Origin of the sequence: Streptomyces sp. TN58 (assembly GCF_001941845.1) — a bacterium.
Classification (GTDB): Bacteria; Actinomycetota; Actinomycetes; order Streptomycetales; family Streptomycetaceae; genus Streptomyces.
Map to the genome: position 1 here is coordinate 7,481,050 of NZ_CP018870.1, position 56,094 is coordinate 7,537,143.

Genomic DNA, 56,094 nt, shown 5'->3' on the forward strand with positions numbered 1-56,094 from the left:
CGCACACGGGGCGCTGACCGTTCAGCCACCGAGCCGGACAGCTGAGCAGGCGATGACTGTCGGCTGTCGGCTGTCGGCGCGGAGGAGGCCGATGACATGGGGGAGTGGGTCAGCTCTGCTGAGCGGGCTACTGAGCAATCGGGCGACGCCGTGTGGTCAGTGGACCATGAGACCGGTGGTGGTGATGTGAACGGTCTGGTTGTAGCCGACCGGTTCCTTGCCCTGCGAGACCTTCTCGCACTTGTACTCGGTCTTGCCGAAGGGAACGAGTACGGCCTTGGGGATGTCGTTGCACAAGGCGTAGTCGAGGGTGGAGTCGTTGCCGAACATGAGGCGTGCGACGCCGTCGCGGGTCACCAGGCCCTGGGCGGGGAAGGCCGTGTACTCCACGACGTTCTGGGACCAGCCCTTCTCGCCGATGGTCACGTTCCAGGCGACTTGCACGCCTTCATAGGTGACGGTGCACGTGACCGTCGTACCCGGCTTGGACTCCATGTCCTTCGGGCACTCGCCGGTGAGCGCACCGGTGGCGTTGGCCATCGTGAGGGTCTTGCGCTGCAATTCGTAGATCACGTTCTCGGCGAAGGCGGCGTCGGCGGCCGGCGAGGCCGTCGGTTCGAGGCTTCCCATCTCCGGCTTCGTCAGCTTCTGCGGCAGCAGCGGACCTATCGGTTCCTGCTTCGCGCCGGTGCCGGTACCGCCGCCGCATCCGGTGGCCAGCAGGCACACGGCACCGAGCGCCGTGATGATCTTCATTCGCATTGCCGCCACCCTACCGGCGGCAGCACCCGCAGTTTTTGCTCATCGAGCAGCGCGTACCGCCGGCCGGCACGGCCACAGCGGCACCCGAGTGCCGGCGGCTTCACCGATCGCACCGAACGCCATGGGCGTGCCGATGCTGGGACGGACGGGCATGACCCTGGCGTTCGGGATGAGCCAGGCCCTGCGGGCCCCGCAGCCGTCACCGACGATCGCTGCGGTCATGGTGGTCCCGTGCCCATGGAAAACGTGCGGCGGACACTTCTCATCCGGGCGGCTGACCGGCGGCGGCTCCATGACCGAGACGCCCGGAGGGACCCTTCCCTCCAGCTCCGGAAGATCTTTGACGCCGCTGTCGATGGCGGCCCCCGTGATGCCGGCGCCGTCCGCCACCTTCCACATCTCCCAGGCTCGTGTCTTCGCGACTACTCCGGCAGGTCGCTGTCGGCGGCGGCCGCCGGCACTGCCATGCCCGCCCAGACCCCGGCCGCGACGACCATGGCCCCGCCGTACGCCACGACCCGCGTCGACGTACTTGCCGCAAGGTGCTGGTACGCCATGCGGTGGCGCATCCCGTTGCACGCCGAACCGCCGACGAAACGGCGAGGATTTGCCCGTACCGCCTCAGGCGAGGGCGTAGACCACGATCATGAAGGTGAAGGTGATCGCACCCGCAGCGAGCAACACGGCAGCCACCGCCAAGACAGCCATGGCCACACGCTCCACACCGCGACGGTGGCCGGCAGGTTTCCACTGGCGCTGGTTCATGATCACAGCCTGCGGCAAGCGGCCCCCGACCGCATGAGTACGTGTACTCAAGTTCCCGAGGACCAGCCGGCCCGTCGAGTACCCGGCCGGTGGCCCCCGGGGCCGACCGCGTCAGGCCAGACCTCACGGGGCGGCCTCATTCCGGTCAGGAGACGGCCCGGGGGCTTGCGCACGCGTCAGGATGGAACGGCAGGTGCGCTGGATCTCCAGGTCGACGGCGATGCTCCATCCCCAGGGGCTTCCCCCACGGCGGGGCTGTACGAGCGCGGAGCGGACCTGGGGGAGGGCGGGGTGCGCTGCCCGGCCCATGCGGTTGAGGCAGGCGACGGCATGGCGTGCGGTGGAGTCGTTGTCCTTCCAGGCGGCCAGCAGCGCCGGGACGACGGCGGGGGCTTCGTCCTCCCCGCCGATGTCCCAGAGCGCTGACGCCACATGGACCAGGGTCCAGGAGTCGTTCAGCACGGCGGAACCGTCCTGCTCGTTTCGCGCGTTCTGTTCGAGTTGGTCGTTCAGCATCTGGCGCAGGCGCGGCAGCACGGCCGCGGCGGGAGGCCCGATCCGGCCGGCAAGGTTGACCGCGTCGGAGTTCCGCTTGTCGTCGAGGAGGCGTTGCAGCAGCGGAACGACCTGCTCGGGACGGCGCTCAAGTTCCCAGACGGCACTGGTCGCGGCCGTACGAGTTCCCTGATCCTCCACCTCGGCGAGGGGGCGGACGGTCTCCAGGGCGGTGACGGCGCGGGGGCCGAACGATGCGAGCGCCTTCACGACGGGTGCGGCCGTGTGCCACTGCCCCCGCTGGACGGCGGCATTGACGGCGCCGATGAGCGCGGGCACGGCGGCCGGGTCGCCGAGTGCGGCGAGCGCAGAAGCGAGAGAGGTGGGACTGACGTCGGGCCATTCGCGGGAGGGGTCGATTCCGGCGAGGAGGCGGATGAGCCGGGGCGTGAGTTCCGCGGCGGCCTGGGGCATCAGGCGGGCCGCGTTCACGGCGCGCCAGGCGTCGATGCCGGTGTCCAGTGCGGTCAGCAGCCCGGGCAGGGCTCGCTCGTCGCCGAGTTCGGCGAGTGCCAGGACCGCCTGCTGGTGGGCGCGGCGCAGTTCGGCGTGGGGGCTGGCCCAGGCATCCGGTCGTTGTGTGATGCGGTGGGTGGTGACGTAGTCGGCGAGGGCTTCCCGGGCCGGTTCGGCAAGCCGGCCCAAGGCCCCGAGCGCCTCGGCCGCAGCCGCCGACGTGTAGGAGTCGCGCGGCAGCAGGCACTCGGCGAGGAGCCGCACCAGAGGAGTGTGGTCTCCCCGCCAGGAGGTGATCAGCTTGCGTGCCATGTCGATCGCGTCGTACCGGGTGGCCGCATCCGGGCTGCGCAGCTGCTCGCAGAGCAGAGCGGCCCGGTCCTCGACACGCGCGTCGAGGACCTCGTGGAAGGTCACCAGCAGGGACGTGGTCGACGCGTGGACCCGGCCGCGGCGTTCGAGGTCGGCGAAGGCTGCCGCAACGTGCCCGGGAACACCAGGGCCCGGCCCGGCCTCGGGAGCACACGTGCACGGCCCCGTCGTCGACCCCGGGCTCACGTCTGCTTCCCCGCTCTCCTCGGGCAGGGACCTCGGCGTGATCCGTCGGAGGAGCCCGATCGCGGTGGGCACCGTGGTGGCGTCGATGGACTCGGGGACGCAGCGTGCCCGCTGCACGAGCGCCGCAAGACGGACATCGGCATCCACCGCCAAGCCGTCGGCGAGGAGATCGAACCATGCCCGCGCTGGTTCCCGAGCCGCCGGGAGCCGCAGCGCCAGATCGCCCATCGTCCTGATCACCAGCAGCCGCTCCATGACACCGCCCCCGGCGTCGAGCCGGTCCCGAAGGACCCCTACCGCCCGCTCGGCGTCGTCCAGGAACAACCCCAGTCCCGCGATCGCGGCCGAACGCACTCGCGCGTCCGCATCACAGGCGTAGCCGACGAACACCTCGCCACGCCCGCGCACCAGCGCCGCGGCGTCCTGGTAGGCAGTGGTCTCCTCACCGTCGATGCCGATCCATACACCGCCCACCTCGTCCCGATCGACGGCTTCCCGGCCGATGCTCACGATCAGCGCGACCACCGACGCCCGATCAGGTGTGGAAGGGCTGTCGGCCATGTCGAACAGAAACGGCAGACTGGCCACCGTGCACGGATACACGTCCCCCTGATGATGGGCCGCGCCGTAGAAGCTGCCGAACGCCTTCTCCCGGACCTCTTCATCGGGCGAAGCCATGCCGCGCAGCCATTGCGGAACATCACCGGCCGGCCCGTAGGCGTGGCCGAGGGACGCCCAGTCGATGCTTCCCAAGTCGTTGATCATGCCCGGCACTATGCCGGGCAGCACTGACACCTCGAAGCAATCGCTGGCCCCCCGATCTCGCCCGCCGCAGCTGTTGCCGCCGAGGCATCTGCAGTACCGCTCACCTGGAAGCCGTGGCGGAGGCGTTCGCGAACGACTAAGGCCAGGCAGCTTCCTTGGCCGCAGGGGATGGCCGCTTGAACCGGAGCACTCCGCATGACCGATACCCAGCTGAAACGCAACTGCGGGCCCCGCGAAGGGGCCTCCTGACGCCCTGGAAGCCCGCCTCGCCGACGCTGTGCCGGTACCGGATCACCGGCTTACGAGACACCGGAAGGCAGATGCCGTGCTGAGCACTCCGTACCGTTCCAAGGCCTCCAGGAAAGCGGAGCCGCCTGCCCCGCCTCCGCCTCCGTCCGCCATCCGCTGCCGCGTACGCGTGCCCACCGGCCGCGGCCTGCTGATCGCCGCCGGCGCGGTGTGCGCGGCCCTGACCATGGCCCTGCACACCTGGATCCCGAACGCGGCCGTCAACCTCGGCAGCCTGGTCCAGACCTTCCTGCCCTGGGCCGGCCTGAGCGTCCCCGTCCTCCTCGTGGCGGCGGCGGTACGCCGCTCCCGGCTCGCCGCCGTCGCCGTCCTGGCCCCCGCGACCGTCTGGGCCTGCCTTTTCGGCGGGACCCTCGCCGACAAGCGAACCGAGCGAACCGAGCGAACCGAGCGAACCGAGCGGTCGGAGCGGTCCGGCGGCGGCCACTTCACCGTGGTAAGCCACAACGTGGACGAGGACAACCCCGATCCGGCGCGGACCGCGCGAGCCCTCGCCGCATCGGGCGCGGACGTGCTGGCCCTGCAGGAGATGTCCTCGAAAGCCACGCCCGCCTACGAGCGCGAGCTCGCCGCCGGCTATCCGTACAGCTCCGACACCCTCGGCGTCAGACTGTGGAGCAAGCACCCGCTGAACGGCGTGGAAGCGGTGCCGATCATGCCGTGGACGCGAGCCGTACGAGCCACCGTCGAGACCCCCCACGGCCCCGTCGCGGTCTTCGCCGCCCACCTCGCTTCGGTACGCCTGACCCCCGACGCCGGATTCACCACCGACCGCCGCAACGATGCCGCCCGGAAGCTGGCCGCGGCCGTACGGGCGGAGCCGCTGGCCCGGGTCGTCGTGATGGGTGACTTCAACGGGACGGCGGACGACACGGCTTTGCGACCGGTGACCTCCCAGCTGACCTCCGCACAGCGCGAGGCGGGCGCCGGCTTCGGCTTCACCTGGCCCGCTCCGTTCCCCCTGGTCCGCATCGACCAGATCCTGGTGAAGGGGATGAGCACGACCTCCTCGTGGACCCTCCCCGCTACCGGCAGCGACCACCTCCCCGTCGCGGCCTCCCTCCGGCTGTGACCGCACCACAGACCCCACTGACTAGGATGGACCACACAAATGTCCGTTTCTGAGCAGGTAGGTGGCGTGCCGGCACCCCGGGTCCCAGACCCCGTCAGCGTCCTCGTCGTCGAGGACGACGCCACCATCCGCCGCGCCGTGCAGCTGTCCCTGGAAAGGTACGGCTATCAGGTCGCGGTGGCCGCGAACGGACTCGACGGCCTGGAGGCGTTCCGGGCCGGCAGCCACGACCTGCTGATCCTGGACGTGATGCTGCCCGAACTCGACGGCATCGGCCTGTGCCGCCGCATCCGCGAGCAGAGCCTGGTCCCGGTCCTGATGATGTCCGCGCGCGGAGACGCCCTCGACGTGGTCTCCGGACTGGAGGCGGGCGCCGACGACTACGTCGTCAAACCCGTCGACACCCCCGTCCTCGTCGCCCGCATCCGGACGCTGCTGCGCCGCGCCACCTTCCGCCCCGCCCAACCGCAGACGACTCCGGCGCGCGGGACCGGACCGACGAACCCCGCCCCCGCCTCCGCGCACACCGGGACGACCCGTGCCGAGCTGGTCTTCGGGGACCTGTCCGTGAACACCCTCGGCCTGGAGGTACACCGGGGCGGACAGCCCGTACCGCTGACCCCAACCGAGCTGCGGCTGCTGCTGGAGTTCGCGGCAGCCCCCGGCACCGTACTCGACCGCCGCCGCCTCCTGCGGGACGTGTGGGACTACGGCTGGGAGGGCGACACCCGCGTCGTGGACCTGTGCGTGCTGCGGCTGCGCAAGAAGATCGGAGCCGAGCGGATCGAGACCGTCCGCGGCTTCGGCTACAAACTCGTCCGCGACTGAGGGGCCGTCCCCACCCATGACACTCCTCAACCCGCGCGCCCTGCGCTGGAAGATAGCCGCCCTGACCGCGGCCGCCTGCTGCGCCGTGGCCGCCGTGATCGGCGTCCTCGTCCACCAGGCGATGGCCGACCGAGGTGAACACACCGGGAACGAACGCCTCTCCGCGCGCCTGGCGGCCGCGGAGCGCGAGTACACCCGCACGGGCAGCGCGCCGCTCGAAGTCGAAGTCCTCACCCCGGAGCGGCTCGACGCACCGCTCGCCCGGGCGCTGGCCGCCAAGGACCCGGCCGCTCTGTACGCGACCTGGAACGACCGCAAACCCCCCAACTGGTACTGGATGTGGGCGGCCATGCCCGTCGACGACGGCCGGGTACTCGTCGCCCGGACCGACATGAGCTCCGAGGTACGCGGCCTCCAGCTCCTGGACCGCAGCATCGTCAAAGCCGTGCTCGCCGCCCTCCTGGTCGTCGTACCGCTCGCCGCCCTCGCCACCGAACCGATGAACCGCAGGCTGCGCCGGGGATCCCGCACGGCCCGGGCCATCGCCGACGGCGACCTCGACGCCCGGATCGGACCGGGCGGCCGGGCCCGAGACGAGATCACCGAGATGTCGGCGGCCGTGGACGAGATGGCTGCGGCCCTGCAGCACAAGCTGGAGGGCGAGCGCCGCTTCACCGCCGACGTCGCGCACGAACTGCGCACCCCGCTGATGGGGCTGTCCACCGCAGCCGGTCTCCTCCCCGACGGCGACGAGGCGGCCGAACTCGTCCGGGACCGGGCCCGGGCCCTGAACGGGCTGGTCGAGGACCTCCTGGAAATCTCCCGGCTCGACGCCGGAGCCGAACAGGCCCGGACCGACGCGGTGCCGCTGGATGAACTGGTCACCGACATCGTCCGCCGCACGGGCACACCGACCGCCGTGGCGATCCGTGCCACCCCGATCCTGGAGACCGACCCGCGCCGGGTGGAACGCATCGTGGTCAACCTCGTCACCAACGCACACCGGCACGGAGCCGACCCCGTCCACGTCACCGTGGAGGCCACCGACACCGGCGCGCGCATCCTCGTACGGGACCAGGGCCCCGGCTACCCCACCGCGCTGCTCACCCAAGGCCCACAGCGCTTCCGTACCGGAAGCCCCGAACGGGGGCGCGGACACGGACTCGGCCTGACCATCGCCCTCGGGCAGGCGAAGGTCCTCGGCGCCAGGCTGTCCTTCGCGAACGCTCCGGAGGGGGGCGCGGTCGCCACCCTCGACCTGGACGGCGGACGCGGTTCGTCCGGTGGCTGAAACGGTGTGATGGCCCGTCCCCGGAGCGCGGGCGGAGGCGACCCATGCGCTGTACTCGGCCGGCTGGACGCCGCCCCCAGCGGCGGTCTGCCAGAGGGGTACCGCGATGCGGCATGCGCGCCTGCCCCGCCGGAGTCTCCGGTGGGGCAGGCGGTCGACGGTCACGCCCGCGCGGGCGTGGGCTATGCCTGCCGGCTGGTGTCGATCTCGGAGATCAGGCCCTCGACGAGGGTCCTGATCTCGTCGCGGATGGGGCGGACGGCTTCGACACCCTGGCCGGCGGGGTCTTCGAGCTGCCAGTCGAGGTAGGTCTTGCCGGGGAAGTACGGGCAGGCGTCGCCGCAGCCCATGGTGATGATGTAGTCGGAGGCCTGGGCGGCCTCAGGGGTGAGGACCTTGGGGGTCTGGCCGGAGATGTCGATGCCCAGCTCGGCCATCGCGGCGACCGCGGAGGGGTTGATCCGGTCGCCGGGCATCGATCCGGCAGAGCGGACCTCGACGCGGTCGCCGGCGAGGTGGCGCAGGAACCCGGCCGCCATCTGGGAGCGGCCGGCGTTGTGGATGCAGACGAACAGCACGGACGCGAGCGGGGTGGCGGACATCGGCTCTTCCTTCGGGAGCGGGCGACCGTCGGCACGCCGGGAGGGACGAAAGCCGCGCATCGGCCAGACAGTTCAGCCCAGGCTGATATCAGCCTGGGCTGATATGACAGTATCAGCGCATGCTGACGTCAGTCGACACCGAACTGATCCGGGTGCTGGCCGACCCGCTCCGGCTCAAGATCGTGACTCTCCTCGCGCAGGAGACGCTGTGCACCACCCACCTCGTGGAGGAAACGGGCGCGAAGCAGACGAACCTGTCCAACCACATGAAGGTGCTGCGCGAGGCCGGGGTCGTGGACACGGAGCCGTGCGGGAGGCTCGTCTACTACCGCCTGCGCCCGGACGTACTGGAGGCACTCGCCGGCCAGTTCGCCGGCCTCGCCCGGACCGCACGCGCCACCGCCGAGGCGAACCTCAAGCGGTCCTGCCCCTGACCTCCCGCGTCCTGCCGGCCCTGCCCGAGGAGAACTCCGCCGTGACCGCCACCGAACCCGCCACGAGCGGCGCCATGGCCGCCGCTCCGGCGCCGCAGCCCGCACCGGGCGCGACCCCGCCGCACAAGCCGCTCCGCGCCCGCGCGGCCGCCGAGCTGGTCGGGACCGCCGCTCTGGTCGCGATCGTGGTCGGCTCCGGCATCCAGGCCACCGAGCTGACCGACGACGTCGCGCTGCAGCTGCTGGCCAACTCCACCGCCACCGTCTTCGGCCTCGGCGTCCTGATCGTTCTCCTCGGCCCGGTCTCCGGCGCCCACTTCAACCCCGCGGTCAGCCTCGCCGAGTGGTGGACCGCCCGCCGCGGCGGTCCGGGCGTCACCGGCCGCGACCTCGCCGCCTACATCCCCGCCCAGATCACCGGCGCGATCACGGGCGCCATCGCGGCAGACGCGATGTTCGGGCAGCCGCTGGTGAAGTGGTCCACGCACGAGAGGTCGGCGGGCAACCTCCTGCTGGGCGAAGTAGTGGCCACCGCCGGCCTGGTCCTGCTGATCTTCGGCCTCGCCCACACCGACCGGCTGCGGTTCGCCCCCGCCGCGGTCGCCTCCTACATCGGCGCCGCGTACTGGTTCACCTCCTCCACCTCCTTCGCCAACCCCGCCGTCACCATCGGCCGCGCGTTCACCGACACCTTCGCCGGAATCGCCCCGTCCTCGGTCGCGGGGTTCATCGCCATGCAGCTGCTCGGCGCCGTCGCCGGCCTGGGTCTGGTCGCCCTGATCTTCACCAACACCCAGCAGGACCAGATCGCCGGGGAGCCCTCGCCCCGATGACGCCGCGCACGGACGTGGTGGTGATCGGCGGCGGCAGGCCGGGCTCGCCGCCGGCTACCACCTGCGCCGCCTGGGCATCGAGTACGTCGTCCTGGACGCCCAGCCGACGCCCGGCGGGGCCTGGCAGCACAGTGATCCGCCGAGGATGTCGCCGCCGCGGCACGCGAGCTGGTTCCGGACGGCTTCGACGGGATCGTCGACCTGGCCGGAGGCTCCTCGCTGCGGACGGTCGCTCCGCTGGCCCAGGAGCCCCGCAACGTCATCGCCGTGGGTGATGTGTCTGTCTCCGAGCTCGGTGGGCGTTTCGTCGAGCGCCGCGTCGACCGCGAGAGCCTGGAGCGGTCGGCCCGGCTGGCCCTCGGCGGACTCCTCGCACCCGTCATTACCGCGGTCCATCCGCTCTCCGACGCCCCGACCGCCCTCGCCACCGTCGAGAACGGTCACACCTCGGGGAAGGTTGTCATCAAGGTGGCATGAGAAGTGCCCGGCCGTCTGACGTTGTCGACGGAAGAAGGGCGCGATAAGGGCGGCAACCCGAGGTCACGCGCCGCCTCGGTCAGGGAGCCGGCCGACACTCTGCCGCTGTCCTCGGCGGTCTGAAGCACCAGACCAGCCGCCGACGGCTTCTTGGCCGCACCAATCAAGTCGTACACGTACTGCCGCGTAGGCCGCCGTCATGCCGGTGATGCCCGGGAAATCGGAGGCGCCACTACCCGCGCGTCTCATACCCTCGGCCCGCACCGACCCGTCGAATGTCATCAAGGACTCTGTGAAGCACTCCGATCTCCTCGCCAAGGCCCCTTCGCTCGCGGCCGGCATGGCCGCCGCCGATCACAGCCCGGACGCCCAGCTGTCCCAGACTCGCCACCGCGCCGCGCTCGTGGCGGGCTGGCACATCGCACCCGGCTCAACCGTCCTCGAACTGGGCTGCGGCCAAGGGGACATGACCGCCGTCCTCGCCGAGGCGGTGGGGCCCGAAGGGCGCGTGGTGGCCGTTGACGTGGCCGCCCCCTCCTATGGGGAGCCGGTCACGCTCGGAGAGTCAGCTGCCCGGCTCGCGGCGGGCCCACTGGGGCCACGCATCGACTTCCGCTTCGGCACCGACGTCCTCGACCCGGCAGTCGACTTCCCCGACAGCGCCTTCGACCATGTGGTGCTCGCGCATTGCGCCTGGTACTTCACCTCGCTCGGACAACTGCGCGACACGCTGGCCCGCGTACGGCCGTGGGCACGGCGGCTGTGGTTCACCGAGTGGGACCTGACGCCTGCCTCCGACGACCAGGTGGCGCACCTCCTCGCCGTGCTGATCCAGGGACAGGCCGAAGCCGCGGGATCGCAGGGCCAGGGCAACGTCCGCACCCCCTTCTCCCGCGAGAGCCTGCTGCGGCTCCTGCCTGAGGCCGGCTGGACCGCCGACGGCAGCGAGCCGGTCGATACCCGTGAGCTACAGGACGGCGACTGGGAAATCGCAGCCTGCCTCGACCTGGTGGGAAGCGGCGAGCGCCTGGCCGCGCTGCCCGAGCCGGTGCGACAGCTCGTCCTGAGCCAGGCCGACATCCTCCGGGCCATCGCCGAGCCGCGCGGCAACCGCGCGCTCGCCGCGTATTCGGTCACGGCGCACTGACAGCGCTGCCGGCCGTCGAGTCACATGACCGTGAGTTCTTCGAGGGGCATTGCGTTGAGGTCGTCGTTTGCGGCCTGGGGCCAGAGCGGCGCGAAATTCTGCCCGACCTGCGGGGTCGGGGGGCAGTCGAGGATGCCGCAGAGAGTGGCCTCGGGACGGTAGGTTCATGCCGGAGGTGGCACCGTGATCGCCAGTACGCCAGTCGCCCGATGGACGTGGGGCGACTTCATCGAGGACGTGGACCCGCTGGTTCGGTGCCTCGGAGACCTGATGGCGGCTCGGTCAGTGCTGGCCTCGCATCGGCTCGCGCTCGGCGAATCGACTTCCCGTCTCGCCATCTCCGAGGCCGGCACACAGGCCGGCATGCTGTTCCAAAGCGAACTTTCCGCTGCCGGATCCGTTGAGGAGATGGCCGGCGCGATCAGGGCTGCCATGCGCCCCGGCCGCATCGGATCGGTGGATGCCCGGTGCACCGTGGCCAGCTCTCTGTCTACCGGTCTGGAGGAGGTCCGCACGGAAGACGTGTTCGACCTGACCGCCTTCGTGGACCCCGGCTTCGCCACAGTGGATTTGATCACGTACTCAGATGCCTGGATGCGGTACGACCTCCGAGGACGGGCGCAGTCCGCCGTCTACGAGGCGAACGCGCCTCGTCTGGAGTCCGTGCTCGCGGAACTCACCCATGTGTTGGGCTCAGAGGTGGACCCCGAGGACCCCACCTACTTCGGCACGCCGACGGCGACGGGCGTCGTTGCCCATGTCGACCAGGACGGAACTCCGTCCGATTCCTGGTCTCGGTACGAAGTCGCCCGGCGATACGAGGAATTCACCCACACCCCCGGTTTCGGGCACATCGGATACCGACGCTCGGTGTCGGGCGCGGTCCGGTACGTGCCGGTGACCGACGACCGCGGTGTGCTCGGCTACCTCTGGGCCTCCGAGTCCGAGCCCGCGGCGAGCTTCGAGTCCCTTGACCTCGACGATGACGAGAGGTACAGGACCGCGCTCATGTGGCTGAATCGCCTTCGCTCCGCATCCGATCGGGAGCTGTCGCCCTGCCAAGCCCTGACGGAGCTTACGGGACGATCACTGAGCGACACCGAGGGGCCCGTAAGCCTGGCGGAGCTGCGTGCGCGGGCGGAACACACATGACCGTTTCCGTCCCCCCGAAACACAACTGGGCGGCATGAACATTTAACAGAGAGACAAACCACTCAAGAACCAGAACACGCCCTGAACCTGACTGCAGGCTTGGGTCATCGCTGACCCGTACCGGGAATCGGCCGCGACGGCGGCGTTGCCTGTTACCACGGAGCGATCTTCGGTCTGCGGTGCCACCACCAGTGTGCGGGATCTGCATCTCTGCGCCTGCGCCGCAGCCAGGCGTCCAGTTCCCCGGTGACGTCCTGGGTGGTATACGCCTGGAAACGAGCGTCCAGTGAATTGAGCAGGAACGACAGTTCCTGCCGTGGCCCCTCGGGCATGTCGGCGAGCGCGAGTTGCAGGACATCGCGGTGGTCGAGATCGTTCTCATATTCGCTGAAGAGGTACTGGTCGTCCGGGAGGCGCAGTCCCTCTAGGAACCCGATGAGACGTTCCCAGGCTTGGAATTGATTCTTTAGAGAGTTTGCCGGGGTGATGATAAGGTTTCGGACTTCTGCCCCCAGGTGCATCCATTCGCTTTCGAGCTGCGCTTGATCAAATCGCGAAACTTCCGTAAGGGCCTCTTGGGACAGGTGGTCCCAGTAGTTCTCTGATTCCATGGTTGCCTTACTCGCCATTGATTTGCTCCAGGAAGTGGTCGTAAACTCACCCCGGCCGGAAGGAAGTTCCTGTGCCTCCTTCGCGAATGATCATGGCTTGGGTCTGGTCGTCCCACGACCCCCACGTCCAGCGGGGCGTGCCCGAAGGTGTGTCGCGCATCTTTGTTCCAGGAGTCGCCCCCATGACGTCTTCGCTGTATTCGGCCACATCGTCCGGGTGCACGCCGGGAATAGAGCGTCCAGTTGCGATCATGTCAGCTACCAGCGAGATGTTCCCCTGCTGGTGCTACCGCAACACCGGACGAAACCGCGTCTGGCGGGCCAAGCGCCACCTGCCCGCCGCCCTCGTCCTGGTCTACCTCGCAACCTGGGCCGCGTACACGATCGCGCAACGGCCCCCACTATCCGGACTGGCCGCTTACTGGGCCGGCTTCTTCGAAGGCGTACGCGAGCCGTGCCCACCCAGGCGGCCCATGCAATGGCGCACCGTATAGCGGAGGACCAGGCTCGGCTGCCCCCAGACATCTGACACCCTGAATGCCCGCGGCCCATCTGCACCAGGCCCCGCAGGCCTCCCCAAGGCCCGTGAGTTCACGAATTCTGATACGCCGGCCGCGGACCTGGCTGCGGCTGACCGAGGACGGAGCGGCGGCCTACCTGCGCACCTCGCCGCCCCTACGGCAATCGCGGGCCCACTGCAGTGATGGGCAGGGTGAATGGATGGTCGCGGGCGCGACCAGCCATTCACTTGTGCTCTGGCGTGGGCGGTATTGCGGTCGGACCGCCTCACGACGTGCCCCGCCCGGTGCGTACCTCGTCTCCCCCCGGAATGGTCCGCCGCCGGCGCATCCAAGACCTACACCGCCGACCACAGGCGGCGATCGCGGACACCATCTGACCTAGATGCCACCTACTGTCGTCCACGGCCGGGCACCGGAAGGTTTGCCTGCCGCCCCGAGCGGCGGCGCCCGCCACCCAACGGCCCTACGAAAGGAGTGATGTGACGATTCTGGTCACCGGTGCGACGGGCACCCTGGGGCGCCACCTGGTCGAGCGACTGCGCCGCGCCGGACAGACGGTTCGCGCGCTCACACGCGCCCCGGCCGAGGCGACCGGCCTGCCCGACGGCATCGAAGTGGTGGGCGGCGACCTCACGAAGCCGCAGACACTGGCAGCGGCTCTCGACGGGGTCTCGGCCGTGCACCTGCTCGGAGCCACCGGACACGACCACACCCCGCTGCGCACAGGGCCGCAGATCATGGCGATGGCCGCCGAGGCGGGCGTACGCCGGCTGACGGTCCTGTCGGCTGACGAGGAAGGAGAACTGGGACAGGCTGTGCGGGACAGCGGCCTGGAATGGACGTTCATCTGGCCGATCGACTTCATGTCCAACGCGCTGGGCTGGTCCGAGGCCATCCGCACCGCGGCGGAGGTCCGCGAGCCGTACGCGCATCGCAGGACCGCCTCGGCCGACGAGACGGATGTCGCCGACGTCGTCGCTACGGTGCTCACCGGGGGCGGTCACGCAGGCAGGAGCCTCCTGGTGTCGGGGCCCGAAGCGCTGACGCCGAGTGACAAGGTGTCCGCCATCGCGGCGGCGACGGGCCGTGAGATCCGTTTCACCGAGCTGACCGACGACCAGGCACGCCGGCAATGGCGGGCCGAGGGCTGGCCCGAGGAGGGCATCGAGTTCATGCTGCACATGTGGGCCACCGTGCCCGAGACGGTGGCCGAGGTGACGTCGGTGGTCGAGGACGTGGTCGGCCGTCCACCGCGGACCTTCGCGCAATGGGCCGCCGCACACGCTGACGCATTCCGCCCCTGATACGAAGGAAGGGCTGGACCGCCCTCGGGGCGTACACCCGGAGGTCGGTCATACCAGCCCGAGCGCCTCCGCCTCCGGGTGGCGTCCCAGCGCGGTGAGGGCGTAGATCTGCCCGTTGCGGGCGGCCGTTGCTATGAGGGGCATGTCCGGCCCCGCGCCGCGGGCTGCGATCCGGGCGACGGCCGCGCACTCTGCCTCGCATTCGGCGTACCGGGCAAGTGAGGTCAGCGCCTGCGCGCGGTCCGAGCGCAGTTTGAGGGTCTGCGGGTGTTCGGCGCCGAAGATCCTGCCGGCGACCGGCAGCAGCGCGTCGTATGTGGAGACGGCATCGGCATGGCGGCCCCGAGCGCCCGCAGCGAGCGCGGCAATAGCCAGGGCCAGCGGCGCGTACGTGTCGCTGCGCGACCGGGACCGGGCCGCCACGGAGCGTGCCTCGGCCTCAGCCTCCGCATAACGCCCCGCCTGGTACAGGGCCGTGGCCTGGGTCAAAGGGGTGCGACCGGCTTCGTCTCGGCTGCGCCACCGAAAGAGTTTCATGCCCGGAGCATACGAATGCCGCGCACCCATGAGGCGAGTGTGTCGGTGTGTCGATTCGGCCTTGCAGGAGGGCGGCTCGTGACGCTCAGCCGGGCCAAGTTGAACAATCGCGGGCCAGTGTCAGGACGGTCCTTCTGTGGTCAACACCCAGCTTCCCTAAACCGTTCACACGGATTAAATTCCAGGATAATTCTGAGGTTAAAGAAATGCTAGTGTGGGCGATAGGAGGTGGATGTTATGGCGAGTCAGGAAGAGCTCTTCGAGCTGGTCGACGCCCTGCTTGAGGGTGAGCCCGAGCTGCCGCCGCCAGCGGAGCGGGCCCGGCTTCGGGAGGCGGCCGGGGTGTCGCAGGCGAGGCTGGCGCAGGCGCTGAAGTCGACGACGCAGACGGTGAAGAACTGGGAGAACGGCCGCTCGCAGCCGCGGCCGCCGCGGCTGCAGGCCTACCTGCGGCTGCTGGACGGCTGGGCCGCGAAGTACCCCACCCCCACCCCGGCCCCGGTCACCTCCGCTCCGGCGGCAGCACACGCGCCGAAGACCACCCCCGTCCCACGGGCATTCACCGGCCCGGCTGCCGCAGCGCCGGATCAGAGCGCCCCGCCCGCCCTCGCTGCCCCGCCCGCCCCGGTGGCCGCACCGCCGTCTTCGCCGGCGCGGGCCTCGTCGCGCCCTCCGGCCCGCAAGCGCGTAGTGCCGAACATTGCTGTCGCGCCGTTCCAACACGGCCCGCTCGCCGTCCTGGACGGTGACGGCAGCGCGTACGGCGTCGACGGGATCGTGCTGGACTGCCCGGCCACCACCGTGGTGGAGCTGGTGGAGTGGACGCTGCAGGAGTCCGGTCTGGGCGCCCCGCGCTTGAACCGCAACGGTAAGGACTCCGACCCCCTCATCGTGCTCACCGCGGCGGCGGCCGTGAAGCTGGGACTGCCGAAGCGCCTGGAGGGCACTCAGGAACGCCGGGCACTGCGCCTTGCCGACGACCATACGGTCGTGAAGCAGATCGCCCGCGCGAAGTGGAAGCTCACCAAACGCGGCTTCGGCCCGTGGCCGCGCGTCTACCGCAAGGCCGAGGGCGGCGCGCGGCAGTGCGTGCAACTCGCGGTCCTGTCCTGGGACGCCCTTGATGCCCGGTCCTGGCCCGGGGTCGCCTCGATGGCTCCGGCCGACATCGCCCGCGTGCTGGGTGTGTACGCCCAGCGGGTCATGACTCCGCGCGGGTCGACGGCGGTGACCGGGCTGGAGCTGATGACCGCACTGCGGCCGCCGACCAAGGCCGTCCAGGACCAGGAGAGCGGGAACTGGGTCTCCGGCCACAACCCCGGCTCGCTGGGGACGGAGCCGATGGACCCGGCGCCGCCGGAGGGCCAGCCCGAACACCCCGCAGTCTTCCGCTCCGGCTGGAAGGGCGGCTTCCTGAATGAGGAGGCCTACCAGTGGGTCCGCGACCCCGCCCTCCTCTCCGACACCGAGTGTCTGCTGCCCTACGCGGTCGGCCTCGACCTGAACACCGCCTTCCTCGCCGCGGCCGCGCGCCTGATGGTGGGCCTGTCCGCCCCCGACCACTTCCACGCCCCGGTGTTCAACAAGAAGATCCCCGGCTCCTGGCTCGCCGACCTCTCCCACATCGAACTCGACCCCCGCCTGCCGTCGCCGTTCACCCCCGACGGGACCCGGCCGACTGGACCTGCCTGGTACCAGACCCACACCCTCGCCTACGCCCAGGAACTCGGCCACGACGTCCACCCCGTCGAGGCCTACCTGCGCCGCGAGACCGGCGCCTACCTCGACCCCTGGCACGACCGATTGAAGACCGCCTACCTGGACACCCTCGCCGACCTCGGTGTCACCAAGGACCTGACCGACGCCGACTACCTGGCCGCGATGGAGCACCACCAGCAGACGGACCCCGCCATGGCCGCCGTCCTCGCCGCGATCAAGGCTACGGTCAAGGGAGGCATCGGGAAGCTCTTCGAGAACCCCCAGGGCCGCAACTACCAGGCCGGGGATCCGTGGCCCGCCATGCAGCGCCCGACCTGGCGCCCCGACATCCGCGCCGCCGTCATCTCCAAGGCCCGCGTCAACATGCACCGCAAGCTGAACAACATGGTGAAGCTGACCGGCCTGTACCCCCTCGCCGTGCTCTCCGACTGCGTCGTCTACCCCAGCCCCGGCGCCTCCCCGCTGGACTTCCTGCCCTACGCGGAGTCCGGCAAGCCGCTGATGGGCGGCTTCCGCCTCGGCCCCACCCCCGGCCTGGCCAAACTCGAAGGCGTACGGGAGATGTCCTGGGCGGTGGACCTGATGGAGCAGGGCCTCAACCCCGCCCGCCACATCAAGGGCGGCGACGCCGTCCTCGACGACGGCAAGTAACCCCACACCGACGACAGCGCCCTCCGCAGCTCTGCCAGCGGCTGCGGAGGCATCACCATCCCGTCCCCCTGCGAACGAGCGTGGTTGTGCCGCCAGCGGCCGCTCTGCGCATGCTCCCTACCCCGCCACAGCCGCTCGTGGCGGATCGGTCCCGCGCGAGACGCGCGGACCCCCAACGCCCAGCCCACCCCCGCCCTGCCGCAGCGGGGCAGAGCACACCCTGCTGAGAGAGGAGTTCCACCGTGGGAGAGATCGAGGACGCGATCGAGCGAGCCGACCGGGAAGGGTTCACCCAGGATCCCCCCAAGACCCTCAAGGGCCGCATCAACTTCCTGGTCAAGAAGCTCAAGTCCACCAGCGCGGTCGCCGCCGAGCTGGGGATCAGCCAGCGCTCGGTGGAGCGCTACCGCAAGGGCGACCGGAAGACCCCGCCGAAGGAGATCGCCGACCGCATCGACGACGCCGTCCGCGCCCGCTGGCAGCCCGTGGTCCGCGGGCGCCGCCGCAAGCAGGCCGCCACCACCGCCGGCATCACCGTGGAGACCCGCGCCCGGTTCGGCTACACCGCCCCGGTCGGCTCGACCGACGACGGCCGGTTCCGCCGCCTGACCGTCCACCTCCCCCCGTACTACGCGCAGCGCCTCTTCGACGCCCGCGAGGCAGGCATGAGCGATCAGCAGATGCGCCAGATCGTCGCCGACGGGTTCAGGGAAATCTATTTCCAGGACGACGGGGCCCGCGCTATGGGACTGTCGAAGGTAGAAATCAGCGACATCGACTACCTGGATATCAGCTTCTGAATTAGGAGCCCTTGGATGGCGAGCATCAATTACCCGTGAGCCGAAGCACGATGGTTGTCACCAAGGCAGTGTGTTGTCACCGGCAACGCCGGACGGGGCCCGCTGCGCGATCGGGCTTTGGGCGTTGTGGTTGGCCTTCGTATGGTTGGGCCGCCCGGGGGTGCCGGGTGGGCTGGCCCCTGCTGTCGGTAGCTGGTGACAAGATCACCGGCATGAGTTTCGTACGAACTACTCCGCCGCGGCCTGTCAAGGTGGCAGTGGTCTTTCCTGAACTCGCGCCGCTGGCGCGCCCAGCGATACGGTTGCATCCGCGTCCGGGGTCGCCGTCGGTCAGGGAAAGTTCGGTCGGCGGGCCGTTGCTGTGGCCGGCAGGCGAGCCGTGGCCGCACTGCGAAGACGTTCACCTGCATGTGGACACAGGATCCCGCCGTTCGCCGACCGAAGTGCGGCTCCGCCGGATCTTGTCTTCCCGGTGGAGCCCTGACGGCTCGGTTCCCGCGCTCACGCCTGCAGAGGAGGCGCTCAAGGAGCGCAATGCCGCGTGGCTCGCCGAACGGCTCGAAGCCGGCCCTCCTGGCCCGGCGGAATGTCCGGTCCCGATGCTGCCCGTGGCTCAGCTGTTCGTGCGCGACGTACCCCTGTTGCGGCCGCCCGGGCAGGCCGATCTCCTTCAGGTTCTCTGGTGCCCGTATGAGCACGCTCCGGATTACAAGCCGGCGACCGCACTGTTCTGGCGGTCGGCGGCCGAGGTCGGCGACGTCCTCGGCACACCACCGGAACCGTACGAAGCGGACTATGCGGGTTACGTGCCGGAACCGTGCCTGCTGGCCCCAGAAGCGATCACCGAGTACCCCAACAGCCTGGACCTGAGCCCAGAACTGCAGGAGATGCTGGAGGACTCGAACAAGTGGCAGGCAGGCGGCGCCGACATGGCCGGCTCCTACGCGGCGTATCCGCGCGACTTCTACTCCATTCATCTGAGCAACGCACCCGGCTGGAAGGTCGGCGGCTGGCCCCCGTGGGGCCGTACCGACCCAATCCCCCGGTACTGCGTCGTGTGCGAGGCACAGATGGTCCCGCTGCTGACAATCGCTTCCTGTGAGTGGGACGGCGACGAAGGCTGGGTGCCACAGGAAGACCAGGCCAACGCCGCTGGCTCTCACTACGCGGGCCAGGACCCCGCCCAGCCGACGGGGGTAGAAGTAGGCAGCACGGACAACATGCAGATCTACGTCTGCCCGACCACCCCCGAGCATCCGCACACCGACTTGATCCAATGAACTGTCCCGGCGCGCCGGTGACACCCAACCTGCTTCGCGCGCTGCTGGGGACAAGTAGCGTGCCGACCCGGTGACAACCACGGTGCTTTGCTCGCTGGATGCCGCAGGCCAGTGGAGGCCGACGGTGACAGCTATCGTGCTTCGGCTCAACCCGTACCCGGACCCGAAGACCGACGCCGAGCGTGAGGCGAACAGCCGGGCCGCCGACGACCACCAGCGCCAGGAGGAGGAAGTGGCTGCCTTCCGCGACTGGGCCGAGGGGCTCCCTCCTGTCGCCCCCGAGCTGCTCCTCGAGCAGGTGCGCCTTGACCTTGCCACGGTTGGTTTCCATGTGGCGCCGCCCCAGCCGCTGACGGACGAGGAACAGGGCGGCGTCGCGGTCTACATCGAAGACGGACAGGTTGTGGTCGACTGGCTGCCCCACGCCCGCCTTGACCGCGCCGCACTCGCTACAGCGGACAACGACGGCACGGACGACGAGGACGCCGTCCGCTATTACGCGGTCCGCAACGCCATGGACACCGCCCTCGCCGCCATCCTGACCGGCTTCCGCTACACCATCCGCCGCCCGCACTCCCAGCTCGGCCACATCGTCGTGCAGCCCCCAACCACCCCCGATGTCCAGGAGCAGCCCCGTGTACGGCCGTGACCGGCTCCTGACCGGCGTCCCGAGCGACACCGACCGCGCGACAAACCGACTTCCACCACGCGGCGGCCACCAGGAACACGCAGGACGAGCCACTGCGCCGGCACGTCCGGTCCCCCGCGCGCACCCTCGCCCGGCGGGGAGGGATCGGACCATGCAGGCTTCCGCACTGTCCCGGCGCGCGTACCGTTGCGGTACGACCCGCCGCCGGGAGGAACCCTCGATGAGCGCCCAGCCCGACCACACCCCTGTCACCCCGTATGCGCCCGCCCCCGGGGCTGCGGCCGAACTCCGTTCGCAGTTGCGCGCGGACCGTCGCGCGGAGATGTGGGTGCCGGCGTTCGAACGGGACTGGGCCAAGGCCCTGGACGACGCCCGCCACACCTTCAGCCTCACCCCCCTGCACGACGTCGTACGCACCTGGCAGCTCCGGGTCGCCGCGGCCCCGGCCGTGGATGCGTTCATGGACTCCGGCCAGGACGACTCCGGCTTCATCGACCTCGACGACGTCCTCGGCGGCCGCCCGTGACGGATGAACAGCCGTGGGCGGTGCGCCTGTCCCCGCACACCGCAAAGACTCTCGCCGGGCTTCCCGCGCCTGCCCGGGAGATGGTCCGCGACGTCCTGGACATCGCGGTCCGTTCCCCGTGGGGCTGGCCTCAGTGGAATACCGGCGACCCGGAGGGTGAGGACGTCCGCGCTGCGTCGGTGGGGCAGCTGTCCGTCGTCTACACGGTCAACCGCCTCACCCGGCGCATGTCTGTCCTGGAGATCGTCTGGCTCGGATGACCCTCGTACCGGTATCCCGCCGCCCGGCTCCGCGATCAGGCCGGGGGCTGGTGCTGTCGCTTGGGGGAGGTGTCGCCGGGGCGCACCCGGGGGTGAGGAGCGCGGCTAGCCCCGGCTCCTCCACCCCGGCCCGGCCGGGCGCGGTACCGCTCCGACGGGCGCGCGCCGCCAGAGGGGTGAAGCCTCTGGCGGCGCCTGTGACACGTAAGTTGAGGGCCCACGCGTCACGCCCAGGCTAGGCCAACCAACCTTGTCCGGGCGGGCCTTCGGGAAATCCGACGGCGCGGCCGCCGGGGCTGCGCAGCGTTGTGGCATGCGGTGCCGCAACTGCTCAGTGCCGGTCGTAGACGCCGAAGATGTCGATGATGAGGTCGGTGTTGTTGCCGCTGCGGTTGAAGAAGTCGACGATGCCGTGGGCGCCGGTGCTCGCCTGGACCAAGTTGGGCACGGTCTTGCCGGCCGTCCAGTTCAGGGTGGAGGAGTTCGGTGCGACCGGCGGGGTGTGTGTCTTGTTCTCGTACTGCCACAGGGCGTTGGGGTCGGGAGCGACCGTGAGGTGGCCAGCGCCGCCGGTGTTGGTGACCGTGGTGTTCAGCACCATGGCGGTGGCCGTCGGGTTCTCCTCGCCGTAGGTCGAGAAGACGTAGCGGTAGGGCTTCAGGGGCCCGGAGGGCCACTGCGCGGGGTCGCGGGTGTCGAGGTCCCTCTTGGGGCGGATGGGAATGTAGGCGCTCACGCTGTCGGGGCTGTAGTAGCCGACGACATCGACGATGACGTCGGCCGGGTCCCAGCCGCCGTTGCGTACGTTGATCTTCCCGTCCGCGCCGACGGGGACGATGACCGCGTTGGCGATGGTCTGGCCGCCGGTGAAGTTCAGGTTGGAGGTGTTCGGTGCGGCCTGGCCGCTGGGGAAGACGGTCAGGTGACCGGTGGCCCGCGGGTTGGTGACGGTCACGTTGAGCGCCACGGCCTTCGCGCCGGCTGGAATGCCACGGGTGCCGGTGATCTGGACACCGAACTGGCTCTGCCCGGGGACCGGGCCCCGGGAGGTGCCGAGGCCCTCGCGGGTGTCGACGAAACGGGTGGGGTCCGTCGGGGTGTAGCCGTTGGCGGAGGTCCGGGTGAAGTAGCCGGTCACATCCGCGATCAGGTCGACGCCCTGCTCGCCGCTGTTGTACAGGTTCACGTAGCCGTTCTTGCCGACCGGCACGATGACCAGGTTCGGTACCGAGTCACCGGCCGCGTAGTTCACGTTCGACGTGGTCGGGCGCTCGGTGCCGTCGGCATAGGCGCGGACGTGACCGGCGGCCCTGGTGTTGGTGACCGTGACGTTGAGGACCACGGCGGCGACGTCGGCCGGGATGCCGTGGTTCCCGGCGACCTTCACGCGGGCCTCGCCCCACGCCGGCACCTTGCCGGCCTGCGCGGCGCCCGTGCCGTTCCGGCTGTCGAGGAGACGGGTGGGGCTGTGCGGGGTGAACTCCGAGCCCGGGGTGATGAACGGCATCTCGTTCGTCGCCGAGACGCCCGCGGCGCCGTCGGGGCCGTAGACGGTGACCTTGACGGTGTAGCTGCCGACCTCGGCGTACGTGTGGTGGGAGGTGATGGTCGTGCTGGCGCCGCTGCCGACGACGTCGCCGCCGGACGTGCCGTCGCCCCAGTCGATCACGACGTTGAGCGGCGTGCCCAGGCTGCTGGTGATCTCGGACTTCAGGTCGATCGTCCGCGCGCTGCCGGCCGTGCCACTGAGACCGATCTTGATGTCACCGTCCACAGCGGCACCAGCCCCCTGCGCAGGGGACGCAGCCTTGCTTCCCGCGGCCGGCGGGGTCTTCAGCACCGACCGGTCGGCGGGGCTGCTGAAGGTGAACGCGTTCGCGGCGCTCTTGAGCAGCTCCTTGGACGAGGTGATGCCGTGGGCCCCGTCGGCGGACGGTCCTGCGGCCTGGGCCATGCCCCCCGGCATGACCCCGATGCCTGCCGCGATCACGGCAGCGGAGAAAACGAGTCGGCGACTGCGCACCGGCCCCCCTGGTGTTGTCGAATGGTCGAGTTGATCTCGAAGAAGCGTTCACCCTACAGAGCCGCTCCACCCAGCACCGAGGGAGTTTTGCGGCGGCGCGACCGCGTAAGGGTCCCTTTGGCTCACCGGTCCGCAGACGTTTGTGTCATCCATCACGCGACCGCCCAAGATGTCCCGCCGCGCGCAGAACCCTCCGCCCGGATGCGCCCCTGGGCCGCCCCCTGAACCCCTGTATGTCGAGCGGCGGTACGGTGCCTGCGGTCGAGCGACATCTGCGCCAAGGCCAGGTCGCTGTGACGAGCCGGCGGCTGGCCGCAACGTCCACCTACCGACAGGCGCAAGACGGCAACGTCCGAGTCGGGCCATGGCCAGGATGGATCGCGGGCGCCTCCACCCGAGCCACCCCCGGGTCGGCGAGATCCGGGCGCTGCTCGCGCTCATAGCCCCACCTGACACGACGGGGTCCTCCAGATCCTGATGCACGCCTGCTGGGCCCGCGGGCGCCGGTGGTGGAGCCCTCGGCGCGCATGGCATGGGTTCGGCTGTGTGACGTCGATGCCGGTTCTGTTCACGGAATCGGGCCGTGCGGTGCGGAGCGCCTCGCGTACGGTGCAGGCATGCTCCCGCTGACACCTCTCCCGACGGCCGCCACCGACATGCCCGGCACCGGTTTCCGCTCCCCTGCGGGGGCGTGATGGGCCCGGCCTCGCGCCGCAAGGCCGAACGCCGCCTACCTCCGCCTGCCGTCACGGTGCGTCCCATGGCCGACGGTGATCTCGCAGCCGCGACGGAGCTGTCCGAGGGCACGCTGGAGCCGTTCTCCCCGGAGAAGTGGGCCGACCATCTCCAGAGCCCTACCCCCGAGACCCGCTTCGCGCGGGGCCTGGTCGCGGAATCCGACGGCGAGGTCATCGGCGTGGCCGTCGGCACTGGCCTGAGCCTGAACCTCGAAGGCCTGAGCGTGCCCGTGCAGACCATCATGCGCCGCATGGTCCTCCTGGACTTCCTGGCGGTACGCGCGGACCGCCGCGGGGAAGGTTTGGGGCGCCGGCTCGCCGAGGCCTTCCTCGACCGGTACCGGGCAGAGGGCCACCGGGCAGCGCTGGCCAACATCGCGCCCGCCCGCGACGACCTCGTCTCCCTCTACCGGCACTGGGGCTGGCACGTCGGCGCGCCCGCCGCGGGTCTGGGCATCCAGATCGGCAGCGATGCCGTCCTGATCAACGAGAAGCCCGTGCGTACGGCCTGGCTCCCGCTGGTGCCCGAGGTCCGCCCGTCTCTCACCGTCGTCCCCGGCGCCCTGGTGGTCACCGGCATCTTCGACTGACCGCACGCCGCGCCCCGTCGCACCGCGCCGCGTTGCACCGGGCGGCCGCACCACCTGCGCTCTGGCGGCGCCGGTACCCACGCGGGCTCCCTCGCAGGCATGTTCGGGTGGCTGGTGGCGGTGCTGAAACGATCGTCCTCGGCGGGGGCTGTCCTACCGTTGAAGGGATGCGCAACTTCTTGGCCGGTCCGGCGGTTTTCGCCGCGGTGCAGCTCCTCAGTCCGGTGCCGGCGCATGCTGCGGTGGCGGCGCCGTGCATCGCGAAGTCGGGGGAGTGACGCGAGCGAGACACGCGCGGACAGCTCGGTCGATGACGGTGAGATCCGGTGGACGGCGAGCAGCAAGTACAAGGCCGAGTACGCCCATGCCAACCGGGCCTGGTCCTACCCGGGCGCGAAAATCAGGATCGCGCCGGATTCGGCGACGACCGTCAACGACCTGAACTACGAGGACTTCTCCGACCCGCGCAGCTCTGCGGCGGGGGTGTGGTCGCGCCGTTCCGGGCCGGCGGCGACGGACCTGATCCGCTTCAACAGGGCGCGCATGGACACCTACGCCCCCCCCGGCGACCCGCCGGATGGTGGCGGCGCACGAGCTCGGGCACGCGCTCGGTCTGTGTCACAAGTCGGGCAGCGGCAAGAATGCCGTTTCGTCGGTGATGTGGCCGGATGTCGCCCAGTATCCCGACGCCCCCACCGACGTCGACAAGGCCAACGTCAAGAAGCTGTGGGGATGATCATGGGCGTGAAGATGTGGGTCGGCGGCTGCCTCGTCGCGGCTGTCGCCGCAGCGGGCGCGGCCTGGTTCACCACCGCCCCGGAGACCGGGACCACGCATGCGGTGTGCGGACCCGACCTCGGCCGGGACGACGTCGTCGCCGCACGGTCCCGGGCGGTGGCCGTCGTGGAGGCGGTCGAGAACACCCGCTACCGGGAGGACGGCGGCAGCGCCTACCTGACGACCCGGGTGAAGACCCTGGAAGCCTTCAAGGGAGAGTTCGGCGACGTCCTTGAGGTCACGCAAGGGGTGAAGAACGGCGGCAGCCCGGGCCGGTACGCGACGGAGGATCCGGACCGCTACGCGGTCCTGGAGCCCGGCCGCCGATACGTGATCGCGGTCCAGTCCGGATCGACCACGGGCGCCGCGGGCACCGAGGCGTGGGCCTGGTACGCCGAGCCGGCCGAGCGGGGCCTTGTGGGGGAGCGGGAGCACTGGCAGGAGGCGATCGCCACTCCGCCCGAGACGGCCGCCTCCAGCGCGTGTGAGGACATCGACGCCCCCGCAGGCTGACCGGGCCGGCGCCCGTCGCGTCCGTGCACGAGGGCGGCCGACCGGCGACGCTCCGCAGACGGGTACGGGGACCTCGGCCATCGGCGGGGCCATCGCCCCGGCCGGCCGGGGGAGAGCACTCTGTCCGGGTGGCGCTCACCCCTCGCCCCAGCGTGGCAACACCCGGCCGCACACGGATACGGGGTGCAATGGCGACTGCTGTGGAGCCGCCCCTTCGGACGGACTGCTCCCGGCCCCCGTGGCGCTGTCGACCGCGGGCAGGCCCGGCTGCCGTCACACGTCGCCGGTACCGCCCGGTCGGCAGCATCCACGCCAGCCCCGCCCGTGGCCTCTGCCCGCTCCGTACGACACCAGCCACGCCCGGCCTCGGCGGCACCGCGCATCGACGCCTGCCCGCAAGACTCTCCGTGACTGTCCCGCCCGTCCCGCAGGCGTGTACGGAACTGGACAGGGCCCTTTCGGCGGCGGTTCGTTGAACACGTCGACGGGAGGGGAGTCTTGTGATGGACAGCCGTGCGACCGCCATGACGACCGCGACGGGGCCGGAGTGGCAGCTGGCCGCCGCGGCGGGTGGGGCTCTGTGCGAAGTGGGCGCCCTCGCGGCCGCGCTGCAGGAGGGCAGGTGGCAGGACGCCCGCCACACGGTCGACGGCTTGCGTGAGGCGCTCTCCCGACTCGACACCCTCCTGCCCCAGGTCCGTCCGACAGCCGAGAGGACCCGCAGGCTCTTCCCGCGCCAGAGCGTCTTGATGCCCTGCTCGAGGCGGTCGGACCCGTTAGCCCTGGTGCGCACGCTCCTCGGGCGCGGCAGTGTCGATGCCTTCCCTGCCCGCCAGCACCGGCGTAGCGGGTTTCGAGCCCACCGCTCGCAGCCGTCTGGCGCAAGGTGGTGGCCCGCATCCGACGGACGACGCCGCCTGCACGGTCCCGAGCCCCGCCTGGCCTTGTGGGGCCGGGTTCCGGGCTCTTATAGGGTCGCGCACATGACCGATGCCATCCCCACGAATCCGCAGGAAGAAGCCGCGCAAGGCCGCATAGCACTCTGGCTCGCAGCAGAGGACCTCGGGTGGCTCGCACGCCACTGCTGTTGTCCAGAAGACGCGTCACCCGATGAGAAGGACCGGTGCAGCCGCCTCCGATTCCGAGCGAGCACCGCCCTGTACAAGCGCAGCCAGTCCCACTGACGCAGCTTGACTCACGGCATCACGGCTCCCTCGACTGACGACATCCCAAACGGTCAAGGCGGGACTAAACGCCCTTTAAGGCGTCGTGGTGAAGGCCCGCAGGGCAGCGCCGCCCCGTAGAACACCCGGCCGGACCGCGGCGTGGACGGCCTCGATCACCAGCCGTTGGTCACTCTGCCGCATCATCGTCAGCGGAACCTTGAGCTCCGGTTCGCCGGCCTGACGGCAGCGGATCACATACCCGAGGCGCCCCGCCTCCTCCACCTCGACGCTGTCGAGGTCGGCCAGCGCTAGCCGGTGTGGCGTGAGGCCCCGGGACACGGCGATGTATCCGTCCGCTATTGAGACGGCGAGGAGCCAGCGCAGGGCGAAGGCGCAGACAGCGAACGCGGCCCCGAGGGCAAGGTAGACCGGCCTCGGCAGCACCTGGCCGTTGCTGGTGAGACCTTGGTTGAGCGCCACGAGAACTGCGGGGGCAGCAAGCACCAGGAGGCGGCGTGGGTCAGGGCGGACGAACACGGACTTGCTGTGCGCAGGCATGGAAGGACTCTTCCCTCGAGACGGCGGTGGTGGTGGGGGCGAGACCCCCTCGGGGCCGACCGGGTCCAACCCTTCGTCACGCACGGAGCCTGGTCAAGTTCTCGCTGGCCGCGCTGTGCTGGCAGGAGGCGCAGTGAGCGCGTCGGCGCTGCGGCACGACCGTGAGCGGCGCCTCCAGGGGCGTTGTCGGTGGCGGCGGGGACCATGAGGAGATGAGCGCGGGTATCGCGCCCGACGGCCCGCACACGGACATCGACGGGCTGTGCGAGCAGATCCGGGGTTCCCTCGCAGGGTGGGCACCCCGCCTGCTCGGTGTCCATGTACCCCGGTCCGTGTGCGGTCCGGCCGAGGTGGCGCGGCTGGTCGGCGCAGTGGCCAACGCCGCCGAGCTCACCGGCCTTCCCCGCGACGGCGCGACCGCACGGGCGGAGCTGCACACGTCCGCCGCCAGGGCATCGGCTGCCGGCGAGCGGGCGGGGGCGGACGTCCGCGCCGAACTGACCGCAGTCCGCGCCGGGTGCCGCCGGGCGGCCGTCGCCCTCGGCCTTCCCGTACCCGTCACCTTGTGACTCAGGCGGTCTGGCCGGCACCGGATCTGCCCACTGAACGAGCGTGGTTCATTCTTGACCTACGGTTTGGCGACGTGGTGGACGTGCCCGATCGGCGAGGCGCTGCGCCTGCTGCTGGCGACGCTGCCACAGGCTCCGCATGCGGGAGCAGCGGCATGGCGTATTCCAGGACATCGTCCCGCGCACCGGATCCTATGCGGCTGCCTTGGACCTCCGGCCTTGATTGCCGGACTCCGGCCAACGGAAACGGGGGAGACATCGCGCGGGCAGGGGGCCCAACGGAAGCGGTTGGGCAAGGCCCGCTGCTACATCGCGCGCAGGCGTGAGCCGGGTCGGCCGTGCTCGTTCGCGAACCACTGCGCGATGTCTTCGACGGGGTCGCTCGCGGGCCGGTCGGCGAAGGTCTTGTCGTAGGCCGTCCGGCCGGCGGCGTCGACATATTTCGGAGGCTCGGGAGGCAGCCGGTCGGCTCGAAGCCAGCGCCCGACTACCGGTTCGATGGTGATTGACACCTGAAGCGGGAGGCTGAGGCCGCCGGTCTGCTCGACCGTGAGGGCCAGCGCGTGGGTCGCGCGGTTGCGTACCCACCGGGCCCCGCGCATCGCGTCCCCTATCGCCCTCCTGCGGACGGTCCTGTAGCCGCCGTCGGAGGTGAGCTGCTCATCGAGAACGCACGCCCAGTAGATGGTCTCAGCGGCGGGGATCGCGACCGCGTCCGTGCTGGCGCCATGGGCGGACAGGCACTCGCCCAGCCGGGCTCGGGCTTGATGGAAGCCGTCGAAGGCGAGCCTCAGGAGGCCCGTTGAAGAGGGCATCGTCATCACGCCACGGTAGCGAGAACCAAGACATGAGGAGCGGCAATTCGTTTTCAGGCCCTGAGTCGCCTCTCTGCGCTCGCGGGTGGAGTTGTTGCTGGCAGCGCCACCGGAGGCTGCGGCTCTGGGGCGAGAGGGCAGCCGCCCTCTCACGCTCTCCCGCAACACCGCGCCGCGGTCGTGAAGGGCGCCCTGGGTGGTCGTCAGGCCGCGGTTGAAACGCGTCGGTGGCGGAGCTTCAGACCGGGGTGGTCGTCGCTTCTTTGTGGCCGGGTGTGGGGGGTGGTTGGGGGGTGTGGGGTGGTGGCCGGGGTTGGGGGTGGTGTGGGTGGTGTCGGGTCGGGGCCGTGCCCGGGGTCGGGGGCGTGCCTGGGGTTGTGGTGTGTGGTTGTCGGTGTTGGTGTGGGGTTGCCGGTGTTGCGGGGTGGCCGCCCCGGGGCGGGTGCGGGGGTTGCGGTGTGGGACGACACGAGAGTGTCAGTGTTCAGCGACACGTGCGATGTCAGCGACGTTGGGCCCTGGCGTCTCGGACAGTGCTGCGGGTGTGGTCGGCCGCCCGGCTTTTGGAGCGAGGGTGAAGGAGCCGAAGGTGCCCTTCGCCGCGAAGAACAGGCCGCCGTCGCCGGCGGCGGCCAGCGCGTCCAGGCGCCGACCCGGCAGGGAACACCCCTCCACGGTCTTGCCGTCGGGCCCCAACTGCCGCATGCCGCCGTTGGCGTCCCCCACCAGGAGGCCGTCGGCGTACGGCAGCGGGTCGACCACCACCCGCCGATCCGCCTCGACCGACCACCGCGACGTCCCGTCGGCGGGATCCACCGCGAGGAACCCCCTGCCTGACCGCAGCATCCAGACCGACCCGTGGACGTACCCGACCGCCCCGAACGGATCATAGGATCCGAGCCGGGCGGGCTCGTCCGCACCGATCCCGAAGGTCAGCAGTGACGAGGCCTCGCAGACCGCCACCACCCGCTCCGTATCCAGCGGGACGAACGCCTTCGCGTCGGGTCCCGCGAGCGGGTCCGGCAACCGCCACCGCGCCAGGTCGCTCCCGTCGGCCGGATCGAGGAGAACCGCCTCATACCCGCTGCCGGTCAGCACCCCGCCAGCCCACGCGAGGGTCCGTACGGACGTCACCGGCGACGATGTCGTCCACCGGACGCTTCCGTCGGCGAGGTCCAGGCCACTCATCGGGGTGTAGCCGCGCCAACCGCCTATCACCACGGTGTCCGAGTGGACCGCGAGATTCCCAGTCCACCTCGGCGTCGGGGCACTCCACAGCGACGCACCCGTCCGCAGATCGATGCAGGACAGCAGGTTCGGTGCTTGTGGCAACACCAACACGCAGTCCCCCGCTAGGACGATCCCGCGCGGCCAGGTACCGAGCGGGACGTCCCAGCGCACCGCGCCGTCGGCGCGCTCCAGGCAGACCAGCCGGGTGTGCCGCTCGTGCAGGACGACACAGTCCGGCCCCACGACGAAAACGGAAGCGCCGCCCCGCTGGTGCAGTTCGCGCTCCCAGAGCACTGTGGCGATCATCGGGCCATCCCACCACAGGCGGCCCGCCCCCGACGACGGTGCTGTCGTGCGCAGAGTGGATGTCAGTGACGCGCAGGGTTGTGTCAGTGGGACGGTCCTCAGCTATTGGAAGGGGTGTGTATGCCGGGTGCTTGACCCCTCGGTCCGTCAGGTTGGATGGCACCGTGGCGAGACGACCCAAGACGAAGACGAAGCGACCTTCCTTCGGCATACCGAGGGAGATCATCCTGCTGACTGGGCACGATGTGTGGCCCTACACGTTCATCGCTGATAACGCGGGTGGCGGATGTGGCAAGGTCCCGATGCCCGCCAGCGCGGCCCTTGAGGACGTACAGACGGCGATCTTCACGCAACTTGCGGACCACACCCGCATACTCCACGGCGTTGAGATCGACGTCGAATGGTCCTCCCTGACGCCGGATTCGTGGGTGGGCCACATCCGGTGTGTCACCACGGAGGAGCCTGCTCCGCCTGGCGCGGCACCTGAAGTCGGCTGACCACGCGGTCACGCCCTGGCCGCTTACCGCACGGGACGCGAACCCGGACAGCGCCATCGGTAGTGCCCGCACTGTTGGGGCTCCCTGGGGACTTCCCACCGTGCTTCCCGCAGCCGGGACCTGGTCGCCCTGATTTCCCAACTCGTCGCGGCGCGGCGCGGGAACATACCCAAGCCCTGTGTGCGGTCGACGATCGAGGAGAGGTCAGGCACATGGGTCGCACGGATTTCCAGCTTCAGGTGCATCGGGGCCGTCGGCGTAGCCCGTACGGACTCGTCCTGCCGAGGGTCTATCGCCGAGGGTTGGGTGACGGTGGTGGTGTTCGCAGGAATGCCTGGATCTCGGCGGTTTCGGGCATGTAGCCGTCCGATGTGTCCACGACCAAGGTGGGGACGTCGAGGCTGATGGCTTTGAACTGCTCGGGGTCGTAGACGCCGGCTTCCATGTCGGCGAGCAGGGCCTGATCGCCGTGGGCCGCCCGGTGGCTGTCGGTGCGGGCGCGCTCGGTGATGCGTTCGGTGATGGTAGAGGTGGGCGTGACGCATCGGATGATGCGCAGGTCGGCGAGGTCCAGGAGGGGCTCCAGGCCTGGTCGCCAGAGCCGGTCCTGGAAGGCCGCCTCCGCGACGAGGGTGACCCCGGCCTGAAGGAGGACGGTGATGGCCTTGAAGAAGACGTCCAGGGTGGGGATGTTGAGGGGGTCGTCGCCGGCGGGCTGGTGATTTGGGGTGCTCATGACCATGCCCTGTTTGATCTCGTCGCGGATGATCGCCGGGCAGCCGAGCTGCTGGGCGAGGGCGCGGGCGAGCGTGGTCTTCCCTGTGGCGGGAGGGCCGCTGACTACGACGAGGGTCGGGCGGTTTTGCATGGGCGGCACTCCGATGCAGGCAATCATGACTGGTCAGGGCGGAGATCAGGGGCCGCCTGGCGGCTTGTGGAGCTGGAAGGCGATGAGCCCGGGCTGGTGGGCCAGTTTCTCGTACGCGGCTGGGTGGTGGAGGACCATCGAGTGAGCGGGTCGGTGTTCGACTAGGAGCTGTCCGGCCGATCATTGGTGTGTGCAGTCGGGGGAGGTTGTCTGCGCGGTCCCATAGCCTGCGCCCATGACCACCGAGGAGTACCTCTCGACGATTGACTCGCTGGCCGTGCAGCCGTTCCCGGAGGTGACCTATGTCGACGCCTCCGGGGGCGGTGGACCTGAGCATCACGTGCGCGAACTGCAGGTCAGTCGGGATTTCTGGGATGACGACGACGGGCGGGCCTGGGTTGAGGCAGAAGCTGAACTGCAGGCCCGCCTCGACGACCTGGCGGCACGCCTGACGGATCGGTGGGGCAGTGCGTTCGTCGCGGACCTCGGACCGTATCTCAGCGCCAGCTACGAGGGAGAGCCGGTGCCCGAGCCGCTCGACTACCTCAGCCAACAGGCCGTGAGCATGCAGGTGTGGCCGCTCCCCGACAACGGTCGTTGGCTTGCGCTGGCGCTCGGCCAGGCCGACAAGGAGCTGCCACTCATCCTGTTTGCCGCGGTCGGCCGGGCTTCCGCACTCGGCTTGAACACGAGTGGCCGGTCATGAGCGGAGCCACACGATGACAGCGGCAGCTGAGACAGTGCCGAGGAACACGTAGCCTCGCTGGTCATACCGCGTAGCGACCGCACGGAAGTTCTTGAGCCCCTTCACGGCCCGTTCGACGGTGTTGCGCTTCTTGTACCGTTCCTCGTCGAATTTCGGTGGCCGTCCGCCTCGTGATCCCTTGCGCGCTGTCCGGCTTCTTGCGGGGTCGGCCCGCCTCGGGCCGGGGGACCCGGATCTTCTCCAGCACTGGCGCGAACTGGGTACAGTCGGCCCGCTGCCCCGGTGTGACGATCAGGGACAGCGGGCGGCAGCGACCGTCCGCGCTCAGGTGGATCTTGCTTGTGAAGCCGCCGCGCGAACGCCCCAGGCCCTCGCCTCCCGCACCACCTCCGCCAGCCGGTCGACGAGGCTCTGCCACGGAGTTTCGTCCTGGTGTTCCCCCGTCTCGTCCCCCTTTGAGTCGGCGAGGGCCGGCGGGGGGTCGGTGCGGGCGCCGGCCGCGTGCTGGTGCGCGCGCACGATGGTGGAGTCCACCGAGATGTCCCAGTCGATCTCGCCCACCGCATCGGCCGCGGCCTGGAGCTGCTGCAGAAGACGTTCCCAGGTGCCGTCGGCCGACCAGAGCCGGTGGCGCTCGTAGACCGTTTTCCACGGCCCGAACCGCTCCGGCAGATCGCGCCAGTGCACCCCGGTCCGCACCCGGTGCAGGATCCCGTCGATCACTTGCCGGTGATCACGCCACCGCCCGCACCGACCGTTGCTCACGGGCAGGAACGGCCGCAGCCGTTCCCACTCCGCGTCCGACAGATCACCGCGTTCACCCCGCCCCATGCACGGGAGAACGATCCGACCAGGTGACAGTCACATGATCGGCCGGACAGCTCCTAGTAGTGCTTTGTTAGGTGGTGTCGTAGGGCTGCCATGGCACGGTTTGCTGGCAGGTGGGGCAGGTGCCGGTCCAGGTGGCGATGAGGTGTTGGAGGAGGTCCAGGGCCTGGGTAGAGGGTCAGGCCCTGGCAGGGACTTTTGGGTTCCTCCGCTGTTCGGTCAGGAACAGGTGGGCGGCGGTGACGAGGGTGACGTGCCGGTGCCGGCCGGTGAACGAGCGGCCCTCGAAATGGTCCAGCCCCAGAGCGGTCTTCAGCTCGCGGTAGTCGTGCTCGATCCGCCAGCGGGCTTTCGCGAGCCGGACGAGGTCCTTGGCGGGAATGTTCGCGGGCAGGTTCGAGATCCAGTACTTCACCGGCTCGGCCTCGCTCTCGGGCCACTGCGCGACCAGCCAGACCAGCGGGATCGTGCCGTTGGCGGCGGGTTTGGGCCGGCGGCCCGCGAGGCGGATCCGCAGGCGGACGAAGTGCGAGCTCATCGCGGCCCCGGAACCCTTGCGCCAGGTCACGGGCCGGCCCCGGTGACGTCCGGCGGCCAGCACGTGGTCGCGTAAGGAGACCGGCCGGGTGCGATACCGGGGTTTGGGACGGGGCCCCAGGCCTGAGTAAGACGTCATCTCATTTGGCCAGTCGGCGGTAGCAGATGAGGGTGCAGGCGAGGCTGGTGAAGGCGAGGAAGTGTTCGGCCTTGCGTTCGTAGCGACGGTGGAGGCGTCGGCAGCCGGCGAGCCAGGACATGGTCCTTTCGACGACCCATCGGTGGCGGCCGAGTCGTTGTGAGGACTCGATGCCTCTGCGGGCGATGCGGTGCGTGATGCCGCGCCCGCGTAACCATCGGCGCAGGTGGGCGTAGTCGTAGCCCTTGTCCGCGTGAAGCTTGCCGGGCTTCGTCGTCGGCGTCCGCGTCGTGAGCGGATGGGCGGTATGCCGCGGACGAGGGGCTCGAGGGCCTGGCTGTCGTGCAGGTTCGCGCCCGAGATTCCGACGGACAGGGGCAGACCGGTCCGCTCGGTGATCAAGTGGATCTTCGAGCCGTACTTGCCCCGATCGACAGGATTCGGACCTGTCAGATCCCCCTTTTCAGGGCCCTCATGTTCACCGAGTCGATCGCGCAGCGGGACCAGTCGAGCTCGCCGCGGGAACCGAGTTCGTCGAGGACCAGGCGGTGGAGCTTGGCCCACACGCGGGCCTTGCTCCATTCGGAGAAGCGTCGGTGGGCTGTCGCCCCCGAGGGGCCGAACGATGCCGTGGGCAGCTGCTGCCAGGTACAACCCGACGTCGCGACGAACACGATCGCGGCCAGTACCTCACGGTCGCCGTGCCGACGCCGTCCACCACCTTGGGGCCGCGACGGCGCCTCCGGCACCACCCGCTGGAACAGCACCCACAACTCGTCCGGCACCAGACGCTCAACGATCCCCACCATGACCGACAGCCTACCCACGAAGCCCAAATGAGATGGCTTCTAAGCGGGCTGATGCGGCTCGGCGTCTTCTGTGTGAGCGGTCATCTCGCCTTCGACCTGCAGGACGTAGGCCAGCCCGCGGTCTTCCAGGCCGTGGCGGAAGTCGGCGTTCGCGCCGTAACCGGCATCCGCGACCAGTGCGGCAGGCCGCAGGCCGATACCGGACAGCTCATCGAGCATCTCCAGCGCGAGCTGCCACTTCGGGCGGTGATGTTCGCTGGCGGGGATCCGGCAGGCCGCCCGGCGATCGGCGGCCTGCGGCCCGTCCCAGGAGGCGGGCAGGAACAGCCGCCAGGACAGCGGGCACGAAGCCGTGTCCGAGGCGGCGTGGACGCTGACGCCGATCTGGCAGTTGCCGACCTTGCCCAGCGTGCCCGAGTACTGCCGGGCCACCCCAGGCGAGGCCTTGCCGTCCTTGGGGAAACCGGTGTCGTCCACCACCCACACCTGCGGACGCACCACCCGCACGGCCCGCCACGCCAGCCCGGCCCGCACGTCCTCGACCGGCCAGGTCGAGGACGTCATGAACTGCTGCAACCGCTGATGATCCACCCCAAGACGCTCGGCCATCGGCTGCATCGACTTGCGCCGGCCATCCAGCAACAGACCGCGCAAATACAGCTGGCCCTTCTCCAGCCAGTCCCGCCGCACCAACGGCGCGAACACCTCGGAAGCGAACTCCTCCAACCCGACCCGAACCGCGCCAAGCTCCCCAGCCCTCATACAACCAGCGAACTACCAGACACCCGACGTGACAAGACCGGCTAACAAAGCACTACTAGAGGCCGTTGCGTACGGGCGATCTGGCATCCTGCGGATCATGACCTATTGGGATCCGATACCGTCTGCCCGCGTCCTGGTGGGCACGCCCCATCCGCTGTGGCAGGACGGCCTTGTGCGGCACGACTGGTCCGGGCCCGCGCCCGATGGCTGGGAAAACAGGGACTGGCGGAACGTCCCGGGTCCCTTCTACACGGCCGGCACCGACAACTGCTTCACCGGCAGGCAGTGCGCGCCGGAGCATGTCGCATACGAGGACGAGTACTGCACCGAGTTCGTCTACCGTCAGCCGGTCGAGGTCGCCGGCGTCCACGAGTTGACCTGCGCCGGGGAGTGCGACCCCTTCGGGGCGTACGGAGGGGACGGCGACCGTCACTGGACCCCAGAGCTGGTCCAGGACTGGTGGAGTGAGCGCCGCAGAGCGCGGGAATGGGCCGTAAGGGTGGGGTGGGGCGAGTGGGCGACCTCCGAGCGCGAGCAGTTCCGGGACGCCGCCGCGGGGGCACGGGCGTACCTCGCCCACCTGGACCACGGCCTTGGGGAGTATCTTCGCGACTACATGTTCTGGCTGTCCGAAGGCCGCCCAGCCACCCCTGGTGAGCGCCTGCCGGAACTCGACGCGTAGGTGCGGAAGCGCAGGTCGCACCGAGCTAGGAAACCCGGCCCGTCTCAAGCGCCGGGCCGGTAGCCGTCACGCCCAGGGCGGCCCTGAAGTGTCGGATCTATCCCACGCTGGACTCCACTGCCGACGTGGTCCGGGTCCATGTAGCGTCAGGGCCAGGGGAATGAGATGAACTTCGACGAGAACGAACCGCAGTCTGTCCGAGAGGAACGCTTCACCGCCGAACGGGCCGAACGCAGAGAGGCGCGCAAGGCTGCGTCGCTCGACTCGCGAGGAGCCCACCTCGGCGCGGTCATCGTGACCGTCGCCCTGGTCCTCCTCAGCTGGTACGGCGAGCTGATCGCTCTGGGCATCGTCAGCGGCGTCTTTGTGCTCTGGTTCGCCGCAGCCCTTGCGTGGGCCTACGTCGACGGTGACCATGGCCGGCACGCACTCCAGCGTGCGTACAACGTCACCTTCGGATGGGGCGACGGGTTCTGAGTACCAAGTACTCGGCACCTGGCTCCCGATCCGGGCATGGCAGAAGTGCTGGAGTGGAGTTGGCGGTCGCGGGTGTGACCGCGGTCAGTCGCGTGTGTGTTCGCGGGAGGGCGGCCGGCTGGCCCGGCGGGACTGCCGGCGGGTGATTCGCCTGGTCATGAGGGTGATCGCGGCCCAGGTGATCAGCGATTCTGAGTGTTAAATGAGGCGTTCATAGTCGCGGGCGTGTCTGCGGGCGTGCATGACCCAGGCGATCGACCTCTCGACCACCCAGCGGCGGGGCAGGACGACGAACCCGACCGCGTTCTTCGGCCGGCTGACGGTCTTCAACGTCAGGTTCAGGTACTTCTTCGCCCAGTCGACGAGCTGTCCGGCGTAGGCGGAATCGGCCCAGACGATCGTGATCTCGGGGTGCATGAGCCTCAGCCTGAACAGGACTTCCTTGGCCGCGTCGCGGTCGGTCATGTCGGCCGGGGTGACCATGACGAACAGCGGCAGGCCCTTGGTATCCACCACAAGGTGCCGCTTCCTGCCGTTGATCTTCTTCGCTGCGTCGTAGCCGCGTGAGTCCTTGCCGACGGTCTCGGCGGCCTTGACGGACTGGGAATCGATGATGGTGGCGACCGCTCCAGGGGAGCGTCCCATGTCCCGGCGGACGCGTTTGCGGAGCTGATCGCGGATCTGCCCGATCACCCCGGCGGCGGCCCAGCGGGCCATGGCGTTGTAGCAGGTTCGCCAGGGCGGATAGTCCTTGGGCAGGGCCCGCCACTTGCAGCCGGTGTCGACGACGTACCGAATTGCGTCCACGATCTCGCGCCGCGGGTGCTTCTCCGGCCGCCCGCCACGAGGGGTCTCGCAGGCCGGGGTCGGTAGGAGCGGTTCGATCAATGCCCACTCGTCGTCATAGGTGTCCGAGGGGTAGCAGCGATGCCGGGCCAACGTCCCCTCCCTCCAACGAGGGTGAGGGCCGGCCGCTTCGCGGCCGGCCCTCACCAGGATCATGCGTCGATGTAGTCGGCGATCACATCGAGGGTGGACTCGACGGAGTTCAGCTGGGTGTTCAGGTGCCGGATCCACCGGCCCTTGGGCTGCAGGACTGTGTGCGGGCGACGACGCCGGTGATGAACCGGCGGATCTCGGTGAGCCTCTCGCGGATGACCGCGACCTCATAGGCCTGGAGCTCGCTGGGGTCGGAGCAGAACTTGTAGCCGCCGCCTTCGTCCAGATCAGGGGCGGCCATTCCCGTTCGGCGATGGTGTCGCGCAGGCAGGCCAGGCCCGCACGAGCTTGATGGGGTGAGAGTTCGCTGGACCTGACCAACTGCTTGAAGGCCAGACCGGCAGGCCGCGCCTCGAAGAGCACGAACCGGAGGGTGTCGGCGTGCCGCTGGGCCGCGGGGGACCGGCGCTGTGACGCGCGCGGCATCCCACTACTCGCCCTGCAGCAGACGGGCCAGTTCGCCGTCGACGTCGACCTTCCCTGTGTCCACGGCAGTCTCGATCCAGTCGAGCGTCGCCCGCACGCGCGCAGTTCTCCCGGGTGGAGACCATGTATCGACAGCTCTCCAGATGGGCCGAGACCGGCCTCATCCACAAACTCGGCCCCGGCCTCTACGCCGCCACAGCATGGACCCCAACTCCCCTTGCGTGACCAGCGAAAGCGCTAAATACCCGGCCTTGGGCCCTGACCCGGATTTTGGACACCGGAGAGACTTGGATCTTGATGGTCCAGGAGAACGGAGTCCCTGTGGGGATGAAGCACTATCCCGCCGAGTTCAAGGCGGACGCGGTCGCGTTGTACCAGTCGCGGCCGGGAGCGACGATCAAGTCCGTCGCCGCTGACCTCGGGGTGAACACCGAGACGCTGCGGAATTGGATCCGGGCCGCTGACGGGCGCCGTTCCGGTGCCCACTCTACGCCCCCGGCCGCTGCGCAGTCCGGTGGTGACGCCGTCCAGGCGGAGTTGGCTGCCGCCCGGAAGAGGATTCGTGAGCTGGAGGAGGAACGCGACATCCTCCGCAAGGCGGCCCGGTATTTCGCAGGGGAGACGCGCTGGTGAACCGCTGCCAGTTCGTTGACGATCACCAGCGCCGGTTCGGTGTGAAGCGGCTCTGCGACCTCCTCAGGATCGCCCGCTCGAGCTTCTACTACTGGCGCCGCACCGCGGCCGCGCGGACGGCCCGGCAGGCCGCCGAGGCCGGGCTCGCGGCCCGGATACGCAAGGTCCACGAGGAATCCGACGGCACCTACGGCGCCCCCAGGATCACGGCCGAGCTCCGCGACGAGGGCGAACGGATCAACCACAAGCGGGTCGCGAGGATCATGCGGACCATCGGGATCGAGGGGGTCCGTCTGCGTCGTCGGCACCGGACCACCGTCGCGGACCCGGCCGCGACGAAAGCGCCGGACCTGGTCGGCCGTGACTTCACCGCGGCCGAGGTGAACACTCTTCGTGGTGGTCTTCTTGGCCGGTGCCTTCTTCGCGGCCTTCTTCTTCGGCGCCGGCATCTCGTGCACGGTCGCCTCAGCCCCGGCCTTGTCGTCGGTCTCGCCGCGCAGCTCGCGGGCGTGGGCGACGGACTTCTCCAGCGCGGCCATCAGGTCCACGACCGGGGCCGTCGCCGCCTCCTCATCGTGGGCCGGGGCAGCCGGTGCTCGGCCTTCGCCGCGATGACCTCTTAGTGCCCGGGCTGGAACCTCCAATCAGTCGGACCCCATAGTCGAATCCGAGCCAATTCACCCCCTGCCCAAAATCGATCAGGCATGCGAAGAAGCGGTCCGCCTATGCCTTGCCTGAGCAAGAGGTGTGAGCGTACCCACGGCGGGGGGCTCGACCCTACTCGCTGGTTCAACTGACGCAAAAGACACCATAGTTGTTCAACGCCATTTAATATGACGGCCTGTGCCAGTGGCACAGGTGCCTCATCAGCATCCGCGCTTGCCGCACGCCACGCCTCTGTCCGCTCTGGACGGGGAGATACGGAGCAGCTCCTCCCGTGTATCTCGACAGCTACTCCGCGCGCGGTTTCCGCTCCCTAGCCCAGGTGACGGACATCCCGGTCAGCGGGCCCACCGTCCTGGCCGGCCGCAACGACGGCGGCAAGAGCGCGGTGCTGACCGCGCTGGCTTTTCTCCTCGGCACCCACCGCCTGACCGACGAAGACCGCACCTATGTGCAGGACGAGGAGGGCTCCAAGGGGCGGCGGTGCGCCGAAACCTGGGTGGAGGGCCAGTTCCGGCTGGACGCCGAGGAACAGGCCCACAGCGGGCTTGGCGAATGTGTGCGTATCCGTCGGCGCTCGCTGCTGGGGGAGGCGACCTGCCTGGAGTATTTCGGCAGCCAGCCCGCCGACCCGCAGTTGCGTGACCTGGGCCGACTGCTCAAACCGGCGCTGACGGCGCTTGTTGCCGAATACGGGCTGTCCCCGGCAGGAAACCTCAAGGAGGATCTGCTGGCAGAGCTGAGGGCACACGCCAGGACGCTGCCCCAGGACGAAGGGTGGCAACCGCTCCCCAAGACACTCGAGGAACGACTCCCGCAGCTTTTGTCGTTCGGTGGGAAGGACGAGAGCCCCGACGACGCCGTGCGCACCGCTTTGAGTAGCAGCTACAAGACGCACCTGGAGGACGAGACTCTTCAGGGCCGCGTCCGGGAGATCGAGGGAGAGATCACCCAGCGGCTGGAGAAGGAAGCCGACTCCCTGTGCCTCCACATCCGCCAGCACTGCGCCGAATACGTCAGCGTAAACGTGAAACCCCTGGTCTCCTTCAAGGGAGGCTTCCAGGGCGCCCCGCTGCACGTCTCAAGAGCGGACGGCGAACCTGTCGACCTGACGCGCGCCGGGCAGGGCAGCACACGCCGTATCGCCCTGGCGGTATGGGAGTGGACCAGCAACCTCCTGGAGAACGCCGAACTGGCCGCCTCGGCAGAACAGGGAAACACCCAACCTACGCAGACCATCGTGGTCTACGACGAGCCCGACACCCACCTTGACTACCGCCACCAGCGCACGGTCATGGACATCATCCGCAAGCAGTGCGCCCTGCCCCACGTCAGCGTCATGGTCGCCACCCACTCGATGAACCTCATCGACGGCGTCGACATCGCCGATGTCGTCCACCTGAGCCTTGGACCTGGCGGGCGCACCGTCGTCGAACGGCTCGATGACGATCAGCACGACGGGATTGATTTCCACCTGGGCCAGATCGCGGCATCGCTGGGTCTGCGCAACTCCGTCCTGCTCCACGAGCGCTGCTTCCTGGCCGTCGAGGGCGACACAGAACAAAAGAGCCTGCCGCTGCTATTCCGCCTGGCCCAGAACATGTCCCTCCAGGCAGCAGGTATCGCCCTGTGGGGTTGCGAGAACAACGAGGGAGCCCTGCACCTGGCCCGCTACCTCGTCAAACATCAACGCACAGTGATGCTGATGGTGGACGCAGACAGCCGCACCAACAAACTCTTCAAAGACGAACGCCTCCGGCGCGCCGGTCTCGACCTCGAAAAGCACGTCTCCTACGTCGGAGAAGCCGACGGCTACAACGAGCTGGAAGAACTCTTCAGCGACGAGCAGTGGGCCACTGCCGCCAACACCCACTGGCCTCGCCCGGCCCCGCAGACCTGGCAAGCCCACGACTTCACGGCTCACCGCGACGGCAAGAAATTCAGCGCCCGTATCCTCGACATGATCCAAAACCAAGCCGGAAACAACAGCCCCAACGGCAAACCCGCCATGGTCTACGGGCTGGCCAGCACCCTCACCACGGCCCAGGACGTGCCCCGGCAGCTACGGGACATCTTCACCCACCTGCAAGAACTCGCTCACTGATCCGGCGCCGACCGCCGTGCACGACGCGCCCGCATACGCTCTTTGCGCTGCTCGTCCGTCGGCGTCTGCCACACATGCCAGCCAACCGATTCCACCCATTGGCGAGCATGGATCCGAGCATCGATCCCACACCACCTGCACCCCCCCGGCGAGGGAACGCAGGCAGCACGAGCAGACCTTGGAGAGGGCATCTCTCCTCCTTCCCACGCTCTCCATCTTCCCTGCGAGCACTGACAATCACGCTGAGCGACAAAGCCGAGGTGTAAGCGCATGAGGTTTCTCCACACATCCGACTGGCACCTGGGCCGCCGGTTCCACACAGAAGACCTGATCCCCGCCCAGCGTGCCTTCCTCGACCACCTGGTCGACACTGCCCGAACCGAGGATGTCGACGCGATCCTTGTCGCAGGAGACATCTACGACCGGGCCATCCCCAGCCTGGACGCCGTGCGCCTGTTCAACCGCGCTCTGCACCAGCTCGCCGACCTCGGCGTGCCGATCATCATGATCAGCGGAAACCATGACTCCGCGCACCGCCTCGGCGTCGGATCCGGGCTCCTCGCCCGTGCCGGGATCCACTTGAGGACTGACCCGGACACCTGCGACATCCCGGTCCTCTTCGACGACGCCGACGGCCCCGTCGCCATGTACGGCATCCCCTACCTCGAGCCGTCGATGGTCCGCGACCGCCTGGAAGCCGAAGCCGTCTCCCACCGCGCAGTACTGACCGCAGCCCTGGACCGCATCCACGCCGACCTCACCAACCACCAGCCGGCCGGTACCCGGTCAGTGGTCCTTGCGCACGCCTTCGTCACCTCCGGCACCGGACAGCCCGAGGAACGCGATGAGAGCCAAGAGTCCACCAGCGAACGCGAAATCGCCGTGGGCGGTGTCGCACACGTAGGCTCCGACGTCTTCGACGGGATCGACTACGTGGCCCTGGGCCACCTCCACGGCCCCCAGCGTGTCACCGACCGCATCCACTACAGCGGCTCCCCGCTGGCCTACTCCTTCTCCGAAGCCCGCCACACCAAGTCGATCACCCTTGTCGACCTCACCCCCAATGCCGTTCCCGCCCTCACCCGCCAGCCCTGCCCTGTGCCTCTCCGCCTGGAACGTGTGTCCGGCTTCATGGAAGACCTCCTGACCAATCCCGACCACGAGCCGCTGAAGGATGCCTGGCTCGAGGTCACCCTCACCGACACGGCCCTGCCCTTCGAGGCCATGGCCCGCCTGCGCCGCCGCTTCCCCCACACCGCCAGCCTCAGGCACAAGCCCGCCTTTATACCCTCCCAGGCCACGAACACCCCCACTTACAGTCAGCGCATCCGGGGCCGCGGCGACCTCGACATCGCCAGCGATTTCATCAGCAGCATGCGCGGAACCGACCCCACACCGGACGAACACGCTCTGCTACAGCAGGCGGTCGAAGCCTCCCGCCTGAACGAGCAGCAGAAGGAATCCGTCTGACATGCGCTTGCACACCCTGCGCCTGCAGGCATTCGGACCCTTCGCCAGCACCCACACCATCGACTTCGACGCACTATCCGCCGACGGCCTGTTCCTCCTGCACGGCGACACCGGAGCGGGCAAGAGCACCATCTTCGCGGCCATCTGTTTCGCTCTCTACGGCAAACCACCGGGCGACCGCGACCTGCTGCTGCGCAGCCACCACGCTCCCGCTGGCCTCCTGACCGAAGTCACCCTCGAAGTCACTCTTGCAGGGCGCCGCCTGCGCATCGACCGGATCCCCGCCCAGATGCGCCCCAAGCGATCCGGTGAAGGCGAGACCTCCCAGAAAGCAGAAACCCGGCTCAGTGAATGGGCCGTCGACGCCGACGGGCAGGGCCGCTGGGAACCTTCCAGTAAGTCCCACCAAGAAGCAGCCGTCGAGGTCACTGACCTGCTGGGCATGAGCCGGGAGCAGTTCTGCCAGGTCGTCCTGCTGCCGCAGAACGAATTCACCAAGTTCCTCCACGCAGACGCCCACGGCCGACGAGAACTCCTCGGCAAACTCTTCCGCACCGGTCGCTTCTCCTTCATCGAGCGCTGGCTGAACGACCACAGCCGCACCACCGAGAAGAACCGCGACGCCACCCGCGCCGACGTGCTGCGCCTAGCCGAACGTATCCACCAGGCAGCCGGACCCGACCTGGAAACCGAGTACACGGCGCCCACCCCCGACGACCCGAACACGCTCACCGAGCCCGCCCGCGCCTGGGCCCAGGATCTCCTCCGCGTCAGCCACACCGACCACGCCAGGACACTCCAAGCAGCCACAACGGCCAAGGAGAACCTGGCCAGACAGCAGACCTTCGAAGCCGCGGCCCGCGAACTCCACCAGCAGCAAACCACCTACACCAGCGCACGGCAGCAACTCGACCTGCTCCAGGAACAGACACCGCACCAGGACACACTCATCCAGCGCCGCGACCAAGCCCGCCGCGCCCAACAGGCAGCACCACTGCTGCACGCCGCGGACACCGCCGCACACGACCACACCCGTGCCCAGAGCGTTGAACGCAGCGCCCGCGAGCGCCTGTTGCCCGAACACAAGGACCTTGACGCCAGCCGGCTGGAAACCGCCGAGCATCGTCTTCGCGCCGAAGCTGCCATCCTGACCACCCTCATCCCCGAAGAAGACACCGTCCGCCGGCTGACCACCGAGCTGGAGCGCACCGACGCCGAACGGCAGGACTTCGCCACCCAGCAACGCACAGCCCAGGACTGGCTCGAAGCCGAGCCCGCCCGGCGCGGCGCCCTCGAAGCCCGGCGAGAAGCCGCCCGCCAGGCCGAAGAAGAAAGCCGCCGCCACCAGACCGCCCTGGACGGCCTCAAAACCCGCCTCGAAGCAGCCAGGCGCCGCGACACGCATCTCGCCAAGGTCACCAAGGCCGAACAGCAGCTGGCCGATGCAGAAGCGGTCACCGGCCAGACCGGCCAGGACTACCTGACCATCCGCCGCCGGCGCACCGAAGGCATGGCCGCCGAACTTGCCGCCACCCTCACCGACGGCACGCCCTGCCCGGTCTGCGGATCCTGTACCCACCCGGCGCCCGCCGCTGCCCAGGACGGGCAGCCCACACGCCAGGACGAGCAGGACGCGGAAGCCCTCCACGAGCAGGCCAAGACCACCCAGAAAGCCGCCGCGGCCGTGCTGCACGGGCTCCGCGAACAGGCGGCCACCGCCGCCGGTGAAGCCGGCGACACCCCCCTGACCGACCTCCAGACCCAGCACACCACGCTCACCACGGAGTTGACCGACGTCCTGGACCGCGCTGCAGACCAGGGCACCGTCCAAGAAGAACTCCTCGCACTCGACGGCGAGCACACGGCCCAGACCCAGCAACACAGCACCGCCACGGCCGGCCTGTCCGCCCGCAACGCCCACTACGACACCCTCACCCAGCAGCTCACCGAGCTGACGGCCAAGCTCACCGCGGCCCGCGGCACCTATCCCACTGTCGCCGCCCACGCCGACGACCTCACCCGCACCGCCCACCGCCTCAAAGAGACCGCCGAGGCCTCCCGCAGCCTCGCCGCCGCCGTCCAGACCCTCGCGCACCGCACCGACCAGGCCACCCTCGCCGCCAAGGACCAGGGCTTCGACACCCTGGCACTCGCCCAGCAGGCCCTGCTCAACGACGAAGACCTGCGCGCCATAGAAGAAGAGATCACTCAGTGGCGCGAGGCATGTGCCGCGCACACCGCAGTCCTGGACAACCCGGCACTGCAGCAGGCCGCCGCACAGCCTTCCGCCAACCTCGACGCCGCCACGGCTGCAAGGGCCACCGCGGATGACCAGCACGCCGAGGCCGCCGCCGCCGCCAGTGCCGCCCACACCCGCAGCCAGGCCCTCACCGCCCTTGCCGCCAACCTCGGCACCGCCATCCAGCGCCTGCAACCGCTCGAGCAGGCGCACCTCACCGCCCGCCACCTGGCCGAACTCGTCACCGGCAACTCACCCAGCGCCCGGGTGCGCATGCAGCTGGAGGCCTACGTCCTGGCAGCCCGCCTCGAAGAAGTCGTCACCGCCGCCAACACCCGCCTGCACATCATGTCCGAAGGCCGCTACAACCTCTCCCACTCCGATCACCAAGCCGCCCGCGGCGCCCGCTCCGGCCTCGGACTGGAGATCACCGACTCCTGGACCGGCCGTCCCCGCAAGACCGACACACTCTCCGGCGGCGAATCCTTCTTCGCCTCCCTGTCCCTCGCCCTTGGCCTGGCCGACGTCGTCACCCACGAAGCCGGCGGCAACCCCCTGGACACTCTCTTCATCGATGAAGGCTTCGGCACTCTCGACGAAGACACCCTCCACAAGGTCCTCGATGTCCTGGACTCCCTGCGTGCCCACGACCGCACCGTCGGCGTCATCAGCCACGTCCCCGAACTGCGCCGCCGCATCACTCACCGCCTGCACGTCCGTAAAAGCCCCGCTGGATCCACCCTCGCCCACCTGACCGAAGCAGCCGAATAACCTGCACCCTGACAGGGCGGGGCGCCTTGTCCGCCCCCGTCCAGCCGAACTCCACGGAGCAGCACACCTTCATGGCTTCCGATATCGAGCTGCGGCCCCACCAGAAGGAAGCCGTCGCCGCCGCGACCGCCACGTTCCGCGATTACGCCCGCGCGAGCGTGATCGCGGCCTGCGGCACCGGCAAGACCCTCATTGCCGCCCGTACCACCGCCCGTATTGCCCCCCCGTGGCCGTGTGCTGGTGCTGCTGCCGACAGTGGACCTGCTGTCGCAGACGATCCGTTCCTGGCGTCTGGCCGGCCGCAAGGGCACCACTGTGGCGGTGTGCTCGGCCCGCCAGGCCCTCGACCACGAACCGGTCGGCACCGACATCCCGCTGACCACCGACCCCGCCGAACTGACCGCCCTCACCGCCGGCGACGCGACTGTCGGCGTACTCGTGAGAGTGCTCAACCCAGTACGGAGATCTGTGCACCAATCCTTGCCGCCGAAGCCGCTTCAGGGAGCGAGTAAGGTCCCGTCGAAAGGGGGCGTCATGGAATCACTCGGAAACCTGTTCATGGCCGCGGTTTGGGGCATTCCTCTGGTCACCCTGCTGGGTGGGGCGGTCGCCGTTGCGGCTGTCACACGTTGGCGCCGCCGTGAAATCAGAGCTTTGAAGAGGGCTGAGGAAGAGCAAGGCGGACCGGCCCTCGAGGTGTCCGGCCGATAGGGAGGCTGCCTTCAGGCTGCGTCGTTGCGGTCTCGTTCGATGGCGGCCAGCCGGTTCTTGAGGCGGTAGCTGTTGCCGTTGATGGAGACGACCTCGCAGTGGTGCAGGAGCCGGTCGAGGATTGCAGTGGCGAGGACTTCGTCGCCGAAGACCTGGCCCCATTCGCCGAAGGTCTTGTTCGAGGTGAGGATGATCGAGCCCTTCTCGTAGCGCTTGGAGATGACCTGGAAGACCAGGTTGGCCTCGGTTCGCTCGAGTGGCTGGTAGCCGACTTCGTCGACCACGAGGACCGCGGGGCGGAGGTAGCTGGTGAGCTTGCTCATCAGCCGGCCCTGGTCCTCGGCGGCCTTGAGGTGGCGGACCATGTCGTCGAGGCTGGTGAAGTAGATCGAGTAGCCCGCTCGGCATGCCGCGACCGCGAGTGCGACGGCGATGTGGGTCTTGCCGACACCGGGTGGCCCGAGCAGGGCGACGTTGGCCTTGTCCTCAACGAAGGACAAGGTGGCCAGGTCCTTGACCTTGCGCGGGTCGAGTTCGGGCTGGAACGAGAAGTCGTAGTCCTCGATGGTCTTGTGGTGCGGGAGCTTCGACAGCCGCAGGCCGTTGCGGAAGCGGCGGTCGTCACGGACCGCAAGTTCCTCGGAGAGGACCAGGTCAAGCAGGTCGAGGTAGCCCATCTTCGCCTCGTCGGCCCGCTGGATGTAATGGCTCAGGGCTTCGGCCAGGTGCGGCAGCCCGAGGCGGGTGGCGGTGGTGCGGATGCGGGTGCTGGTCAGCTCGCTCAACGGGCGTCCTTGGTCGGGGCGGGCGGATTGAAAGGCCGGGTGCCGGTCAGCTCGTCATAGACCGACAGCGGGCGGCGGCCGACCTCGACGTGAGCGGCGGCAGACCTGCTGAGAAGAGCCTGCAGCGGTCCGGTCTGCGAACCTGTCGGCCGGCCGCGGCGGGGAGAAGGCAGAGCGTCGCCAGTGGTGACACGGCGGCCGGCGCCGGTGGGCAGACCGTCCCAGTGCGTCTCGTCGACGACGTGGGCTCCGCGGCCGACTGCCCGCGCATGAACGGCCAGCAGCGTCAGCCCGCCAGCATCGGGGACGGTGGAATGCAGACTGACCTGCGATTTCGTCGCCCGGACCTCGACCAGCTGGCGAGGGCGGACCTTGCGGGCGGGCACCGAGTAGAGGTTCGCATCGAAAGCAACCAGACAGTCCTTGCCGACGTGCCGCAGATGCCGCTGGGCAACCACATACGGAGTTCCCGGCAGTGGCCGCAGGGCTGTGTGATCGCGAGCGGCCCGATGGCCGATGACCTCGCCGTGGGTGGAATGGACCTTCGCCCGCCGCAACGGCACCCAAGCCGCGAAGGCGGCGTTCATCTCCTCGAGCGAGGAGAAGGCCCGGCCCGCCAGGACATGATCGCGGACGATGTTCACCTGGCGCTCGACCCTGCCCTTGCCCTGCGGCCGGTAGGCCGCCAGCACGTCGATGTCGTAGTCGTAGTGGCCGGCGAACGCGACCGCCTCCGGATGCAGCGGAACGGCCTCACCCGGGGCGACGTGCCGGCGCACGACCGTCTTCGTGCGGTCGTAGACGATGCTCATCGGCACCCCCGCGAAGTGCGCGAAGGCCTGGCGGTGGCAGTCGAAGAACGTCGCGAGATCCTGGCTGGTGGTGAAGCAGCAGAAAGGATCACGCGAGTACGACAGCGTCATATGGAACGAGTAGACCTTCGGGATCCCGACATGAGCGAGGACCCTGCCCTCATCACCCCAGTCGACCTGGGCCTGAGCACCGGGAACCACCTCGAAACGCCGGTGCAGACCCGCCAGCTCGCCCGGGCTGATACCCAACTCCTCCGCGATCCGCGGCCGGGCCTCCTGCAGATAGATCTTCACCCGCTGGTAGTTGATCGCGACCCCGTAATCCGCGACCAGGCGCTCGTGGATCACCGACCCCTTCAGGAGCACCTCGGACCTGAGCATCGCGTCGATGAGAGGCGCGATCTCGTCCACGACCCGCCGCGGCTGACGGCCATCGGACTCCCGCCTGGGCAGCCCCGCCGACGCCGGATTCTTCAGATACTTGCTGACCGTCCGCCGGTTCAGCCCGGTCTCCTTCGCGATCTCCCGCAGGCTCATCGCACCAGACGCATACAGCGGGCGGAACCGCCTCAACTCCAGCCAGCGATGTGGGTCCAAGACCACTGCCAGACGCCTCCTTGCCGTCCCGAACGGACGACAACAGCCTCACGCCAGCACCCCGTCACCGCCCCGAAAACGGAGCACCTTCCCTCGTACGAGGTGGCGCACGTCCACCTGTACGCCGACAAAGGGGCTCCAAGACCGGACGAAGCCCTGTCGACCGGGGTAGAACGGGCAGCAAGCACCACTTGATCACCGATGCCACCGGCATCCCGCTCGCTGTCACCTTGACTGGGGGCAACCGCAATGACGTGACCCAGCTCGTTCCGCTACTCGAAGCCGTTCCGTCGGTGCGGGGCAAACGCGGCCGGCCCCGGCGTCGCCCGGACGTCGGGCTCGGTGACCGCGGGTACGACCACGACAAGTACCGCCGTCTCGTGTGGGAGCTTGGGGTGAAACCGGTGATCGCCCGCCGCGGGACCGAGCACGGTTCCGGGCTCGGCACCCGCCGCTGGGTCGTGGAGCGCGCATTCGCCCATCTGCACTGGTTCCGCCGCCTGCAATCCGGTGGGAGATCCGCGATGACATCCATGAAGCCTTTTTCAAGCTCGCCTGCTGCATCATCTGCTGGCGGCGCCTGACGAAGCTCGTGCCTCAGTCGCTGCGGTCTGAGCTGAAGCCGCGGTCCTGAATCACCGGAAACGTCTTCTCCGCATCAGCAAGCCACGCATCGATCTCGTCGTGGGAGGACCGGATGGCGCTGATCAGCTCCATGAGGGCGTCCAGCTTCTGCCTGCCGACGTTCAGGCGCAGCTCCTCAAGCGAAACTTCCTGGTACGGCATGCTCAGCTGCCACCAGAAGCGCATCAAGTAGCGACACTCCTGCGGCTCCCGGTCATCCGCGAGTCGACTGTGAACGACTGCTTGGACGCACTGCCGCTGGTCATCATCGCGAAAGCCATCCCGCAGGTCAGTCAAAGTCACGGTCGGACAGTACCAACCGTGCTCACCAACAGGCGCTATGAGGTCATTCCGTTAGGAGTTCTTAGAGGGCGGTTCGTGAGCTGATGTCCATTGCCGGGTGAGGCTGGGAGGGGGCTGCTGTGATGTCGACCTGTAGTTGGTCGTTCCGGTTCCGAGCCGGCCAGTGGGCGGACGCGTGATAGGGCGGGCGGAGGCCTCTGGCAGCATGGGCTTGTGACTCATGCGAACGACTCGGACGACCCGCTCCAGCTGCTGATGGGCTTGGAGGTCAGCGACGTGTCTTTCGTGCGCGACTACGTCGAGCTGCACTTCGATGGACCGATTCTGCGGGCCTTGAGCGACCCCTCGGGGGTGTACGGGGGCCGCGAGTGGAGCTTTCCCGCACCAGGGTCGTTGGAGCTCATGCGCTGCTACATCGGCGAGACCGTCGACGGCTATGAACTGGATCCGGACCGGATTCTCGCCCTGGACTTCGGAGAGCACCGCTTCGTCATCCCGCTGGACTCCGATTCAAGCGGCGGTCCCGAGGCCGCCCACATGGTCGACGTCGACGAGAGCGGTCGGGCTTCTGTCCTCGGCGGGATGTGGATCTGGTAGCAAGAGGGGCGCCGATCCGGGGTGGCCGATCGGTCGGGGTCACAGCTGCTGGTCGTGGTGCCCGGCAGCCTGCTGCTTCCTGGTGAAGCTGCCGGTGTCGACCTCGGCAAGGATGTCGAGCTTGACCAGGCGTTTCAGCTTGGCGCGGGTGCCCTCGATGTTCTTTTGCAGCAGTTCGTGGTCGAGGGCTTCGCAGACATCGCGGGCCCGGAGCGGGCTGGTGGCCTCGTTGAAGGCAGCGAGGATGCGGGGGTAGTCCGGGTGCTCGGGCAGGTCCGGCGGGGCGGCCGGGAGCCGGTCGGCGAGGGCCGTGACGGTCTTCCGGGTAATCGACAGGTGTTCGAGGTGGATCTCGGCTTCCCGCAGTCGGCCGTGCAGCTCTTCGATCTGGGTGCGGAGGCCGTCGGCCAGGGCCCGGGCGGCGTCCTCTTGGACGACGAGCGCGTCGAGGAGGGGCTCGATGTTCACGCTGCCACCGCCTGCGGGATCACGCCAGCTGGGGGTGTTCGCGTTGGTGAGCCGTCGGGCCATGACCTGGGTCATCGCCCAGTAGACGCGGGATGCCGAGGAGGCAGGGCGGTGCTCGTAGTCGCGGACCAGGCGCCGGTGCAGTATCAGGATTCCGTAGGTCTGCTCGACCCTCCGCCGCTTCGGCTGCGGGACGAACCCCCTCTCCTGCGGGTTGCGTTCGACGATCTCCACGTCGATGCCGAGCGCGGTGCCGTGAGCGACCACGGCCGTCTTGAAGCCCTGGTCGACCAGGGCTCTGCGGACAGTGCCGCCGGTGTGCTCGGCGACCTGGTCCAGCAGGGCGATGCCGGCTGCGTTGTCGTGGGTGTTCGCGGCCAGGACGATGACGGCGATGACCAGGCCCAGCACGTCCACGGCCAGTCCCCGCTTGCGGCCCGGCACCCTCTTCGCCGGGTCCCGGCCGGTCGTGGCCGCAGGGACCCCAGCGGCCGCGTGGACACTCTGGGTGTCCAGCACCACCAGAATCGGATCCTCTAATCGGCGAGCTCGTTCACGGACCTGGCAGCGCAGGAGCTCGTGGATGACCTGGTCGGTGCCGTCGTCCCGCCAGGCGGCGAAGTAGTAGTACGTCGCGCTCTTCGGCGGCACGTCGTGCGGGAGGTAGGCCCACTGGCAGCCGGTCCGGCCCTGGTAGAGGATCGCGTTGACGATCTCCCGCATCGCGTAGGCACCCTGGTGACCGCTGACAGAGCGATGCCGGTCCTTCCACGCGGTGATCACCGGCTCGATCAACGCCCACTGCTCGTCCGATAAGTCGCTCGGGTACGGCTTGCGTTCACTCACATCATCACACCAGCAGGCCCCCGGCTGCGGACCGGCGGATTCCGCCCTGCACCCATACCATCAGGCGACGACAAAGCCACTCAAGACCTCACGAACCGCCCTCTTAGACGTGCCGCTGCGGTGGCTGCGTGATCTGGTGTTGTTCGGTATTCAACGTGTATGTTGAGCGCCGCCAGCTCCCGGCAGTGTGAGAACCCCACTTCACCGCACCAAGTTGGGGCTTCCCTCTCACTTGCCACAGGAGCAATCCATGACTGCGCCCACACCTGCCCCCGGCCACCCTCAGCGGCCCGATGATGTGCCCGCTTCCGCAGCGTCGGAGGCCGGCCAGCCGTTCACCCCGCAGCTGGCGAACGGCCCTGGCAAGCCCGACAGCCAGCTCAACGCCAAGCAGAAGACCGTCCTCGGGTGCGGGGGCATGATCGCCCTCTTCCTGATAGCCACGATGTTCGCCGCCGCGGTCTCACCTTCCGACGCCAAGCCCGCCGAGGCCAAACCCGCCCCGACCGTCACCGTCACGGTCACCGCGACCGTCACGGTCACCGCGCCCCCGCCCGTGGTGGCCAAGGCTCCCGAGCCGATGCAGGAAGCAGCACCGCAGACGGCGCAAGTCCCTGACATGACAGGCAAGTCCGGTGACCTGCTCGTAGAAGCCCTCAAAACAGCAGGGTTCGCCGACGGCTACAAGGCCACTTCGTTCCACGATGTCAGCGGCCAGGGACGTACGGTACTGCTCCTGACCAACTGGAAGATTTGCGACCAAGACCCGAAGAACAAGGCCGTCCCCATCACTGAAAAGGTCTCAGTCGGCGTGGTCAAGTTCGGCGAGGACTGCCCTTAACGTCCCCTGCTCATGGTGACGGCCACCGTCGTGCAGCCGTCGGCAGCGCGGCGGCTGAGGACCCGCGAGCCACCAGCGGGGCAGGGGCGGGTAAACCCAGCCGTCCACTCGCCGCGTGCGGTGGACGGAGCGCTTGCGCCGCAGCGGCCAGGAGCGGCGGCGGTGAACCACGGCGCTACTCGCTCGCCCGGCCTCGCTGGCAAATGATGTTCTGGCCTGCGTCCCGTGGGCGGATGGCCCGCATGCCGGGCGCGGCGGACGCCGTTGGTCCTCATCGCTACGATCCGTCAGTCACATTGACGCTTTCTGTTACCGAGGAGTCTGCAGTGGCCTATGGCCAGCCGCCCTACCCGTACACCCCTCCACCGGCCCCGATACGCCCCTGGTGGCAGACTTCGGGAGTCCGTCTCGGATTCATCGGCGCGGCCGCCGTCATCATGGCGATCGCCCAGGGGCTCGGCATACTCCTCATGTTCGCGTCCATCGCCATGATCTGGATCAGCACGGGCGGGTTGAGGCATCCGTGGCAGGTGTGGCAGCGGATCGCCGCAACGGTCGGCACCCTGATGCTCTGCCTGATCGTGGCCGGCATCGCGCACCCGGTGAAGAAGAAGGACGACGCGAAGGCCGCAGCGACGCCGACGACGGCTGCCACGTCGAAGGCATCGGAGACGCCCGCCCCGGCGGCTGTGCCGCAGCTGTCGGACTACACGGGCAAGGCGCTGACCGAGGCACGCAAGGGCGCCGAGGCTGCCGGATACACGGTCGGCAACCGTGACGCCTCCAGCGAGGCCCGCGGGGTCGTCCTCGCTGGGAACTGGACAGTGTGCTTCCAGAAGGTCTCCGACCTGGCCGGCGGGAAGAAGGGCGTGGACTTCTCCGTGGTCAAGGAGGGCGAGCCGTGTCCGAAGGAGGACGGCGGTGCGCTGCCGTGGCCGGTGATGCCTAACGTGGTGGGCGCCACCTACAACAAGGCGATGGCGGATCTCAAGGCGGCGGGCGTGCCGCTGGAGCGGGTGTCGCTGGAGGACGTCTACCTCGACACGGACACGCCCACTGCGGAGCAGGCCGCGAAGGACGGTGAGGAGTGGCACGTCTGCTTCCAGGACCCGGGCAAGGACGGCAAGGTCACCTCGACCACCACGGTCCGTCTAGATCTGGGCAGGTGGAGCGAGGCGTCCCTGGTGAAGAGCTGTCCGGCCACGAAGGGCACCACGTACCAGATCCCGGCGAACGATCCCGACTACGAGCGCCCCGGGACCTCAACGGGACATGACGATTCGTCGAGCTCAAGCGGGTCGACAGGCGGCGGTGCGAAGACCGTGCATCCGGGGGCGTTCTGCTCGCCGGGCGGAGCGGTCGGTACGGCGAACGGGAAGACGTACACCTGCAAGGGCCCCGGTCAGAACCGCTGGCGCCAGTAGCCTGCACCTCGAAGGGCCCCTCCGGCCGCCCAGCCGGAGGGGGCCCTCTTCGGGCGGTCGGGCGCGTGGTGCACAAAGAGCCGGGCGAGCTGGCTGCTGGTCTCGCCTCGCCTGTTCTTGACGAGTAACCATGTCACGCCCAACGATAGGCCCCCCTATCCGGACTGGCCGCCTGGTGGGCCGGCCTCTTCGAAGGTGCACGCGAGCCGTGCCCACCCAGGCGGCCCATGCAACGGCGCACCGTATAGCGGAGGACCAGGCTCGGCTGCCCCCAGAAAACACCTTCCGGCCACTGCCATCCCGTCCGTCCGGACTTGCCAACCCTTAGGAACAGGACCTCCCCGTGAGCAACGCCCTCGCACGTCTGCTCGAAATCGCCCCTGCGCCGAGCCAGCCCCGCGACAAGGCGTGGAGCGAAGTCGAACGCACCCTCGCGGTAGAGCTCCCCAACGACTACAAGGAGCTCATCAGCGTCTACGGAGGAAGCAACTGGGACGACTACCTCTATATCCTGGAGCCCGGCTGCCCCAACAGGCACTACGACCTCCTCAAGTGGGCCGAGTACCAGTTCCGAGACCTGCAAGATCTCTGGACGTTCGAAAAGAGGCCGGCAGAACTGGAGACCGAAGGATCCGTAGTTGTCCCATGGGCGACCACAGACAACGGAGAATGCCTCTACTGGCTCGTTCTTCCGGGCGTTGAGCCGAACGAATGGACTGTCATGGTGAACGAGGCGAGGGGCCCCCGTTGGGAACACTACTCCGTGTCGTGCACGCAATTCCTTGCGTCCGCACTCACCGGAGAGTTGAAGTCCAACATCCTCTCCTCATCGTTCCCCCTCGCCTCCCACAAATTCCGCCGCCTCAGTCCGGCGTGACGAAGTAGCCCGCTCTGCTGACACGGACACCTCGGCCTGGACGGAGGCCGAGTGATCAGCCGCTGCCACAGCGCGGCCGTACCGGCCAGCGGGGCCCTGAGCGAGTTCGGCGTAGGCCTGCTGCCACGTCCCTTGGAGCGTGATCAGGTCCGGGAGACGGATCGGCGGTCTCACACCCCCAAGCAAAACGAAAGGTTTGATCTACCGGGCGACCATCCAACGCTGCCATGGGCCGTACGTCTGGTCGCAGGGCGCGGCCCCGGAGGAAGCGCGTCCAGGCGCACGCGCCAGTCTCCACATCGTCGGCTTCTACCCAACTCAACCTTGCCGACAACTACCGGCAGCTCGCTCCTTCGAAGCTGCCGAGCACATCAACGCTGCCACAACGTACGCTCCCAGCCTTCCACAGAATCCATAGAATGACCTCCTTCGCGGCTCCATCCAAGAGGGCGCTGAGGCCACCGTAGGCGGAATCCGTCAAGGCGAGCCTCCGCGCCTGGTACCGCTGCGAGCGCCCAGATTCCGCTGACAGCCTGCGAGGGCGGCGGCGCCGGTGACGGCAACTACTCCGTCCGCTACATCGCCAAGAACCACAACCTCGCAGTCCGGCCCTCCACAAGGACTTCCACCGCGACGAGCGGGTCCAGGCCGCGAAGCGAAAGCGACCGACCTCTACTCCAGCAGCACAGGCGGGCCCCCGGCCTCGCCAGCGGCCTGCCACACATGAACCGCGTACGTCTCCAGCCCCTCCGCCCCGCCCACGGCTCCCGGCCGTTTCATCGGGAACCGGTACACCCGCAGCGCGTACCGGGCCGGCCCGCCGAGAGGGATCGGCTCGCCCCGCGGCGCACCCCAGAAGTCGTACACGGCGAAGATACCGCTGCGCACCGCGATCGACGCCTCACCCAGCGGCTCCTGCCCGGCCAAGACGGGCGGCGCCTCGTCCCAGACCTCCACCAGGACATCCACATCGAAGTGCGTGTGCACCAAGCTGCCGATCCCGACCGCGTACTCGCCGACCGCCAAACCCCCGGCAGCCGGGGGAAGCTGCTCCATCACGGTGTCGTCCAGCAGCGAGAACGCACCCACACGAAACGAGGCGTACTCGACGTTCGTGGAACGCTCCGCGCTCCAGCAGACTTTGGCCATCCGACCAGCTTGCCAGGCCCCGAGAAGCCCCGCGCGCGCGATCGCGACAAGACATGACGACCCTCCGTATCGACGCTCGGCGACGGCCGCGCGGTCGAACGAACGCCGACCGGCTCGCGCCGCCGGAGTCTGCGACCGCTCGCAGTGCGCTGACATGATCATCATGTCGCAGGGCCATGCCCGAACTCCACGGGGGGCCGGTGTTCGGGCGGACGCCGCACGTCACCTCCACTTAAACCGGGCCGAGAATGGCACCCATGGACCCTCTGTTGCACCTCGACCGTACGCTCGACGACCTCGAC

General features: G+C 69.1%; 49 protein-coding genes and 12 pseudogenes (1 of these 61 only partly in view). 37 read left to right on the plus strand and 24 right to left on the minus strand.

Annotation, left to right across the window (positions count from 1 at the left end):
• Window positions 1-156 precede the first annotated feature (156 nt).
• The 4 genes from BSL84_RS33955 to BSL84_RS33965 all read right to left on the minus strand — a co-directional run bounded on the left by BSL84_RS33955 (window position 157) and on the right by BSL84_RS33965 (window position 3,861).
• A complete protein-coding gene (locus tag BSL84_RS33955) occupies window positions 157-762 on the minus strand; it encodes a hypothetical protein (RefSeq protein WP_075969533.1) in 606 nt (201 codons plus the stop codon).
• Between the two features lie 422 nt (window positions 763-1,184).
• Window positions 1,185-1,319, minus strand: coding sequence for a hypothetical protein (locus BSL84_RS37565; protein ID WP_267894033.1), 135 nt, complete (start codon window positions 1,317-1,319; stop codon window positions 1,185-1,187).
• A gap of 64 nt (window positions 1,320-1,383) precedes the next feature.
• On the minus strand, window positions 1,384-1,527 hold the full coding sequence (locus BSL84_RS36340) for a hypothetical protein (protein ID WP_159393491.1): 144 nt from the start codon (window positions 1,525-1,527) through the stop codon (window positions 1,384-1,386).
• 123 nt (window positions 1,528-1,650) lie between these two features.
• Entirely contained in the window at window positions 1,651-3,861 is a 2,211-nt protein-coding gene (locus tag BSL84_RS33965) for a hypothetical protein (protein ID WP_075969531.1), read from the minus strand.
• A gap of 475 nt (window positions 3,862-4,336) precedes the next feature.
• Between BSL84_RS33965 and BSL84_RS33970 the strand changes: the two genes are divergently transcribed.
• The 3 genes from BSL84_RS33970 to BSL84_RS33980 are packed head-to-tail and all read left to right on the plus strand — an operon-like array spanning window position 4,337 to window position 7,361.
• Window positions 4,337-5,242: an endonuclease/exonuclease/phosphatase family protein gene (locus BSL84_RS33970; RefSeq protein WP_045322121.1), complete on the plus strand. Its 906-nt coding sequence runs from the start codon at window positions 4,337-4,339 to the stop codon at window positions 5,240-5,242.
• A gap of 39 nt (window positions 5,243-5,281) precedes the next feature.
• Entirely contained in the window at window positions 5,282-6,070 is a 789-nt protein-coding gene (gene cseB / locus BSL84_RS33975) for a two-component system response regulator CseB (protein ID WP_030035770.1), read from the plus strand.
• A gap of 16 nt (window positions 6,071-6,086) precedes the next feature.
• Window positions 6,087-7,361: a sensor histidine kinase gene (locus BSL84_RS33980; RefSeq protein WP_075969530.1), complete on the plus strand. Its 1,275-nt coding sequence runs from the start codon at window positions 6,087-6,089 to the stop codon at window positions 7,359-7,361.
• Between the two features lie 182 nt (window positions 7,362-7,543).
• On the opposite strand, the gene BSL84_RS33985 is transcribed toward BSL84_RS33980, so the two are convergent.
• A complete protein-coding gene (locus BSL84_RS33985; protein WP_075969529.1) occupies window positions 7,544-7,963 on the minus strand; it encodes an arsenate reductase ArsC in 420 nt (139 codons plus the stop codon).
• A 119-nt stretch (window positions 7,964-8,082) separates the two neighbouring features.
• Here BSL84_RS33985 and BSL84_RS33990 point away from each other — a divergent pair, with 119 nt between their 5' ends.
• The 6 genes and pseudogenes from BSL84_RS33990 to BSL84_RS34010 all read left to right on the plus strand — a co-directional run bounded on the left by BSL84_RS33990 (window position 8,083) and on the right by BSL84_RS34010 (window position 12,006).
• A complete protein-coding gene (locus tag BSL84_RS33990; RefSeq protein WP_030035776.1) occupies window positions 8,083-8,397 on the plus strand; it encodes an ArsR/SmtB family transcription factor in 315 nt (104 codons plus the stop codon).
• A gap of 41 nt (window positions 8,398-8,438) precedes the next feature.
• Entirely contained in the window at window positions 8,439-9,230 is a 792-nt protein-coding gene (locus BSL84_RS33995; RefSeq protein ID WP_075969528.1) for an aquaporin, read from the plus strand.
• A pseudogene (locus tag BSL84_RS35860) lies at window positions 9,227-9,363 on the plus strand (FAD-dependent oxidoreductase); the annotation flags it as partial. The gene BSL84_RS33995 and the pseudogene BSL84_RS35860, both read left to right, overlap by 4 nt.
• Window positions 9,364-9,431: 68 nt before the next feature.
• The gene (locus BSL84_RS34000; RefSeq protein ID WP_234308410.1) at window positions 9,432-9,707 is read left to right on the plus strand and encodes a zinc-binding dehydrogenase; all 276 of its coding nucleotides are present in this window, start codon (window positions 9,432-9,434) and stop codon (window positions 9,705-9,707) included.
• A 340-nt stretch (window positions 9,708-10,047) separates the two neighbouring features.
• On the plus strand, window positions 10,048-10,854 hold the full coding sequence (locus tag BSL84_RS34005) for a class I SAM-dependent methyltransferase (RefSeq protein ID WP_045322119.1): 807 nt from the start codon (window positions 10,048-10,050) through the stop codon (window positions 10,852-10,854).
• Window positions 10,855-11,037: 183 nt separating this feature from the next.
• A complete protein-coding gene (locus BSL84_RS34010; RefSeq protein WP_045322100.1) occupies window positions 11,038-12,006 on the plus strand; it encodes a hypothetical protein in 969 nt (322 codons plus the stop codon).
• A gap of 152 nt (window positions 12,007-12,158) precedes the next feature.
• Here the strand turns inward: BSL84_RS34010 and BSL84_RS34015 are convergent, their stop codons facing one another.
• On the minus strand, window positions 12,159-12,617 hold the full coding sequence (locus BSL84_RS34015; protein ID WP_158879954.1) for a hypothetical protein: 459 nt from the start codon (window positions 12,615-12,617) through the stop codon (window positions 12,159-12,161).
• A gap of 287 nt (window positions 12,618-12,904) precedes the next feature.
• Here BSL84_RS34015 and BSL84_RS34020 point away from each other — a divergent pair.
• A pseudogene (locus BSL84_RS34020) lies at window positions 12,905-13,111 on the plus strand (glycosyltransferase family 2 protein); the annotation flags it as partial.
• 506 nt (window positions 13,112-13,617) lie between these two features.
• Window positions 13,618-14,442 (plus strand): NAD(P)H-binding protein, encoded by an 825-nt coding sequence (locus tag BSL84_RS34025; RefSeq protein WP_045322098.1) that lies wholly within the window; start codon window positions 13,618-13,620, stop codon window positions 14,440-14,442.
• Between the two features lie 48 nt (window positions 14,443-14,490).
• Here the strand turns inward: BSL84_RS34025 and BSL84_RS34030 are convergent, their stop codons facing one another.
• Window positions 14,491-14,979, minus strand: coding sequence for a hypothetical protein (locus tag BSL84_RS34030; RefSeq protein WP_045322118.1), 489 nt, complete (start codon window positions 14,977-14,979; stop codon window positions 14,491-14,493).
• Window positions 14,980-15,216: 237 nt separating this feature from the next.
• Here BSL84_RS34030 and tap point away from each other — a divergent pair, with 237 nt between their 5' ends.
• From tap to BSL84_RS34060, 6 genes are all read left to right on the plus strand, one after another.
• Entirely contained in the window at window positions 15,217-17,349 is a 2,133-nt protein-coding gene (gene tap / locus BSL84_RS34035; RefSeq protein ID WP_075969527.1) for a telomere-associated protein Tap, read from the plus strand.
• Between the two features lie 242 nt (window positions 17,350-17,591).
• Window positions 17,592-18,149, plus strand: a complete 558-nt coding sequence (tpg, locus tag BSL84_RS34040; RefSeq protein WP_075969526.1) for a telomere-protecting terminal protein Tpg — start codon at window positions 17,592-17,594, stop codon at window positions 18,147-18,149.
• A gap of 212 nt (window positions 18,150-18,361) precedes the next feature.
• Window positions 18,362-19,429 carry a hypothetical protein gene (locus BSL84_RS34045; RefSeq protein ID WP_075969525.1) on the plus strand — a complete coding sequence of 356 codons (1,068 nt, stop codon included), beginning with the start codon at window positions 18,362-18,364 and terminating at the stop codon, window positions 19,427-19,429.
• Between the two features lie 124 nt (window positions 19,430-19,553).
• On the plus strand, window positions 19,554-20,078 hold the full coding sequence (locus BSL84_RS34050) for a hypothetical protein (RefSeq protein WP_075969524.1): 525 nt from the start codon (window positions 19,554-19,556) through the stop codon (window positions 20,076-20,078).
• A 220-nt stretch (window positions 20,079-20,298) separates the two neighbouring features.
• Complete coding sequence (locus BSL84_RS34055) at window positions 20,299-20,604, plus strand: DUF6247 family protein (protein WP_075969523.1); 306 nt, start codon at window positions 20,299-20,301, stop codon at window positions 20,602-20,604.
• On the plus strand, window positions 20,601-20,864 hold the full coding sequence (locus tag BSL84_RS34060; protein ID WP_075969522.1) for a hypothetical protein: 264 nt from the start codon (window positions 20,601-20,603) through the stop codon (window positions 20,862-20,864). Before BSL84_RS34055 ends, BSL84_RS34060 begins: the two co-directional genes overlap by 4 nt.
• Before the next feature lie 331 nt (window positions 20,865-21,195).
• On the opposite strand, the gene BSL84_RS34065 is transcribed toward BSL84_RS34060, so the two are convergent.
• A complete protein-coding gene (locus BSL84_RS34065) occupies window positions 21,196-22,818 on the minus strand; it encodes a hypothetical protein (protein ID WP_159393490.1) in 1,623 nt (540 codons plus the stop codon).
• A gap of 829 nt (window positions 22,819-23,647) precedes the next feature.
• On the opposite strand from BSL84_RS34065, the gene BSL84_RS34070 reads away from it, so the two are divergent.
• From BSL84_RS34070 to BSL84_RS34075, 3 genes are all read left to right on the plus strand, one after another.
• Window positions 23,648-24,214 carry a GNAT family N-acetyltransferase gene (locus BSL84_RS34070; RefSeq protein ID WP_159393489.1) on the plus strand — a complete coding sequence of 189 codons (567 nt, stop codon included), beginning with the start codon at window positions 23,648-23,650 and terminating at the stop codon, window positions 24,212-24,214.
• 577 nt (window positions 24,215-24,791) lie between these two features.
• Window positions 24,792-24,950 (plus strand): matrixin family metalloprotease, encoded by a 159-nt coding sequence (locus tag BSL84_RS35870; RefSeq protein WP_107484691.1) that lies wholly within the window; start codon window positions 24,792-24,794, stop codon window positions 24,948-24,950.
• On the plus strand, window positions 24,947-25,504 hold the full coding sequence (locus tag BSL84_RS34075) for a hypothetical protein (RefSeq protein WP_075969519.1): 558 nt from the start codon (window positions 24,947-24,949) through the stop codon (window positions 25,502-25,504). The genes BSL84_RS35870 and BSL84_RS34075 overlap by 4 nt, the downstream gene beginning before the upstream one ends.
• Window positions 25,505-26,763: 1,259 nt before the next feature.
• On the opposite strand, the gene BSL84_RS34085 is transcribed toward BSL84_RS34075, so the two are convergent.
• The gene (locus BSL84_RS34085; protein WP_075969518.1) at window positions 26,764-27,228 is read right to left on the minus strand and encodes a hypothetical protein; all 465 of its coding nucleotides are present in this window, start codon (window positions 27,226-27,228) and stop codon (window positions 26,764-26,766) included.
• A 212-nt stretch (window positions 27,229-27,440) separates the two neighbouring features.
• Between BSL84_RS34085 and BSL84_RS34090 the strand changes: the two genes are divergently transcribed.
• Window positions 27,441-27,797, plus strand: coding sequence for a hypothetical protein (locus BSL84_RS34090; RefSeq protein ID WP_075969517.1), 357 nt, complete (start codon window positions 27,441-27,443; stop codon window positions 27,795-27,797).
• A 305-nt stretch (window positions 27,798-28,102) separates the two neighbouring features.
• Here the strand turns inward: BSL84_RS34090 and BSL84_RS34095 are convergent, their stop codons facing one another.
• The 3 genes from BSL84_RS34095 to BSL84_RS34110 form a co-directional block, all read right to left on the minus strand.
• Entirely contained in the window at window positions 28,103-28,618 is a 516-nt protein-coding gene (locus BSL84_RS34095) for a hypothetical protein (protein WP_075969516.1), read from the minus strand.
• A gap of 471 nt (window positions 28,619-29,089) precedes the next feature.
• A complete protein-coding gene (locus BSL84_RS34100) occupies window positions 29,090-30,148 on the minus strand; it encodes a PQQ-binding-like beta-propeller repeat protein (RefSeq protein ID WP_075969515.1) in 1,059 nt (352 codons plus the stop codon).
• Between the two features lie 786 nt (window positions 30,149-30,934).
• A complete protein-coding gene (locus BSL84_RS34110; RefSeq protein WP_075969514.1) occupies window positions 30,935-31,513 on the minus strand; it encodes an AAA family ATPase in 579 nt (192 codons plus the stop codon).
• 235 nt (window positions 31,514-31,748) lie between these two features.
• Here BSL84_RS34110 and BSL84_RS34115 point away from each other — a divergent pair, with 235 nt between their 5' ends.
• The gene (locus BSL84_RS34115; protein WP_075969513.1) at window positions 31,749-32,219 is read left to right on the plus strand and encodes a hypothetical protein; all 471 of its coding nucleotides are present in this window, start codon (window positions 31,749-31,751) and stop codon (window positions 32,217-32,219) included.
• Here BSL84_RS34115 and BSL84_RS35875 read toward each other — a convergent pair.
• The 4 pseudogenes from BSL84_RS35875 to BSL84_RS34145 all read right to left on the minus strand — a co-directional run.
• A pseudogene (locus tag BSL84_RS35875) lies at window positions 32,214-33,050 on the minus strand (IS5 family transposase). The gene BSL84_RS34115 and the pseudogene BSL84_RS35875 overlap by 6 nt on opposite strands.
• Before the next feature lie 175 nt (window positions 33,051-33,225).
• A pseudogene (locus tag BSL84_RS34130) lies at window positions 33,226-33,714 on the minus strand (transposase); the annotation flags it as partial.
• Between the two features lie 10 nt (window positions 33,715-33,724).
• Window positions 33,725-34,532, minus strand: a pseudogene (locus BSL84_RS35880) (IS5 family transposase).
• A 45-nt stretch (window positions 34,533-34,577) separates the two neighbouring features.
• A pseudogene (locus BSL84_RS34145) lies at window positions 34,578-35,294 on the minus strand (IS701 family transposase); the annotation flags it as partial.
• 97 nt (window positions 35,295-35,391) lie between these two features.
• Between BSL84_RS34145 and BSL84_RS34150 the strand changes: the two are divergent.
• Window positions 35,392-35,976 (plus strand): ferredoxin, encoded by a 585-nt coding sequence (locus BSL84_RS34150; RefSeq protein WP_199838689.1) that lies wholly within the window; start codon window positions 35,392-35,394, stop codon window positions 35,974-35,976.
• A gap of 165 nt (window positions 35,977-36,141) precedes the next feature.
• Window positions 36,142-36,453 (plus strand): hypothetical protein, encoded by a 312-nt coding sequence (locus BSL84_RS35110; protein WP_079273060.1) that lies wholly within the window; start codon window positions 36,142-36,144, stop codon window positions 36,451-36,453.
• Here BSL84_RS35110 and BSL84_RS34160 read toward each other — a convergent pair.
• From BSL84_RS34160 to BSL84_RS37355, 3 pseudogenes are all read right to left on the minus strand, one after another.
• Window positions 36,375-37,392 (minus strand): annotated as a pseudogene (locus BSL84_RS34160) (IS5 family transposase). The gene BSL84_RS35110 and the pseudogene BSL84_RS34160 overlap by 79 nt on opposite strands.
• Before the next feature lie 59 nt (window positions 37,393-37,451).
• A pseudogene (locus BSL84_RS34165) lies at window positions 37,452-37,878 on the minus strand (RacP protein).
• Window positions 37,879-37,882: 4 nt separating this feature from the next.
• Window positions 37,883-37,981, minus strand: a pseudogene (locus BSL84_RS37355) (DUF6192 family protein); the annotation flags it as partial.
• A 224-nt stretch (window positions 37,982-38,205) separates the two neighbouring features.
• On the opposite strand from BSL84_RS37355, the gene BSL84_RS34170 reads away from it, so the two are divergent.
• The 7 genes and pseudogenes from BSL84_RS34170 (at window position 38,206) to BSL84_RS37705 (ending at window position 46,469) form a co-directional block, all read left to right on the plus strand.
• Window positions 38,206-38,511: a transposase gene (locus BSL84_RS34170; RefSeq protein ID WP_199838688.1), complete on the plus strand. Its 306-nt coding sequence runs from the start codon at window positions 38,206-38,208 to the stop codon at window positions 38,509-38,511.
• Window positions 38,508-39,134 carry an IS3 family transposase gene (locus BSL84_RS35885; RefSeq protein ID WP_107484688.1) on the plus strand — a complete coding sequence of 209 codons (627 nt, stop codon included), beginning with the start codon at window positions 38,508-38,510 and terminating at the stop codon, window positions 39,132-39,134. Before BSL84_RS34170 ends, BSL84_RS35885 begins: the two co-directional genes overlap by 4 nt.
• A 314-nt stretch (window positions 39,135-39,448) precedes the next feature.
• Complete coding sequence (locus BSL84_RS34180; RefSeq protein ID WP_030035897.1) at window positions 39,449-41,278, plus strand: ATP-dependent nuclease; 1,830 nt, start codon at window positions 39,449-39,451, stop codon at window positions 41,276-41,278.
• 270 nt (window positions 41,279-41,548) lie between these two features.
• Entirely contained in the window at window positions 41,549-42,748 is a 1,200-nt protein-coding gene (locus BSL84_RS34190) for an exonuclease SbcCD subunit D (RefSeq protein ID WP_075969510.1), read from the plus strand.
• Window position 42,749: 1 nt separating this feature from the next.
• Window positions 42,750-45,758 (plus strand): AAA family ATPase, encoded by a 3,009-nt coding sequence (locus tag BSL84_RS34195; protein ID WP_075969509.1) that lies wholly within the window; start codon window positions 42,750-42,752, stop codon window positions 45,756-45,758.
• A gap of 71 nt (window positions 45,759-45,829) precedes the next feature.
• Window positions 45,830-45,916, plus strand: a pseudogene (locus BSL84_RS37700) (hypothetical protein); the annotation flags it as partial.
• Window positions 45,917-45,992: 76 nt separating this feature from the next.
• Window positions 45,993-46,469, plus strand: a complete 477-nt coding sequence (locus BSL84_RS37705; RefSeq protein ID WP_324616570.1) for a hypothetical protein — start codon at window positions 45,993-45,995, stop codon at window positions 46,467-46,469.
• Between the two features lie 11 nt (window positions 46,470-46,480).
• On the opposite strand, the gene istB is transcribed toward BSL84_RS37705, so the two are convergent.
• Window positions 46,481-47,254 (minus strand): IS21-like element helper ATPase IstB, encoded by a 774-nt coding sequence (istB, locus tag BSL84_RS34205; RefSeq protein ID WP_075969508.1) that lies wholly within the window; start codon window positions 47,252-47,254, stop codon window positions 46,481-46,483.
• Window positions 47,251-48,669, minus strand: a complete 1,419-nt coding sequence (gene istA, locus BSL84_RS34210) for an IS21 family transposase (protein ID WP_107484686.1) — start codon at window positions 48,667-48,669, stop codon at window positions 47,251-47,253. Before istA ends, istB begins: the two co-directional genes overlap by 4 nt.
• Window positions 48,670-48,797: 128 nt before the next feature.
• Here istA and BSL84_RS34215 point away from each other — a divergent pair.
• Window positions 48,798-49,297, plus strand: a pseudogene (locus BSL84_RS34215) (IS5 family transposase); the annotation flags it as partial.
• On the opposite strand, the gene BSL84_RS34220 reads toward BSL84_RS34215, so the two are convergent.
• Window positions 49,261-49,590 carry a hypothetical protein gene (locus BSL84_RS34220; RefSeq protein ID WP_075971903.1) on the minus strand — a complete coding sequence of 110 codons (330 nt, stop codon included), beginning with the start codon at window positions 49,588-49,590 and terminating at the stop codon, window positions 49,261-49,263. The pseudogene BSL84_RS34215 and the gene BSL84_RS34220 sit on opposite strands and share 37 nt — an antisense overlap.
• Window positions 49,591-49,803: 213 nt before the next feature.
• Here BSL84_RS34220 and BSL84_RS34225 point away from each other — a divergent pair, with 213 nt between their 5' ends.
• Entirely contained in the window at window positions 49,804-50,187 is a 384-nt protein-coding gene (locus BSL84_RS34225; RefSeq protein ID WP_075969506.1) for a hypothetical protein, read from the plus strand.
• Window positions 50,188-50,655: 468 nt separating this feature from the next.
• Here BSL84_RS34225 and BSL84_RS34230 read toward each other — a convergent pair.
• A pseudogene (locus BSL84_RS34230) lies at window positions 50,656-51,501 on the minus strand (IS5 family transposase); the annotation flags it as partial.
• A gap of 250 nt (window positions 51,502-51,751) precedes the next feature.
• Here BSL84_RS34230 and BSL84_RS34235 point away from each other — a divergent pair.
• The 3 genes from BSL84_RS34235 (at window position 51,752) to BSL84_RS34245 (ending at window position 54,643) form a co-directional block, all read left to right on the plus strand.
• Window positions 51,752-52,342 carry a PASTA domain-containing protein gene (locus tag BSL84_RS34235; protein WP_159393488.1) on the plus strand — a complete coding sequence of 197 codons (591 nt, stop codon included), beginning with the start codon at window positions 51,752-51,754 and terminating at the stop codon, window positions 52,340-52,342.
• 326 nt (window positions 52,343-52,668) lie between these two features.
• On the plus strand, window positions 52,669-53,766 hold the full coding sequence (locus BSL84_RS34240) for a PASTA domain-containing protein (protein WP_075969504.1): 1,098 nt from the start codon (window positions 52,669-52,671) through the stop codon (window positions 53,764-53,766).
• Window positions 53,767-54,109: 343 nt separating this feature from the next.
• Window positions 54,110-54,643, plus strand: coding sequence for an SMI1/KNR4 family protein (locus tag BSL84_RS34245; protein ID WP_075969503.1), 534 nt, complete (start codon window positions 54,110-54,112; stop codon window positions 54,641-54,643).
• Between the two features lie 672 nt (window positions 54,644-55,315).
• On the opposite strand, the gene BSL84_RS36345 is transcribed toward BSL84_RS34245, so the two are convergent.
• Complete coding sequence (locus BSL84_RS36345; protein WP_159393487.1) at window positions 55,316-55,792, minus strand: hypothetical protein; 477 nt, start codon at window positions 55,790-55,792, stop codon at window positions 55,316-55,318.
• 257 nt (window positions 55,793-56,049) lie between these two features.
• Between BSL84_RS36345 and BSL84_RS34255 the strand changes: the two genes are divergently transcribed.
• On the plus strand, window positions 56,050-56,094 hold the 5' portion of the coding sequence (locus BSL84_RS34255; RefSeq protein WP_075969501.1) for a contact-dependent growth inhibition system immunity protein. It continues 369 nt past the right edge of the window; 45 of the gene's 414 nt are visible here — the first part of the coding sequence; the start codon lies at window positions 56,050-56,052; its stop codon lies beyond the right edge, outside the window.

What these genes read in the sequence shown, in the direction of transcription:
- BSL84_RS33980 (WP_075969530.1), top strand. Translation starts at nt 6,087, where the DNA reads ATGACACTCCTCAACCCGCGCGCCCTGCGCTGGAAGATAGCCGCCCTG.
- BSL84_RS35870 (WP_107484691.1), top strand. Translation starts at nt 24,792, where the DNA reads ATGGTGGCGGCGCACGAGCTCGGGCACGCGCTCGGTCTGTGTCACAAG.
- BSL84_RS34235 (WP_159393488.1), top strand. Translation starts at nt 51,752, where the DNA reads ATGACTGCGCCCACACCTGCCCCCGGCCACCCTCAGCGGCCCGATGAT.
- BSL84_RS35110 (WP_079273060.1), top strand. Translation starts at nt 36,142, where the DNA reads ATGAACTTCGACGAGAACGAACCGCAGTCTGTCCGAGAGGAACGCTTC.
- BSL84_RS34055 (WP_075969523.1), top strand. Translation starts at nt 20,299, where the DNA reads ATGAGCGCCCAGCCCGACCACACCCCTGTCACCCCGTATGCGCCCGCC.
- BSL84_RS37565 (WP_267894033.1), bottom strand. Translation starts at nt 1,319, where the DNA reads ATGGCGTACCAGCACCTTGCGGCAAGTACGTCGACGCGGGTCGTGGCG.
- BSL84_RS33970 (WP_045322121.1), top strand. Translation starts at nt 4,337, where the DNA reads ATGGCCCTGCACACCTGGATCCCGAACGCGGCCGTCAACCTCGGCAGC.
- BSL84_RS34005 (WP_045322119.1), top strand. Translation starts at nt 10,048, where the DNA reads ATGGCCGCCGCCGATCACAGCCCGGACGCCCAGCTGTCCCAGACTCGC.
- BSL84_RS34085 (WP_075969518.1), bottom strand. Translation starts at nt 27,228, where the DNA reads ATGCCTGCGCACAGCAAGTCCGTGTTCGTCCGCCCTGACCCACGCCGC.
- BSL84_RS34150 (WP_199838689.1), top strand. Translation starts at nt 35,392, where the DNA reads ATGACCTATTGGGATCCGATACCGTCTGCCCGCGTCCTGGTGGGCACG.
- BSL84_RS33955 (WP_075969533.1), bottom strand. Translation starts at nt 762, where the DNA reads ATGCGAATGAAGATCATCACGGCGCTCGGTGCCGTGTGCCTGCTGGCC.
- BSL84_RS36340 (WP_159393491.1), bottom strand. Translation starts at nt 1,527, where the DNA reads ATGAACCAGCGCCAGTGGAAACCTGCCGGCCACCGTCGCGGTGTGGAG.
- BSL84_RS34190 (WP_075969510.1), top strand. Translation starts at nt 41,549, where the DNA reads ATGAGGTTTCTCCACACATCCGACTGGCACCTGGGCCGCCGGTTCCAC.
- BSL84_RS34045 (WP_075969525.1), top strand. Translation starts at nt 18,362, where the DNA reads ATGAGTTTCGTACGAACTACTCCGCCGCGGCCTGTCAAGGTGGCAGTG.
- BSL84_RS36345 (WP_159393487.1), bottom strand. Translation starts at nt 55,792, where the DNA reads ATGGCCAAAGTCTGCTGGAGCGCGGAGCGTTCCACGAACGTCGAGTAC.
- BSL84_RS33965 (WP_075969531.1), bottom strand. Translation starts at nt 3,861, where the DNA reads ATGATCAACGACTTGGGAAGCATCGACTGGGCGTCCCTCGGCCACGCC.
- BSL84_RS34100 (WP_075969515.1), bottom strand. Translation starts at nt 30,148, where the DNA reads ATGATCGCCACAGTGCTCTGGGAGCGCGAACTGCACCAGCGGGGCGGC.
- BSL84_RS34110 (WP_075969514.1), bottom strand. Translation starts at nt 31,513, where the DNA reads ATGCAAAACCGCCCGACCCTCGTCGTAGTCAGCGGCCCTCCCGCCACA.
- BSL84_RS34030 (WP_045322118.1), bottom strand. Translation starts at nt 14,979, where the DNA reads ATGAAACTCTTTCGGTGGCGCAGCCGAGACGAAGCCGGTCGCACCCCT.
- tap (WP_075969527.1), top strand. Translation starts at nt 15,217, where the DNA reads ATGGCGAGTCAGGAAGAGCTCTTCGAGCTGGTCGACGCCCTGCTTGAG.
- BSL84_RS34115 (WP_075969513.1), top strand. Translation starts at nt 31,749, where the DNA reads ATGACCACCGAGGAGTACCTCTCGACGATTGACTCGCTGGCCGTGCAG.
- cseB (WP_030035770.1), top strand. Translation starts at nt 5,282, where the DNA reads ATGTCCGTTTCTGAGCAGGTAGGTGGCGTGCCGGCACCCCGGGTCCCA.
- BSL84_RS34065 (WP_159393490.1), bottom strand. Translation starts at nt 22,818, where the DNA reads ATGGCCCAGGCCGCAGGACCGTCCGCCGACGGGGCCCACGGCATCACC.
- BSL84_RS34095 (WP_075969516.1), bottom strand. Translation starts at nt 28,618, where the DNA reads ATGACGATGCCCTCTTCAACGGGCCTCCTGAGGCTCGCCTTCGACGGC.
- BSL84_RS34170 (WP_199838688.1), top strand. Translation starts at nt 38,206, where the DNA reads ATGAAGCACTATCCCGCCGAGTTCAAGGCGGACGCGGTCGCGTTGTAC.
- BSL84_RS34195 (WP_075969509.1), top strand. Translation starts at nt 42,750, where the DNA reads ATGCGCTTGCACACCCTGCGCCTGCAGGCATTCGGACCCTTCGCCAGC.
- BSL84_RS34075 (WP_075969519.1), top strand. Translation starts at nt 24,947, where the DNA reads ATGATCATGGGCGTGAAGATGTGGGTCGGCGGCTGCCTCGTCGCGGCT.
- BSL84_RS33985 (WP_075969529.1), bottom strand. Translation starts at nt 7,963, where the DNA reads ATGTCCGCCACCCCGCTCGCGTCCGTGCTGTTCGTCTGCATCCACAAC.
- BSL84_RS34090 (WP_075969517.1), top strand. Translation starts at nt 27,441, where the DNA reads ATGAGCGCGGGTATCGCGCCCGACGGCCCGCACACGGACATCGACGGG.
- BSL84_RS34070 (WP_159393489.1), top strand. Translation starts at nt 23,648, where the DNA reads ATGGCCGACGGTGATCTCGCAGCCGCGACGGAGCTGTCCGAGGGCACG.
- BSL84_RS33990 (WP_030035776.1), top strand. Translation starts at nt 8,083, where the DNA reads ATGCTGACGTCAGTCGACACCGAACTGATCCGGGTGCTGGCCGACCCG.
- BSL84_RS34015 (WP_158879954.1), bottom strand. Translation starts at nt 12,617, where the DNA reads ATGGAATCAGAGAACTACTGGGACCACCTGTCCCAAGAGGCCCTTACG.